This is a genomic window from Imperialibacter sp. EC-SDR9, from assembly GCF_902498805.1.
Lineage (GTDB): Bacteria > Bacteroidota > Bacteroidia > Cytophagales > Cyclobacteriaceae > Imperialibacter.
This window is the reverse complement of record NZ_LR701581.1, coordinates 57,672-115,342: the sequence shown is the minus strand read 5'-3', so window position 1 is coordinate 115,342 and position 57,671 is coordinate 57,672. Positions and strand designations below refer to the sequence as shown.

Here is a 57,671-nt window from a genome sequence, read left to right as displayed (position 1 = left end):
AAGGTATTGGTAGACAACGCTAGTCCGGTAGAATATGATCAGCCATTATTCCTAGTTGACCCGTCGTAAGGCCAGCATTTGAGGAATATTGAAGTCATATTTATTTGTCAGGATAAACCCAAATCATTGTGTTCAAAAAGATATTAATAGCCAATAGAGGAGAAATCGCCCTGAGGATCATAAGAACCTGTAGGGAGATGGGTATTAAAACGGTGGCCGTTTATTCCACAGCCGACAAAGACAGCCTTCACGTTAGATTTGCTGACGAGGCAGTTTGCATAGGCCCTCCGCCAAGTGCCAAGTCGTACCTGAAAATGCCCAATCTGATTTCAGCGGCTGAAATCACCAATGCCGATGCCATTCACCCCGGCTATGGTTTCCTTTCTGAAAACGCTGAATTTTCACGCATTTGTCAGGAATATGGCATCAAATTCATTGGTGCCAGTCCCGAGATGATCAACTCAATGGGAGACAAAGCTACTGCCAAAGATACCATGAAAAAGGCTGGTGTGCCTATTATCCCCGGATCTGAGGGTCTGTTAGACTCGGTGGCACAGGGCAAAAAATTGGCCGCCGAAGTAGGCTATCCGGTGCTATTGAAGGCTACTGCCGGCGGTGGTGGCCGGGGTATGCGCCTGGTGAAACAAGAGTCAGAATTTCAAAAAGCCTGGGATGATGCCAGAATGGAATCTGCCGCAGCCTTTGGGAACGATGGCCTCTATCTCGAAAAGTTTGTTGAAGAGCCACGCCATATAGAAATTCAAATTGTTGGAGATAGTAAAGGCAGGGCCTGCCACCTTTCGGAGAGAGATTGCTCAATACAACGTCGTCACCAAAAGCTGGTAGAGGAAACCCCCTCTCCTATAGTTTCTCAGGAGCTGAGAGAGAAAATGGGTGCTGCGGCCATTGCTGGTGCCGAAGCCATAGGGTATGAAGGAGCAGGTACCATTGAATTTCTTGTGGACAAGCATGGAGATTTCTACTTCATGGAAATGAATACCAGGATTCAGGTGGAGCACCCAATCACCGAGGAGGTAACAGATTTTGACCTGATCAAAGAGCAAATTCAAGTCGCTGCGGGGGTGCCTATTTCCGGCAAGAACTACTTCCCAAAACTTCACTCAATGGAGTGCAGAATCAACGCTGAAGACCCAGGAAACGGATTCCGTCCAAGCCCGGGTAAAATAACAAACCTTCACCTACCAGGCGGGCACGGTGTGAGAGTGGACAGTCACGTGTATGCAGGCTATACCATTCCACCTAACTACGACTCCATGATTGCCAAGCTCATTGTGTCGGCCCAAAGCCGTGAAGAAGCGATTACGAGAATGAAAAGGGCTTTGTCGGAGTTTGTGATTGAGGGAATTAAAACCACCATTCCATTCCATATCAAACTGATGGACGACCCTAAATTCAAGTCAGGCAAGTTCACCACGAAATTCCTGGAAGATTTTGATTTCAGTGATTTAAAGTAAAAAGCTTCGCAACCCGAAGTATTCAGAACCCGAAGCACAATGTTTCGGGTTTTTTTTATGCTTTTCAAGCTATCTGTGCAAAGTGGTTATGCATATAGCGAGGAAAACCTTAAGTTTAATATTACATGGAAAGATTTGAAAATCAGGTAGCCATTGTCGCTGGCGGAGCCAGAGGGATTGGTAAAGGAGTAGCCAAAAGATTGGCCTCAGAAGGTGCAACGGTTGTGATTCTGGATGTACTTCAGAAAGAATTGGATGCCACTGTAAAGGAACTTACCGGCAATGGATTGAAGGTATCCGGAGAAATAGTGGATGTAACCTCAGAAAAAGAAATACAGGCCCTTGTCCAAAAAGTGGTAGCTGCAAATGGTCGGTTGGATGTGATGGTCAACTGTGCCGGTATTGTGGGGGAAACCAACGTGAAAATCGGCGACTACACCACTGATGTATTCGACAAGGTGATTGCTATCAACCTGCGAGGTGCATTTTTGCTTACCAAGCATGCTATCGCTCCCATGCTAAAGGCAGGCTATGGCAGAATCCTTCATGTGACCTCCATTGGTGGCAAAGAAGGCAACCCGGGCATGATGGGCTATGCGGCAAGCAAATCAGGGCTGATTGGACTAGTGAAAGGGGCGGGAAAAGAATATGCGGAATCAGGCATCACTGTAAACGGTATTGCGCCAGCTGTAATTGCTACGGAGTTTAATGAAAACACCGACCCGGCAATGTTGAAGTACATGACCGACAAAATACCCATGAAGCGGATGGGAACCATCGAAGAGGTGGCGGCCCTCTCCTGCTGGATCGTCTCGAAAGAGGCAAGCTTCAACACTGGGTTTGTTTTTGATATTAGCGGAGGAAGAGCGACGTATTGAGGAGGAAGGAAGGAGACCGAAGACGGAAGTCAGGAGACGGAAGACCGAAGGCAGGAGACGGGAGACGGAAGTCAGAAGATAGGAGAATGAAGTTAGAAGACGGGAGACCTAAGTCAGGAGATAGGAGACAGAAGACCGAAGTCGGGAGACGGAAGTTGGGAACACAAAACCTGCCCGACTACAGGCGGAACTAGAGAAGAATATTGAAAAGCCCAAAAAGGAAGTCATTATATAGAAGAAGAAAAAACACCTACAATTACTTACTTACATGAAAAAATTACGCAGCCAGAACTGGTTTGGCAAAAAGGGGAAAGACGGGTTCATCTACAGGGCCTGGATGAAAAATCAGGGTACTCCGCACGATGAGTTTGAAGGAAAGCCGGTGATAGGCATATGCAACACCTGGTCGGAGTTGACTCCGTGCAATGGACACTTCAGAGAGTTGGCCGAATCGGTAAAAAAGGGGGTTTGGGAAGCTGGTGGCTTTCCGCTGGAGTTTCCGGTGATGTCGCTCGGCGAAACACTGATCAAACCCACTGCCATGCTCTACCGTAACCTGGCCAGCATGGATGCTGAGGAGAGCATCAGGGCTAACCCCATCGACGGCGTGGTGCTGTTGGGTGGCTGCGACAAAACAACACCTTCTATCCTGATGGGAGCTACCAGTGTTGACCTGCCCACCATTTTCGTTTCAGGTGGACCTATGCTTAACGGCAAGTACCGGGGCAGAGATATAGGCACCACTGACATTTGGCGCTTCAGCGAAGCTAACCGCCGGGGTGAGATGAGCCAGGATGAGTTCATGACAGCCGAAGCCTGCATGTGCCGCAGCCAGGGCCATTGTGCCGTGATGGGCACTGCCTCTACCATGGCCTGTATGGTGGAGTCGCTTGGGCTTACCCTGCCAGAGAACGCCGCTATTCCTGCTGCCGACTCCAGAAGAAAAGTATTGGCTCAAATGAGCGGCCGCCGGATTGTGGAAATGGTGAAAGAAGACCTGGTTGTGTCTAAAATCCTGACAAGGGAAGCATTTGAAAACAGCATCATGCTAAATGCTGCTGTGGGGGGTTCTACCAACTTTGTGATTCACCTGCTAGCCATTGCTGGCCGTGCTGGCATCAAGCTCGACCTCGAAGACTTCGATAAATTCTCATCCAAAATTCCTCTGCTAGCCAACCTGCAACCTTCCGGTCAGTTCATGATGGAAGAGTTCTTCTATGCCGGAGGCTTGCCCGCTGTCATCAAGGAGCTTCTTCCTTTGATCAACAAGGATGCGCTCACCGTAACCGGAAAGACAATGGGCGAAAATGTAGCCCGGTCGGAAAATTTCAATGATAAGGTGATTGCCTCTGTTGCCAAACCTTTTAAAAAGGACTCTGGCATAGCGGTGGTAAAAGGCAACCTGGCTGAAAATGGCGCCATTATCAAGCCCAACGCCGCAACGCCAGCGTTGATGGTGCACAAAGGAAAAGCTGTAGTATTTGAAGACATCGAGGATTTCAAAGCAAAAATTGATGACCCAGCTTTGGAGGTAGATGAAACCTGCATTCTGGTTTTGAAGAACGTAGGCCCTAAAGGTTACCCTGGTATGCCCGAGGTGGGCAATATGGGCATGCCTAAAAAATTGCTTGATAAGGGCGTAACCGACATGATTCGTATTTCCGACGGACGCATGAGCGGCACTGCCTTTGGCACGGTGATTCTGCACGTGTCACCTGAAGCAGCTGCGGGTGGCAATTTGGCGCTGGTAGAAAATGGTGATCTGATTGAGTTGGATGTGCCAAAAAGAAAACTGCAACTGCATGTGTCGGATGCGGTGTTGGCTGAAAGGAAGAAGAAGTGGAAAGCGCCTGACCTGGGTTACGACCGTGGCTATGTGAAGCTTTACATCGACCACGTGGAGCAGTCTCACCTGGGCACTGACCTCGACTTCCTGCGAGGCAAGTCGGGCAAAGAGGTGAAGCGGGATTCGCATTAGACACGATCCTCTCTGATCCTTTACCCCGGCCCTAAAGGGAGGGATCAGAAAGCCCGCCTTCATGCCTGGAGGGTTGTAAAGAAGAATGTCAGTCTGAGCCTGTCGAAGACAGTTTTAAAGCCGTAAAAAATGTGTTTTCAATAAGCTATACTTCGACAAGCTCAGTATGACATTTCGTTTGTGATAAAATTTCGTCTATAAACACCCTTTTGAAATGGATCAATTATTCAAGGACAAAATAGCCATCATCACCGGTGCCGGTATCGGCATCGGCTTCGAAATAGCCAGACAGCTTACCCAAAGAGGCGCCAGCGTGGTGCTCAACGATATTGATGAAAAGGTGGCAAAGCAGGCCGCAGACGCTATTACCAAAGAAGGGGGCAAATGTGTGCCGTTTGCGGGTGATTCCAGCACACTGGAAACCATACAAGGATTGATTGGCAAAGCCGTTGACACCTACGGCAAACTGGACATGGCCATTGCCAATGCTGGCATCACCACCTTCGGCAAGTTTCTGGAATATAAAGTGGAGAACTTTCAGCGCATTTGCGCTGTGAACCTGCAAGGCACTTTCTTCCTCACTCAACAGGCCGCTTTGCAGTTTATCAAGCAAAAATCTGAAGGCCGGGTTGTTATGATGTCTTCTGTTACCGGCCACCAATACCATCCGGATCTTGCCGCTTACGGTGTATCAAAAGCAGCGATCCAATTTATGGCCAAAACCCTGGGTGCAGAACTGGGCTCGCATCAAATAACCGTGAATGCTGTATCTCCTGGCGCCACTATCACTGAGCGCACCATGGCTCTGGAAGACGATTATATGGGTGCCTGGAATGCCATCACTCCTACCGGCAGAGCTGCTACAGTTGCGGATATCGCTAACGCTGTTCTGTTCTTTCTGTCGCCCCACTCCGGTCAAATCACGGGGCAAACTGTGATAGTGGACGGCGGCTGGACGGCTGTGAGTCCACCGCCTTGATTGGTAAGTTAGTCTACAAAAACCTCCTTAGGCAGCATGGCATGCACGCCCACATGCCACCTACCAGCTCGGTGATCTTCAAATCTACCACCACCATACTGAGCATCCAGGTGTCCTATTGTGAGAGGCCCTTTTCTTTTCTCAGGAATTTGATCATTTCAATCTCCCACATGTAGGTGGCCGCTCAACCAAAAATGGATTATTCGAATCACTTCACTACCTTTAATATATGTTCGTCGTTGACTACATATCTCGCAGAGAGAAGGAGTTCAGTAAAGTCTGCTCAAAAAACCATGTGAGCAAGCTGTACGCTTTTGGGTCATCGGTGAGCAACAAATTCGACGCCGAAAGGAGTGATATTGACCTGCTTGTAGAAATAAATGAAGCTGACCCGGTAGTAAAGGGCAGCCTGCTGCTTGATTTTTTAGAAGATGCTGAGCTTTTTTTTGGCAGACGAGTTGACATGCTCACCGATCAGCCGATCAAGAATAAAATACTGGCGGAAAACATTGAACGTACTAAAGTGCTGATCTATGACAGAGAAAAGCAAAAAGTACCAGCCTAAGAATCTGCATTATTCTTCGAGACTCCTGCCTGCGCAGGAGTGACGGTACAACAAGCCTCAGTGCCTCCAACCCACACCCTTACTCATACCTCAGCGCATCTACCGGATTGGCTTTGGCGGATTTGAGTGTATGGTAGCTGATCGTCGCCAGGGCAATGGCGACAGCAATGACCATCGATGCTACGAAAACCACTGGGTTAATGTCGATGTGATAAGCAAAGTTGTCCAGCCACTTACCAAGGAAAAGCCATGCAAGCGGTGACATAATCACAAAGGCTATCAAAATGAGTAACACAAAGCTTTTGCTCAAGCCAAACATGATATTGATCACCGAAGCGCCCAGCACTTTCCTGATCCCTATCTCCTTGATCCTTCTCTCGGTAGTGATGGCAGCCAAACCAAATAGCCCCATACAGGCGATAAGGATGGCCAACACGCCCATGATAGTCACCACGGCACTCATTTGTTTGTCTGACCGGTAGAGCTCCTCAAAATGAGCATCCAGAAAGGTGTACTCCAGTGGAAACCTGCCAACATGTTTCGTCCACACCTCGTCGAGTTCTTTAAGGGCCGCCTCAATGTTTTGTCCATTGATTTTCACTGACATTTCCTGATAACCCCATTCAGGGTGCACCACCATCGATAGCGTGTTGACGGCATAGTGCAGCGAATTAAAGTTAAAATCTTCAGTCACCCCTATAATTGTTCCCAGCGAGTCGTTGTGAAACCACCCATGGCCCGCCTTTGCTCCTATCGGTTCTGACAAATTCAGGTCTTTGGCCAGCGACTCATTGATAATGAACGACATGCCATTGTCTTGCGCATATTCCTTCGAGAAACCTCTCCCTTCTTTCAGTTTTATACCAAATACCTCAAGGAAATCATAATCTACGTTCACATTGGAGGGCGTAATGTCCATTACTCCTGAATCCGACTTGTACTTAAAGCCCCACTGGTGGAAATTGTTGCCCAGCCGCTGACCGGAGGCTGTTACGCCAAGAATGTCGGTTTGGTTGAGCAAGTCGCTTTTGATCAGGTCAAACTTCTTGTTAGCATCCCCATTCAGGCTTACCTGCACAATGTGATCCTTATCGAAGCCAATGTCTTTGTTTTGCATGAAGCTGAGCTGCTGCAACACCACGAAAGTGCTTACGATCATCGCCAATGCCAGACCAAACTGCACTACTATCAGCGAGTTTCCCAGCCACGACTTACCACTCTTTACATTTGCTCCTTTAATGATGCTGACGGTCTTAAATGAGGCCATAAAAAGTGCCGGATAAATCCCACCAATCAACCCCAACATCAAAGTAATGAAGAAAAGCCCGCCCCAAAATGAGGGTTGCCCAAGGTAGGAAAGCAAGCTCAGCTCCCTTCCAATCAGTGTATTCAAAAAGGGAATAAGGAGGAGATCCAGGAACAGCGCCAGGATCAACGCCAGGAAAGCCAAAATGGTTGACTCAATAAGGAACTGAGAAAAGAGCTGACCTTTTTTGGCTCCAATTGACTTGCGAATACCAACTTCCTTGAAGCGATAAGAGGCTCTGGCGGTAACCAGATTGGTGAAGTTCACCCCGGCGATAAGCAGAATGAAGATTCCCACGAGCTCAAAGGTGCCAATGTACTCGCCATTGAATTTTCGGTAATTGTGGTAGTCGTGCTCAATATCTATCGACCCCAAATGCACATCTGTCAATGGCTGCAAAAATAATTTGTAGTAGTCCAGAATATCCTCACCACCATGCTTAAGTAGAAAATCGTTGAACCCGGCAGACATTTCGTCCACGTTTGTACCCGGGTGCAGTTCAAGGTAGGTCACCATCCAGTTGCTGCCCCAGGCGGTATTAAGACCCGGATTGTCTCTGACAATGGTCGCCATGGAAACAAGCACCTCGAATTGCAAATGTGAGTTTTCGGGCACATCCTTCATTATCCCGGTAATCTTGTATGACTTATCGCCCCACGTCACCACCTCCCCCATCACGTCTTTTCTCTCAAAAAGCTTCAAGGCTAACCCCTCTGTCACTACCATGGTGAGTGGGTCGTTCAACGCATTTTCCCTATCACCCTCAACTACGCCAAAGTCAAACATCCGGAGAAAAGTGCTATCCACATTGGCTCCCATTTTAACTTTGATCTTCCTTTCACCCACCTCAAGTAGCATATTGTCGTTTCCCATGAACCGTGCGTACCGCTTCACCTGAGGGAAATCCTGCTGCATGAACGGCCCCATGCCCGGCATAGACAAGGCTACTTTTTGAGTGTTGGTACCAGGAAAGCTCTGAATCTCATCGAGCCGGTAAATGTTTTCCTTTAGCGAATGGAATTGATCGAAGCTGGTTTCATCCTGAATAAACAGGTAGATAACGATGGACGCCGCTAAGCCAATAGCGAGGCTGAAAATGTTAATGAAACTAAAAAGTTTTTGCTTGAGCAGGTTACGAAATGCAATGAGGAGGTAGTTCCGAATCATAGCGAGGCGTGTTAGGTCTTACTAACTTACTCCACATCCATCAAAGAGTTACACGAAGCCAGTTTTTTTACAGACCTTTTACAATTTCTTTACAATTCGGTTCTCGGCATATTTTGCCCGCAATTTATTTGAGAACACTAGCCTTTTTCAATGCCGGCCCAGATAAAATAAGACAAACTCTCCCTGCGCTTTGCTTACTCCAACTCCTCATGTTTTTGATCAAACAAGTTCCTGTATGCTTCTAGCTTTGTGCTTCTGGTGCCGTGAGATTCACTCATAAATTGAGTGAGATCCCTGGTAAACTCGTCAAGAGACCGTACGCTCTCTTTCAAGTAGGTAAGAGTGGCTTTCATTTCATCATTCAGGTTGCCATTCACATATTCGTTTTCCAATAAGCCAATGAGTCCAAGGCAGCGGGCCATAGGTGAACGCACTCTGTGGGAGGTCATGTAAAGCAACGTTTCCAGCTCATGAACATAGGCGGAAAGTTCTCTGCCCATTTCTTCCTTGTTCTTCTCATGCTTCTCAATCCTGGACTTGATAGTTGCAAGGAGGACATCGACATCGTATGGCTTGATGATATAATCATCTGCACCAAGTTGAATTCCGTTCATTTGATCTGAAGAATGTGCCTGGCCGGTAACAAAAATGAAAGGAATGCCAGCTGTTTTCAAGTTCTTGGCCAACTGCATAAAAACGCCAAACCCATCCAAATAAGGCATCGAAACATCGCAGAGAATCAAGTCAGGGATATTTTGCTCCGCTAATGCCACTCCTTCTTTTCCATTGACTGCAGCAATCACCTGATAGCCTTCCAGCTCCAAAATGTCGACTGTGTTTTCACGAACGCCCAGATCGTCTTCTATCACCAAAATCAACTTCATAGTCCTTTCGGTTAATGTCGGAAATTAGAAAAAATCAAAGGCAGCTATCTAAAGCTAAAGTTTTTTCTAAAATTTTACATAATATCAATGTCTTTTTTTATTAAAAAAGAATGGTACATCTCTACAATACACGAAGCGTGAGTTCATTATTTCGGCAAGGCTGCAAATGTGGGAAACAGGTGATTGAAATGCCTTGACACCTCTTTTGGTAGTATGTAAAAACCTTACTCTACTGGCGATGCCGTAGAATTGGTTTTAGCCTGTATTTCGCCACTGATCCGGCGTTTTATCAGTCCATTTTTTAAATGCTTTAAAGAAAGAGTTGGGATCAGAGAACCCACATTCAAAAGCAATTTCTTTTAAGCTCAGTCGGTCGTTGCGGAGCAGTTGGCACGCCAAATCTTTTCTCACTTCGTCAATCACCCGCTGGAAGGCTGTTTTTTCACTTTGCAGCTTCCTTTGCAAGCTCCTCTCACTCAACGAGAAATGGTTGGCTGCCGCTTTTAAGTCGGGGGTGTTTTTAATCTTGGTCTTTAAATAGGCCTCAAGCTGAGTCTTGAACAATTCTTTGTCTTGCTGTGCGCTCTGCTCAAGGTATTGTTTCAAATGCTCCCATAGCTGCGGGTTGGCGAACGGCAGGGGTCGCAAGAAAACATCCGCTTTAAACACCAAATAACAACCGTCCCCCATCAACGGCTCAATACCCACTGTCCTCCTCATTACCGACCGCTCAGGCCCTGGTAACTCGTAAGGAAGGGTAAGCGAAACAGGCTCGGCTATTTCAGCATCGAACCATTCTTTCACTATCCTCATCATTCCGTAAAGGAACATTTCGATAGTTACCTGAAAGGGACGTAGCTTCCAGAGGGTAGGATTACTAGTTGTAATTTTGGAAGCAACATACTCACCCCTTCGTTCAACGGCCGGACTAAAAATGCCATTTAGCTTTCCGTAATATTTGTAGAAAGCTTCCGACACATCCTCCAGCGTAGGACTTACCTGCACTAGCTGACCCAGTGCCCCCAGCATGTTAATTTGTCCAAGTGAAAAGTGCTTGTACTCAATATCGTAGGCCATTTGTCCATCCGGATAGTGTGCATTGACATGTTCAATTATCCGAAAAAACATTTCGGCGGGTATCATGGCTGTGGTGGACAAGGATCCCACCGATGTATAATCTGTAGAATTTTGCAGTAAATGGCCATACCCCGCCACTTCCACTTTCTTCATCAGGTGCCCCACGATATTGGCTGATATCATCATGGGCGTCAATTTAACTACTTTGTCGTGATTGGCAAGTGCTTTGGCGGGTTTGGAACATTCCAGCACTGCTCTTTGCCGTAAAATTGCATAACCAAATTATTAAAATATGAAGGCAGTAATAGCAGGAGGCGGAATAGGAGGGTTAACGGCCGCCATCGCACTGGAAAAGCTAGGGCATGAAGTAGAAGTATATGAAGCAGCATCGGAGTTCAAATCTGTGGGCGCCGGTCTTGGTCTGGCAGCGAATGCTGTCAAAGCATTTGACCATCTGGGCCTGAAGGACGAAGTGCTGGCCGCAGGTCAGCTACTTCCCAGCGCAAAACTTTTGACCAAAGAGGGAGCTCTCATTACTCAGGTAGATTCACTAAAAATAAGCGCAAAATATGGTGTTGATAACTTTGCTATTCACCGTGCCGACCTGCACGCAGTATTACTCAAAAACCTTAAGAAAACTAAACTCGTCACCGGAAAAAAAGCGGAGAGCTGCAGTGAAAGCGCATCTGGCGTCGAAGTAAAGTTTACTGACGGAACCTCAGCCTCCGGCGATTTTTTAATAGCCGCTGACGGCATTCACTCCCAAATAAGAAAGCAATTTTTACCTATGTCGGCACCACGATATGCCGGCTACACCTGCTGGAGAGCTGTGGTTCCGCAACCCAAACAACGGATAGAGCTGCCTTCAGAAACATGGGGAGAAGGCGCACGATTTGGCATCGTTCCATTGAAGGATGATAGGATTTACTGGTTTGCCTGCCTCAACGCAAGGCAGCATGACCTGTCGGTGCGCAACTTCAAAAAAGGAAACCTCCTATGGCACTTCGACGACTTCCATGAACCAGTGGCAGAACTCATCCAGAGTGCGGCACAGGAAGACATCATCTGGGGTGACATCATCGACCTGGCTCCGATCGATAAGTTTGCTTTTGGTAAGGTGCTGCTGACGGGCGATGCCGGTCACGCTACCACGCCCAATATGGGACAGGGGGCCTGCCAGGCGATTGAAGATGCAGCCTTTCTTTACTCGATCCTGCAGGGCGCTGGAAGCATTGAGGAGAAGTTCCGCCGATTCGAAAAGGTCAGGAAGCCACGAACCAAAAAGATCGTCGAAAACTCATGGCGAATAGGTCGGATGGCTCAATGGGAAAAGCCCTGGGCAGCCGGGTTGCGCAACAAGCTGTTTAGTATGGTTCCACAAAGCGTCCAGGAGAAGCAGTTGTCGTTTTTATACGAGGTGGAGTTCTAGGTATATGTAAGTGAACTGTTTGGGAAACATTTAGTATATTCATCTGCAATAGTCAAGGCTTAAACAGGTGTATTGAAACTTCTTCTACCTATTTTCATATCGCTTGTGTCAATCAACGCATTGGCGCAAGAGGGAGGCACTGATATTGTTATCGGCAAATCGCATGTTATTCATTCCAAAATCCTGAATGAAAAACGGCACTATGCGGTGTATCTGCCTGATGGCTACAGTAATAAATCATCCCATCCGAAGAGCTATCCCGTGATGTATGTGCTTGATGGTGAGAGTCACTTTCACAGTGTAAGCGGCATTGTTGATGCCAGGTCACCGTTCTACCTTCCACAAATGATAGTCGTTGCCATTGGCAATACAGACAGGTGGCGGGACTTGACCCCAACCAGCAATGACTCATTGTTGGAGAAACCCAATAGTAGGGCTAACACGACTGGCGGCGGAGAGGAGTTTCTAGACTTTATCGAGAAAGAGCTGATCCCTCACATCGACAAAACTTACCTCACGGCTCCATTTAGACTATTCGTTGGGCATTCTCTTGGCGGTTTGCTGGCGCTCTATTCAGCCTGTTCCCGGCCGGGTCTGTTCAATGCCTTTATCGCCATCGATCCGACCGTTGGATGGGACGATAATATGGTGATAAAAAAATTCGAAGAAGAGGCCATGCAAGCAAAACTTGCTAACAAGTCATTCTTCTTAGGCCTGTCCAATCGCAACAATGGAAACAGCTCAAAGCGTTTAACAACAGATCGGGCTGTCGATAGAATTGTGACGACCTTGCAAACATCTGGAGCATCGGGATTTAGATTCAACTATGAAAAATACGAAACTGAAACCCATGGTTCTGTGCCACTTTTCGCAGAGTTGGATGGGCTCCATTTTATTTTTGAGAAATACCGCATCAACATCGAGTCGGATAGCCCTGATGCAGCAAAACTAAAAACCCATTTTGAACGATTCTCCGAAGATGTCCATTTTTCATTTCCACCACCCGAAGTAGTCGTTAACGTCGTGGCCTACAACTTTATGGTCCGAAAAGAATACGACAAGGCACTTGAATGCTACCTCTTGAATATTGAAAACTATCCTAAAAGCAGCTCCGCTTATCTGACAGTCGGCGACATATACCGGGACAAAAAAGGAGATCGAAAAAAGGCCCTGGAATATTACGAAAGATACCTGAAAATTAATCCTGGTGCGACGATGGTAAAAAACAGGATCAGATCATTAGATCAACAATGACTAACTTTCCTCTGAAATTATTACCTAACCATAAAAACGCAATTGTTTCCGAAAGAAAGCTGCGGGAATATTGCTTAAACAAAAGCCATCCTACCGGTAAATATAAAGCGAGAGTTTTTGAAGCAGTATTGGGCCTTACAGAAGACGATGTTGGAGTACTTATCAATGCAATTCTTGAGGGCATTGCAATATCTGAAGCTCATGAAAAGTTAGCAGACAAGTTTGGTAGGCGCTATTCCGTTCCAATCAATATACGTATCTTTGATAAAGAAGCTCTGTTAATTACGGTTTGGATAATTCCAAATAGTGAACAATTTCCAAAGCTTACATCCTGTTACTTAAAAGTATAGGTAATGAAAAGAACAAAAATAAAACTACTGGACACCGTTGCGCTCGTTAAAGATATGCCAGAGTTTGGTCTGGTGTCGGGGCAGGTTGGAACCGTAGTTGAGGTCCACAACAATTCAGCCTTTGAAATTGAATTTGCGAACTTGAAGGGCGAGACAATTGCAGAAATACCCCTTGCAGCAAACGATATTATGCTACTTCACTACGAAAAAGAGCTAGCAAATAGCTAATTTTTCTAAATATCCTTCACACACCTGAACCCCGTATGATTAAGGCCTGAGTCGTGGCTGGAGCTCATGCGGCGGGCTACCCGATAGCCGCTACAGTAACTGTCGTTGCAGAGGAAAGACCCGCCCCGCACCACATGTTTTTCAGCATAGGGCTCGTTGGGGTCGTAGAACGTTTCCGGACCCTTGGGGTCTTCAACTTTGCCATTTTCCTCGGCCATTTTATAGGCATCTTCGTGGTATTTGTCGGAGCACCACTCCCACACATTGCCAGCCATATCGTACAACCCATAGCCATTGGCCGGAAATGACTTGACTGGCGCAGCACCAAAAAAGCCATCCTTCTCCTCGTTATTGTAGGGAAAGAAGCCCTGCCAGAAATTCGCTTTAGTAAATGCAGTCTCCACCGATTCATTACCCCACGGGTATTTCACACCTTCCTGCCCTCCCATCGAGGCCCACTCCCACTCCGCTTCGGTAGGCAATCTCTTGCCAGCCCATTGGGCGTATGCCAGGGCATCGTCGTAAGCGATATGCACAACAGGAAAATTCATTTTCCCATCAAGAGATGACCCTGGGCCTTCCGGGTGCTGCCAGTTGGCACCAATCACCCACTCCCACCACTGGCTGTAGTCCCGCAGGTTTACAGGGCCTTCAGTGGCTCGGAAAACCAGGGAGCCTGGTGCCAGGATTGAATCCGCTGGCTTAGGTGTGCCAGGAGGCAGCTGCTTGGCCATTTCCTCCCAATCGATGGCTCTCTCGGCAATAGTCACATAGCCCGTGGCGTCAATAAATGCTTTGAACTGTGCATTGGTTACCTCATGCTCATCCATGAAAAAGGCAGAAACCTCTACCTGATGATTAGGGTACTCATTGGGTGAAGCCTGATCCGATTTACCGCCCATTGTAAAGGCACCAGACGGGATGAAGACCATTTCTTCAGGAGCATTAGCCGAGTCCCCAGCTTGCGACTGGGTTGCAGAAGAAGTTTTGCTTGTTGGCGTAGAACAGGAAAGCGCCATACCTATTGCCAAAACGAAAATTGAAAGCTTTTTAGTCATCCAAGAGGATTTTTACAATGGCCAAAATAAGAAATATAATCGACCCAACCGGGCCAGTCATTGAACTTTATCAAACGGCTTGTTAATAGCAATATTGAATAGAAAGATGTAGGCCGGAGCGTATTTTACCAATTTATTCTCACGAGAGACTTCATCCGTTCAGCGGATCATGTATGCAACGGTGATGCTGGCCTAAGTCGTACATTTTTTGGCTTAGTCAGCGTTATACCACAGGAGACTGGGCGTATGCTTCTATTGAAAACAATCATATTTGGTTTTTGAGAAAAGGCAGCCACAGTGAGGGGGTCGCTGAAAGCAATGCCCAATGTCATATATCCAAGTCTACAACAACTGGTAAATGATCTGACAAAATCAAAGCGGTATCTGTGGTAATGATCTCAGCACGGGTAACCTTTTTTGCTACATCCTTAGTGACAAAAACGTAATCTAACCGTCTTTTGTCCCCATGTTCACCTTCCTTTTCTATCAACGTTGGAAAGCTCCCGGAAAATTCATAACCGGAAGCTCGTCTGCTGGCCTCAAGATCAATTAATCCAAAATCCAATACCTGCTGAATGACTGAGTAGTCCAGCTGACCATTATTCAGGTTTTGTTCATTGTACCGTGAATCTCGCTGGTCAAAAAATGGTTCCAGCCTTCCATGTGTATAGTAAACAGAGTCGAGTGGCGAAAATGTGTTAAAGTCACCTGCAAGGATTACTTTCGAATCCGTGGGTAATGATTCAATATTCTGAAGAATCTGATCTATTTCAACCTTTCTAGTCTGCCAGTTGGAAGGATGTAAATGAATTACATAAACATAAATCCCTTGTATCCGGACTCGCATCAATCCATGATGAAAGCCTTCCCGGATTCGCTGAATGTCTTCAATAGGATACTTTGATGTGATTCCCGTTGGAAACCCTTCTTCCTTTAGTAATGCGCTGTATGGATGCCCATAACTTTTAGCATCTTCAGCTAATTTCTCCTCCGTATATTCGTTGAGCTCCTGAAGTGAGACAATGTCAGGTTGTTGCTCATTCATCCAGTCAATCCAGGCCTTCTTTCTCTCAGGCACCTCGGTGAAACCGTACCACACGTTGTAGGTGATTAGCCTTAAATTTTGGGATGACGCATTTCCGTCCTTTCTATCAGATTTGCAGGAATAGAAGAATACAAAAATGGCTGAAAAGCCTGCCGTTAGTGTAATCTTAAAATACTTATCCATTTTTAAGGGGGTCTTAATATTGTTCAATACCAAAACGAAAGAATGTCGAATTTGGGGGTATGCCGTCCGTTTCAGCATCCAAACTTCAAAAAGTCCTTTCAAAACCTCTTATTGCCTCCGTTGAATACTTAAAACTGATGTAATTTGTCAAGAAAGAAAAAGGAAAGGATTGCAAATACAATCCCTTTCCTTTTTAAAAATTTTTACTTCTGCTATGAAACTGAATACCGAAATTGAACCAAATGCTTAAAGTATCCAACTCCAGTTACTAAATCAATCCCCTGCAGCATCAGTACAACCTTATTTGCTTTCGCTTGACAATGACTCACCAATACGCTTTTCCAACTGGTTGAGCACGGGCTCCACTCCAGCCTCATGCTTGGCTACCATCTCTTCTATTTCCTTTGCTATTTGGGGGTTATCCTCGATCACGTCATATTTTTCTGAGGGATCGATTGACAAGTTAAAGAGTTGATATTTCGTCAGCTTCTCCAGTTTCTCAGGGTACCCCGCCGGATTATTCTTATAGAAGTAAAGCTTGTAATCGCCTTTCCTCGCAGCGAATATCCGCTCCTGATGGTAGTAGATCATTTCATTTCTTGGAGATGAAGCGCCTGCTTTTAACACTGGCGACAGGTCGTAGCCGTCGTAGGTCCGATCTTGCGGCAGACCGACACCCGCAAGGTTGGCAAAGGTTGGCAGGATATCCAGCGTGCTGCCAATACCCGACACCACGTTTGGTTTGACAGTGCCCGGCCACCAGAAAATGGCAGGCTCCCGCTGGCCTCCCTCGTAACTAGTTCCCTTAGCACCATAAAGGGATCCTGAGCTGCCTCCGTGGCTATTGAAAAGCACCCATGGCCCATTGTCGGAGGTAAATACTACGAGTGTGTTTTTGTCAATGCCCAGTTTTTTCAAAGTCTCCACAATCTGGCCGGCGCTCCAGTCAATTTCTTCTATCACGTCTCCGTAAAGACCCCGTTCGCTTGTACCTCGAAACTCATCGGACGTAAAAAGTGGCACGTGGGGTAGGTTGTGCGCCAGGTACAGGAAGAAAGGCTTGTCTTTGTTATCGGTGATAAAATTGACCGCTTCTTCGGTGTATCTTTTCGTTATTGTATTCTGATCAGCAGGTCTTTCGACGATCTCCTCGTTGCGCATGAGTGGCACATTGAAATTCTCGATCTTTGGATCCAAGAAAACCTTCCTTGAATCACCGCCTTCTACCGAAACCCTGTCCATATCGTTGCTGTAAGGGATACCAAAGTAAGAATCAAAGCCATGACTTGTGGGTAAATACTGAGGCAGGTGCCCCAAATGCCACTTGCCTACTGCTGCAGTGGCATATCCTGCACTCTTCAACGCCTTGGCAATTGTGATCTCAGTTTGTGGCAAGCCACCATCCGAGTCTGGGAAGAGTACCCAGCGTTTGTTGCTGGTCATCCCATTGCGCACAGCATACCTTCCCGTGAGTAAACAAGCCCTGGAAGGTGTACATACGTTTGCTGCCACGTAGAAATTTGTCCACTTCTGGCCTTCGTAAGCCATCTTGTCCAAATTGGGCGTTTTGATAGTGGGGTGGCCGTAAACACCAAGATCACCGTAGCCCATGTCGTCAGCGAAGATGATGACGAAGTTGGGTTTCTCCCCCGGTTCAGCTCTCGTCAATGATTCGCTTTCCGGAGTGCACCCTGCGAACGATAACATTAAGGTAAATCCGACAAGCAGGCGTTTAACTAAAACACTATTTGGCCGTTGTATCATATCCTTTAGGAATCTCTGAACTGAAAATTATACATTAAAGCCTTCTTCATCAAACCAGCACTGATGATAGCAGGTGCTGATTCATAAATGAATGCAACTATAGCAGGGGTTTGGCACTGCCAAAATGCCTCCCCCGACTACATTTCACTCAACTACATTTGCTAATTTCTATTTAGTAAAAGCTGGATGTCTGATGTTTTTTCCCTCTCTTCCGGTAAGGTCATCACCCAAATCCTCTCTTGCGAGTTCAACGTACTTCATAATTTCCGCTACGACCTGGGGATAGAGTTCCTGTACATCATACCTTTCTCCAGGGTCATGCGAAAGGTCGTACAGTCCCTGGCTAACTTTTATTTGCGTTCCCTGGCCAGGTATCCTGTCTTTTCCCAGACTTCCACTTTCATAAGAATTCGATTGGTGTGGAAGTACCAGCTTCCAATGCTTATATCTGATGGCCTTGAGGCTATTTTTATCAAAGTAGTAATAGAAAATATCTCTAGGGCTTTTGTTCACCTGCCCTAACCAAAACGGCGCAAAATTGATCCCATCAATCTTATTTGCAGGCAACGGGGCGTCAGTAATGGCACATATAGTAGGAAGAATATCCATGTTTGTCATCAGTTCGCCGGTCACATATCCTCCCTGAATTTTCCCAGGCCACCTTACCATACATGGTACTCTTGTTCCACCCTCAAAGGCCGTACTTTTTCCTTCCCTAAATCCTCCACTTGATCCGGCGTGATTGCCGAAATGCGCCCACGGCCCATTGTCGCTCATTACAATCAAAAGCGTGTTTTTATCCACGCCGGATCTTTCCAACGCTTTCATCACCTCACCCAATGACCAGTCGAGTTCCATGATAACATCGCCAAAAGTTCCCAACTCACTTTTACCCTTGAACTTTGTTGACACCGCAAGCGGTACATGAGGGAGTGGGTGAGCCAGGTACAACAAAAAGGGTGACTTTTTATTCTTTTCAATAAAGGATACAGCCCTATCCGTCAGACTCGTTGTCCACATCGATTGCTGCTCCAACGTTGTAACCGTGCCAACCTGCTCATTGCCTTCAATAACCGGAAGCTGAGGCCATCTGCCCCTCCAATTTGTGCTATCCGTAATTGGACTTCCATCGTAATCTACTGGCCATATGTCATGAGAATATGGTAAACCATAAAAGCTATCGAAGCCATATTGTAAAGGAAAATAGGGAGCCTCATTTCCAAGGTGCCATTTGCCGAGCATTCCCGTGACGTAGCCATTCCCCTTCAAAACCGATGCAATAGTTTCTTCATTTGGATTGAGAGCAGTTTTTGTGTAGCCAGGAATCAAGGCACCCGCCATCCCAATTCTATTCGAATAGGTTCCGGTTAACAAAGCTGCTCTTGAAGCAGTACAAACCGCCTGAGCCACATTGAAGTTTGTAAACCTCAAACCCTCCGCCGCAAGCTTATTGAAATTGGGCGTTGGAATGCCTGTCATTCCATAGGGCTCAACATCCCCATAACCCATATCGTCAAAATATATAATCACTACATTTGGCTTAGTCGAGTTTTGTGAGAAAACCGACGAGAACACTAGTAGAGTAAGCGCAGAGAATAATAGTAGTCCTCTCATGTTTGATGATTGTTTAAATGGAAGGTTTAACAAGGGAAGACCTCAAATGAAGCCCTCCCTTAGGATAAAATACACTAATTGGAGTCTAGACTTACCAGTTAGGGTTCTGAGATAGATTGGGACTAAGTATCCTTTCAGTGTAGGGAATTGGCCAAAGATAGTCTCTCGATGGGTTAAACTGCTTCTGGAATGACGGCACTACGTAGGTCTTTATCTCGCCCTCTTCGACATAATCTATGCCTCCAACTGCCCCAGGGATAACCTGCTCTCCGATTCCCCACCTTCTGATGTCATTCAGTCTCAGCCCCTCAAAAGCAAGCTCAACAGTCCTCTCCTTCCTTACAATATCTCTCAATTCAGTCTGAGATGTACCGAGTGCAATGGCAGGAAGGTTCACATCTCCTCTTTGGCGAACTTCATTGATTGCATTAACGGTAGTTTCGTCAATCAGGCCAAGCTCAATTCTCGCCTCTGCGTAAGTAAGAACCACCTCGGCATATCGAATAAGGATGACATTGATGCCATTGTTGGTGGGGTTTGCGGCATCCTCACTATTGACATACTTCCTCAATGTAAAGCCAGTCGTTGTGGCAAAAAAAGTGCCTCCAACAGCGTCAGCCGTTCCACTATTTGGGAGAGAATTGAATACCTGCCCGTTGGGCATTATGTCACCCGGAACGTACAATGTAAACCTTAGCCTCGGATCCCTGCCTTCGTAAGGAGTAGTTGCATCAAACCCGCTTGAAGCTTCAGTAGTTTCCCTGCCATTCGCCATTGTGTACATGTCGGCCAGAGCTTTAGTGGGGACGTAAGTATTCGCACCATCTCTACCAAGCTGTCCGTAGGGGGCCATGGTTCCAAAGATATTGTTCGGCAAAACGCTTTTGACATATTGCCTGTCCAAAATAACCTCGCTATTACCTTCTGCAGAGTAAGAGAACAGCGTGCCATACTCGGGATAGATTTGATATACTCCAAGGTCAATTACCTTTTCCGCAGCATCTGCAGCAGCCTGATAGCGCCCTGCATAGAGGTTGGCTCTTGCTTGTAATGCGAAGGCAGCACCTTTTGTTACTCTGCCAAGATCAGCTGGAGTGTAGGAAACAGGCAGCAAATCGGCTGCTTCAGAAAGTTCGTCGTCGATAAAATCCCAAATCGTGTCGATCGATGTTCTCTCAAGCGCCTTCCCTTCGTCAATTGACAACACTTTCGTTACAAGCGGCACGTCACCAAACCTGGTTGCAAGTTTGATGTATTGATAGGCTCTTAAAGCTTTAGCCTCTCCTCTCACCCGATTAATAAGAGCCTGATCAGCTGTAGGTATTTTATCTAAATTATCAAGAACGAAGTTGGCACTTGCTATCCCCTGGTACAGTTCTGTCCATAGAGTAGCTATTACAGAGTTTGATGCGTCGAATACATTTTGTTCCACTTGTGCATTAGCCGAGAAGAATGAATTTGTATGGCCTATGTCTGTAAATGCGTCAAACATAAAGAGCCTGTCGCCCGCATCAAGGCAATTGGGGTAGACAGCGTTAACTGCCAAAACGGCGTCTCGCTCGGTTTTCCAAAAGCTCTCCGCCGAAAGTCTGTCATCAGGAACTGTTTCGAGCAAATCTTTTTGACAGGCAGAAGCCATTGCCATTACTATTAATACTAAAAAGGTTTTATATATATTGAGTCTCATTTTTCAAATATTTAGGTGATTAAAACTGAATATTTGCCCCAAGCGTCCACAAAGAAACCTGAGGGTAGTAAGTCGCCCTCCCATTGCCTACTTCCGGATCAAGGCCCCATTGATTAAGCTTGGAAATAGTGAACAGATTGGTGGCAGAAACATAAACGTTGGCCCTGGTCATACGCATTTTTGTCACCAACATGTCCGGCAGGTTATACAGCAACTGAACATTTTTCAGCCTTAAGTAGGAACCATCTATGATCATTCTATCAGATGTATACATGTTCAACAAGTCTCTTTTATAGGGCCTTGGAAATCTGGCATCCGTGTTTTCAGATGTCCAATAATTTCCTTTGCTAACAATTTCCGGCACGAACCCTTCGTTATTGCCATTTTCCGCAATACCACCTGCCAGGCGAGTGTCAACCCCTGACGCACCCTGGAGGAGCAGGTTAAGCTCAAAATTCTTGTAAGAAACATTGCCATTGAGCGCAAACACGAAATCTGGGAATGATTTGCCTATTACCACTCTGTCGCTGGCATTGATAAGACCATCATTGTTGATATCAACATACTTCACATCGCCAGGCCCACGATTTGGTCCAATATTTGGATAAGAATCCACCTCCTCCTGAGTCTGAAACAGCCCGTCTGTTTTATAACCCCATTGAGAATTGATTGGCAAACCCTCATCTATTATCGTTAGAGGGTTGATATCGCTACCTGTGATGTATGGCCCAGTTCCTGAAAGGCTTACCACATTATTTCTATTGGCAGATATATTTAAGGTTGTATTGTACCGAAGGGCTTTGTCGGGGGCATTTCTATACCCTAGCTGTAGCTCAACTCCCTTATTGTCGACCACTCCTGCATTTTGGGGCGGTGCTCCTAAACCGATCGTAGCTGGAATCGGCAGGTTTAGCAAAATTCCTTCTGTACGCTTAAAATAATAATCCAGTGCTACCGTAAAACCGCCAAATACCTGTGCATCAAAACCGATATCCGTTTGAGTTGTAGTCTCCCAGGTGATATCTCGATTGGAAATCGTGGTTGGTTGGAAACCAATTACAGATACTCCATTGAAGGTATAGGCACTGGCAAAAAGCGACTGATAGTAGCTATAAAGCCCAACCGTTTGGTTTCCAGTTTTTCCCCACGACGCCCTAAGTTTGAATTCATCCAACGGTACAATTCCCTGCATAAAGTCTTCCTCAGAAATACGCCACCCTCCAGAGAAAGAAGGGAAAAAGCTGTACTGATTACTACCAGTAAATCTAGAAGAGCCGTCGTACCGGGCATTCATTTCAAGCAAGTATCGATCATTGTATGAATAATTCACCCTTGAAAAGTATGACCTTAACCCAAACTGAGAATTTACTCCATAATTGGTCTTTGTTCCGTCGTCGGCACCCTGGCCTATCGACTGGATGTCATTATTATAAAACCTTTCTCTGTAGGCCCTTAAAGAGTCTTTGGCGTTGTCAATGGTTGAGTAGCCAAGGAGGGCCTTCACCTCGTGGTTTCCGAATGCATTGTCGTACAAAAGTAGGTTGTTCCAGGTATACTCGGTAGAATTGTCCCTGATCTCGGTTAGGCTATTGTTTACTACAGTCCTGGTAATATTGGTGTTTTTGTCTGTATTCGAAAAAGCATTGGTAAAGTCCTTTCTGCGGATATTATCAATCCGCATAGCAAGTTGTGAACTGAATGTGAGGTGATCAACAATTTTCCACTGTGCTTTAGCACTTCCAAAGATGTTCTCGTTCCATAGCTTGGAGGTTCCCTGCTGCTCAGCAAACATTAGTGGGTTATTGCCTTGTGTACTCAGTCCATAAGTGCCATCTTCATATTTAGGAGTAGCAAAAAGAGAGCCGTGGATAAACCTGTCAAAAACGTTGGCTTCGTTGACGGGTGCCAAAGAGTAGTTGCTCCTGTAATTCAAATCAGTGCTGAACGTCAAATTTTCAGAGGCCTTGAAATCGGAATTCACCCTCACATCACGCAAATTGCTACCGTAGTCGATAGGGACATCAAGGATAGAGTTTTGCTTCATGTATCGCATGCTCATCCTGGCTTTGAAGGTCTCACTACCTCCACTCACTGCCAGGTTATGGTTGAACTGTGGCGCTGCATAAAGCATAACCTTGTACCACTCGTTCACGTGAGGAAATTTTTCTGGATCAGTTTTGTTCCCCCTCAAATACTCGTCTATTCCCTGGTCGGTAAATTTCTGAGGAACTACAAGGCCTGCATTCTCATACGCCACTTGCTGTAGTTTCATGTAGGAAGGCATATCCATTTTCGGATTGTTTACCGAGTTTTGCAGCGCATAATACGTGCTGTAGTCCACAGTGACTTTCCCTTCTTTGGCTCTCTTCGTTGTAATAAGGATAACACCATTAGCAGCTCTGGATCCATAAATAGCTGTTGATGCAGCGTCCTTCAGTATTGAAACAGACTCGATATCACCAGGGTTGATATTGGTGAGCTGTTGCTCAACACCGTCGACAATAACCAGGGCATCGTTTTTATTTCCGAGTGTGGTTATACCTCTTACCCGCATTGTCGTTGCCGTTCTGCCGGGGCTCCCTCCCTGATCCAGCACCGTTAGTCCAGCTGCCTGACCTTGCAACGACTGTTGAATGCTTGAAACAGGGCGTTTGGTCAATTCCTCGCCATTTACCTGAGCTACTGCATTTGTCACGCTCACCTTCTTCTGCTCTCCATACCCCACAACCACAATCTCTTCTAACGCAGCGATATCGTCATCCAGTGTAACGCTAATCGAAGTTCGTCCCCCAATCGCTACTTCTGTGGTTTTATATCCAACAAAACTGAACACCAATGTAGCATTATCCTCGGCCAGCAACTTGTAATTACCATCAAAGTCCGTAACAGTGCCGGTGCTTGTCCCCTTAATCAGTACGTTAACGCCCGGGAGCCCATTACCACCATTGTCGGTAACCCTGCCCGTTACTTCCACTTCCGACGCAGTTGCTACAACTGCCAGCAGCTCCGATACCAGGTTTGTCTGCTCGAAGGCACGGCTAACATTTATGGTCTCATCAATTCTTTTGAATTGTAATCCTGTTTCTCTGGCAATGCCGAGAAGTAACTCTGTCATCGGCTGGTTTTGCACAGCTAGCGAAATACGCTTTCTCGTATCAAAATCACTTCTTTTATAAGCGAAATCGAATTCAGTAATTTCCTCTATTCTGGAAAACGCCTCCTCAATTTTCAGGTTCTTCAGTTCAACTGAAACAAGGATTTCGTCAAGGCTTTTTCGTTGTGCTTCGCCCTCACTGGCAAATATCAGGGTGCATAATACAGTCTGCAGAATCATGCCATAAACTGCGTATTTTGACATAATTGCAATTTTTTTCAGTACTTTTGATTTCATAGTCTAAGTAGTTTTTGTTTGCGAAATTCAAGAACACAGACTTTGTCTCATGATTGCCGTCAAGCCATCCCCATGTTTTGTCGGCTTCATGAGACTCTTTTTTAACTTGTGTTTATTTCCATAAGCTTATCGTTGGTTAATTTTAGTTGTTGTCCAAAGCGGCGTTAATAAATTCTTACGGTCTTGCTTTTGATTTCATATTCGAAATCGTAGACGAATGCCAATCCTTCCAGCACGAGTTCCAAAGGCTTGTTTTTATAAGCGCCACTGAAATCCTTTTCTAGCGATATCCTCTTTTCAACTTTGATGCTAACGCCATACCACTGTTCCAGCCTTTCCAATACTTCTCCGAATTCGGCGTTTTCGAAATATATCAAGCCTTCTTTCCATTCGAATAAATCCCTTTCATCGAATGATTCTTTGTTGAGTGTACGGTGAAGTTTTTCAAAAACGCCCATCTCACCAGGCACTAATACCAAAGTCTCCCCGTCATTTCCTGATTTCTTCCCTCCAGCTTTCTCAACCGACACTTTACCAGTTGCTACTGCCACCTTAACCCCTTCAGCATTCGGATAGGCTCTGACGGTAAACGAAGTGCCCAGAACCCTTGTAATCAACTGTTCGGTCTCTATAATAAATGGGCGGCTGGGGTCTTTAGTCACATCAAAAAAAGCTTCACCTTCCAAAGTCACCTTTCGCTCTTTACCCTCAAACCGTTCCTGATAAACGAGCTTACTGTCAGCGTTCAAGGTCACAACACTACCATCAGAAAGGATAATAGTTGACTTTTGGCCCTTTGGGTTGATTTTTTCGACATAAGTAATTGTTTCCACTTGTTCAGTGGCAACAAGTGAGGTTTCCTTTCCCTTGATCAAATAGAAAACAACACTAAAAACTGCCACCGGAACTAAAACAGCGGCTACACGAAGCCAGTAAGGCATTACTCTCAGCGTCTTAGGCAGGTTCTGCTCTTTCATTTGGTCTAGCGAGGCAGCAATGCGATTTGTCAAACGCTCAGTGACCTCAACTTCCATCTGAGGAAACAGATGGCTTTCATTCCATATGATCTCCGCTTGCGGGCCAAGGTCATCCGTACCCCCTTCATCAATCAGGCGCATCAACAGGTCAACTTCCTTGTCGCTGGCCCGACCTGAAAGGTACTTTTGAAATAGCTCTTGCTTTTTTCTAGTCTTCACTTGGTTACCCTTTTGTATATATCTCCCAAAAGCCAGACGAACGGGTGACTGAGCTGGTAACTTTTTTTTATTTCTAAACTATTTTTCGACATTAGGAGATAACTAATACCTACAACACACCTACATAATGCTACGCCCTCAGCTAGTTGAAGCCATCAAAAACGGCGACAAAGAGGCTTTTGAAGAGTTGTACCACAACTATTTTCAGAGGGTGTATTTCTTTGCTTTTAAGATTTGCAAGTCGAAAGAAATTGCCGAAGAAATTACGCAGGACACCTTCATTACAATCTGGAACAAGAGAAATACGTTAGATCTCGCTCTGTCATTAGAGGGACTCATCTATAAAATTGCCAGAGATTTTTCATTCAAGCAACTGCAAAAAATAGCAAGAGTTCACACCATTGAAACTGACTTGAAAGAGTTGATCTCTAACCTCGACAATTCCACTCAGGATGAGATCAGCTTCCGGGAGTGTTTGAGAAATATCGAAGCTGTAATGGACAAGCTTCCGAAAAAAAGAAAAGAAATTTTCCAGAGAAGGATCATGGATCAGCAGAGTATAAAAATGATCAGCGAAAACATGGGAATTAGTGAAAACACAACCAAGACCCAGTTACTCAAAGCCACCAAGTTTGTCAGAGAGCAGCTCGGAAGTATTCTGTCGCTTACGCTTTTCTTGTAAAAAAATGGTGAGCGTCGGCTCACCATTTCATTTATGTTATTTTGCTGTAGTCGGTTATCTTCTAAGTCGTCTCCTTCGGCATTTCCTTCACCGCAAAATCCACCGCTCTGGCTGTTAGTGCCATGTAGGTGAGCGAGGGGTTTTGTGTGCTGGTGGAGGTCATGCAAGCACCGTCAGTAACGAAAACATTCTTGGCCAGGTGCATCCGGTTCCACTTGTCAAGCAGCGATGTTTTAGGGTCTTTGCCCATGCGCACACCGCCCATTTCGTGGATATCCAGGCCAGGTGCCTGTTTGGAATCGTTCGACTGAATGTCGGTAAAGCCAGCCATTGTGAACATCTCCGTTAGCTGCTCTATGTAGTCGGCGACCATTTTCTCGTCGTTGTCGTCATAGTCCACATTGACCTTCAGCAATGGAATGCCCCACTCGTCTTTCTGCGTTAGGTCAATGCCCCAGTAGTTAGATTCTTTCGGAATAGTTTCCCCCATCATATGCGAGCCTACTCTCCATCCACCCCATTCAGGGTTGAGTAAATTTGATTTGAGTGACTCACCAACTCCATCATAGTTCCTGTCCACCTGGCGGCCGGCACTGAAGCCGGCAGCGTAACCCCGAAGGAAGTCTGTTTCCTGCTTATACACGTTGCGGAAACGAGGTATATACCCGCTGGTGGGACGACGGCCTACTGTTGTTTTATCAGGAAACCCTTCATATCGGGCAGAAACCCTGGCTCTGTAGTTATGGAAAGCAGCATACTTTCCAAGGAGGCCGTTGTCGTTGCCCAGTCCGTTAGGGAATCGGTTCGAAGTAGAATTCAGAAGAATAAGGTTGGTATTGAGTGCGCCTGCATTCACAAACACAATAGAGGCATAATACTCGATCATTTCCTTCGATTCGGAATCGACTACTCTTACACCAGTCACTTTTTCTTTTGCATCATCATAGATCAGGGAATGTACTACCGAAAATGGTCTTAGCGTTGCATTTCCAGTCTTCAGTGCCCAGGGGATCGTAGACGAGTTACTATTGAAGTAGCCTCCAAAAGGGCACCCACGCTGGCACAAGGTTCTGTTCATGCACTGGCCCCTTCCCTGCTCCAAGTGAATAGGCTGAGGCTCGGAAAGGTGGGCACAACGGGCAGAGATAATATTTCTATCCTTATAGGTCGACTCTACTTTCTCCTTGAAGTAGCCTTCCACACAATTCAGGTCGTAGCCTGGCAAAAACTCGCCATCAGGAAGGTTAGGAAGCCCGTCTTTGAAGCCGGCAATGCCTACGAACTTCTCGACGTAACTGTACCAGGGAGCAATGTCCTTGTACCTGATTGGCCAATCGACTGCGAAGCCATCTCTGGCCGGGCCCTCAAAGTCGAAGTCGCTCCAGCGCTGGGTCTGTCTCGCCCACATAATGGACTTGCCTCCCACCTGGTAGCCCCTGATCCAGTCAAAGGGTTTCTCTTGCACGTAGGGATGCTCCCTGTCTTTCACGAAGAAGTGCATTGAATCTTCCCGAAAATTGTAACACTTGCTTACTATCGGATTCTCGTCCACTATTTCCTGCGGCACCTGCATCCGATGCTTGAACTCCCAGGGCATCATATTGGTGGTTGGGTAATCTACATTGTGCTTCACATCCCTTCCCCGCTCAAGAATCAGCGTTTTCAAGCCTTTATCTGCCAGCTCTTTGGCAGCCCATCCTCCACTCATACCTGATCCTACGACGATGGCGTCATAGGTGTTTTCTTTGGTGCTGTCTATATTAAAATTTGCCATTACATTACAATTAAACCGTCAGTTGATACACATGCCTCAAATGGACCTGGCACATGTTTGTAGGGGAATTTCTCTGTCAGGATATACTGAGAAGACATGTATCCCTGTATGGAATACCGTTTGATGGTTCCCAGAAAAGACTTGATGTCTTTAAGGCCGGGGTTAGCTGTCTCTTCAGCATCATCCATAGCCATGATATCAGTCAGTACTTTCTCTTTATACACCTGGTCGCCTTTTGCAAACGCCTTGTCGAAGTTTTCCTTAACAAAAGGGCCAAATTTTTGAAGACCACTCGTAAATACACCCTGCTCGCTCTTGTCCATACAATCGTCGGCCATCACCAGCACAAACTTGTAGACTTCAAGCTCGTCAGCACCGGGAATTTCTCCTGAAGGGATAATGGTTTGCACAATTTTGGCGAGCAAATCCTGCTGATCAGCAGCTATCTGCAAATTGTTAAGTGCCATGGCCACCCGCTCCGGTCCGAAAGAGCAAGATGGCAGGAGCGCCACTCCACCAGCAAAAAGGGCGGCTTGTTTAAGGGCGGTTCGTCTGTCCATGATTAAAATATTTCACAGTGTTGTTTCAAAGGAGAACTGAATTAAATGAATCCTGTTGAAAGAAGTAACGAATAGTTTAAGTTTTATGGCTCTGTATACTCTGGTGAATTATTTGGCACCTAAAGTAGAACTATTTACCACCTTCCATACGACTAACGGTTTCGTCAACCAGTCCCTCCTTTTTGTCAAAAAAATCATCAGGTAAACAATTGTTTGGAAACCTTTGGTAGCGGTTACCGTCATTGTAGCAAGTTTAAAACTCAAAATAGACATATGCACAATTTTTTTAAATGCTTGCTGCTGAGCAGCTTGCTTTCAGGATATTCTTTTGCCTTTGCCAGTCAGGATTTAACTCAAACAGTGAAGGGCCAGGTGCTGGATGCACAGTCTTTGGCACCTGTTCCCGGCGCCACGGTAATGATCGTCAACAGCAACCCCATGAAAGGTGCGGTAACCGACCTTGACGGCTATTTCAAAATTGAAAAAGTACCTGTTGGGCGCCATCATGTACAGGTTTCATTTGTTGGCTATGAAAACAAAGTGATCCCGGAAGTACTGGTTGGCTCTGGAAAGGAAGTGGTACTAAACGTTCACCTGACCGAATCCATTGTTCAAATGGCGGAAGTGGTTGTCACCGCCTCGGAACAAGACAAAGGGGCTCCGCTCAACGACTTTGCCACTGTAAGCGCAAAATCCATCAACGTGGAGGAAACAAGCCGTTATGCGGCAACTTTTGATGATCCGGCCCGGGCGGCTGCCTCGTTTGCGGGTGTGCGTGGTGGTGGCGACGATATCACCAACGAAATCGTGATCCGGGGAAACTCGCCCAGAGGATTATTATGGAGAGTGGAGGGTGTGGAAGTACCAAACCCGAATCACTTTGCAGAAGAGGGCTCTGCAGCTGGCGGCATCAGCATCCTGAGCAACAATATGCTGGCCAATTCAGATTTTTATACAGGGGCCTTTCCGGCCCAATATGGCAATGCCCTGAGTGGGGTATTCGACATTAACCTGCGCAAGGGAAATATAGATAAGCGTGAGTATGCATTTCAAGCCGGCGTTCTGGGTATTGCTTTCGCCGCCGAGGGTCCGCTGAAGAAAAATGGAAAAGCTTCTTATCTGGTGAATTATCGTTACTCTACCCTTTCGCTACTTGACCAAATGGGGCTGTTACCCATTTTTGGTGATGAGGAGATCGTGTTCCAGGATCTTTCGTACAAAATTCACCTACCCACCCAAAAAGCAGGCGCCTTCTCATTATGGGGGCTTGGCGGCCTGAGCAGACAAACCGAGGCAGCCAACCTCGAAGAGGACTACCCGTTTAACAGCAACTTCCGATCCGACATGGGCGTGGCTGGTTTGTCGCATGTGTACTTTGTTAACAAAGACACCTTCATTGAAACCAAGCTAACTGCGTCCAGGGGCAGAAACGCTTATGACGAAGACTCTCTGAAACTACAGGTATACAACAAGGAATCCTTTCTGAAAAAGGATTATCGACTGTCTACAATGCTCAATCAGAAGTTCAACGCCCGTAACACGCTGCGTTCAGGTATCATTGCCAGCTCCCTCGGCTACGACCTTATTTCGAGCTACTACCACAATATTGATGATACCACTTACACGGGACTGGAAGCAGACGGCAGCATGATGTTCCTTCAGGGTTTCTCACAATGGCAATACCGGGCAGGTGAGCACCTCACGTTGAACACAGGGTTCCACTATTCGCACCTTTTTCTGAAAAACCAGCATGCGCTGGAGCCACGTTTTGGAATAAAATGGGCGGTGGCCAAGGGTTCATCGATAACTGTAGGCATTGGGCTTCACAGCCGCCTTGAATCGGCGTCGCTCTATCTGGCTAACGAAACCCTTGAAGATGGAACCCTGGTTCAGCACAACAAGGGCCTCGAGATGAGTAAAGCCGGGCATTTTGTGCTTGGTTATGAAAAACAGCTAACGGACAACGTTCGGCTGAAAGCCGAAGCCTATTATCAGCATCTTTATAATGTACCGATTGCACAAGTGACAAATACGGATGAATGGGCGCCAACATTTAGTGTACTGAACGCCAAAGATGGCTACACGACTCGTCCGTTAACCAACGACGGAACCGGGCGCAACTATGGCCTCGAACTAACGCTTGAAAAGTTCTTAACGAACGGCTTTTACTATACGGTGACTTCTTCACTGTACCAGTCGAAGTATACCGGGGCGGATGGCATCGAACGAAACACACGTTTCAACGGAAACTTCACCGGTAATTTTATTGCTGGCAAAGAATTTAAGGTTGGCAGAACAAAGGACAACCTTCTCGGCTTCAATACCCGGGTGATTTATGCTGGGGGCAACCGGAAAGTGCCGATTAATCTTGGGCAAAGCATCGCTGAGGACAGAACAGTGTTAGATTATACAAATGCTTATGACCAACGCCTGCCAGACTATGCCCGATTGGATGTTGGCATAAGCTACCGCCGCAACAAACCCGGGCATTCGTCCATCCTTTCAATCAATGTCCAGAATGTAACAGCCAGATACAATGTGTTTGGGGAATACTTTGATAGCAGAACCGATAAAATTGAAACGTTTCAGCAACTAGGCTTCTTGCCTAATCTGAGTTATCGAATAGAGTTCTAGAGGCCAATAGATCTAGCAAAACATACAGGGAATTCTCCCAAACCCCAGAATGCCTCCGTAGTTCTGGGGTTTATTTTTATCTTTAACTTTTACGAAAGACTCAAATTTTATGTTTAACACCCTCAAAGAAGTTCGCTGGGGCATCATTGGCGTGGGCGATGTATGCGAAGTAAAAAGCGGCCCAGCCTTCCAAAAGATAGAAAACTCAAGCCTTGTGGCTGTCATGCGACGCAATGGTGAAAAAGCTGCTGACTTTGCCAAACGTCATGGCGTTCCAAAATGGTATGTCGATGCCGATAAGCTGATCAACGACCCTGACGTCAATGCCATCTATATCGCCACACCTCCTGGCTCCCATGCCGACTACACTTTCAGAGCTATCAAAGCAGGCAAGCCAGTGTATGTAGAAAAACCCATGGCTCGGAGCACATCAGAATGCCAGGCCATGGTGGATGCCTGCAAGCGAGCTGGGGTTCCGCTATTCATCGCCTACTACCGCAGAATGCTGCCCAACTTTCTGAAGGTGAAGTCGCTGATCGAATCTGGAGTTATTGGTGAAGTGAGGTATGTGAATGTTAAGCTTAATAAACCACTGCACCCTGATATTGTAGGTGCGGCGCATGACCCCGACAACTGGCGCATTTTTCCTGATGTGGCTGGCGGTGGTTATTTCTACGACCTCGGCTGCCATCAACTGGATATTCTGGACTTTCTGCTAGGCCCGGTGAAACACGCCCATGGCTATGCCGCCAACCAGGGTGATATTTACCCGGCAGAAGATATTGTGACTGGCTCATTCGTTTTTGAAAGTGGTGTGCTCGGACAAGGAACCTGGTGCTTTGCTACCTCCGAAGCTTCCGACGAAGAGGTAACTACCATCATTGGCAGCAAAGGTGAGATCTCTTTCCCTTATTTCAGCGACCACTCCGTAACATTAAAAGTGGAAGGTAAGCCTGCTGAAAGGATGACCTTTGATATCCCCAAGCACATTCAGCAACCCCTCATACAAACAATTGTAGACGAGCTGACCGGCAAGGGAAAATGTCCAAGCACAGGCGTTTCTGGCACAAGAACAAACTGGGTAATGGAGCAGCTTTGCAAAAGGATTGATCAGTAGATTGGCCTGTCAGGGGACAGACCAAGGGTGAAGCCTCAAACTAAGAAAATTGTACTCAATACTATCCAAGGGCTGTCCCCTGACAGCCCTTAAACTAAAGCCGTTTCGTCCGGCAAATAAACAGAACGGCACTTCCTTGGTTATACTGATAGCACAAGGTTCCTCCCTTTTCAACTTGAATCAATTCTATGAGAATTCTCCTGACCGGCGCCACCGGCTACATCGGCAAAAGGTTGCTTCCGGCTTTGGTCAACCACGGCCATGAGGTGATATGCTGCGTAAGAGACGCCAACCGCTTCAATCCCCCAAAGCAGCTTATCGAGCACATAAAAGTGGTGGAGGTCGATTTTCTAAAAAAAGACACCCTTAAAAACATTCCTGAAAATATCGATGCCGCCTACTACCTCATTCACTCAATGTCGGGCTCATCAGGCAAATTCAATGAGCTCGAAAGCGAGTCCGCCCACAATTTCAACGAAGCAGTAGCAGGCAAGAAAATCGAACAGGTCATCTACCTAAGCGGGATTGTGAACGAAGACACCCTCTCAAAACACCTGGCTTCAAGAAAAGAAGTGGAGAACATCCTGTCGCAAGGCAACTTTGCGCTCACCACCTTGCGGGCAGGCATCATCGTCGGGTCAGGAAGTGCTTCTTTTGAAATCATCAGAGACCTGGTGGAGAAGCTACCTGTGATGATCACTCCCCGGTGGCTCAACACCCGCTGTCAGCCTATTGGCATTACTGACGTCATTCTTTTTCTGTCGAGTGTGTTACACAACAAAGCCACCTACAACGACAACTATGACATAGGAGGGCCCGACGTGCTGACCTACAAAGAAATGCTACTGGGATTCGCCAAGGCACGAAAACTGAAAAGATGGGTCTTTACCCTGCCCATAATGACGCCTAAACTTTCTTCGTACTGGCTGTTTTTTGTTACTTCTACCTCCTACCGACTGGCGGTAACACTAGTCGACAGTATGAAAGTGGAGGTAGTGTGCAGCGACGACCGCCTGGCCAAACTTCTGGGCATCAAGACCATTAGCTATGCCAAGTCGCTTGCCAAAGCTTTCTCAAAAATCAATCAGCATGTAGTGCCCTCAAGTTGGAAAGACAGCCTGGTGAGCGGACGAATCAGCGAAAACCTTTCAGAATATATTGAAGTACCGGTATACGGCTGCCTGCAAGACAAACGAAGCGTAAAAGTGAAGGACAGCGTAAAAGTGTTCGACCGCATTTGGGCGCTGGGCGGAGAAACTGGTTGGTACTATGGCAATTGGCTTTGGAAACTTCGGGGATTTCTCGATAAGCTGGCGGGTGGTGTGGGCCTCAGGCGAGGCAGAACCAACGTAAATGACATCAATGCGGGTGACTCATTGGATTTCTGGCGGGTATTGTATGCCAACCGGGCAGAAAAAAGACTATTGCTGTTTGCCGAAATGAAGGTGCCTGGCGAGGCCTGGCTGGAGTTCAGGATAGACGACGGGGTGCTTTGTCAAACGGCCACTTTTCGCCCCAGAGGCTTATGGGGAAGGCTTTACTGGTATTCGATCTTCCCGATTCACGGATTCGTGTTTGGTGGAATGCTCAGAGAGCTCAACAACACAAAATAGCAAAAGGCCCATCACATGATGGGCCTTTCCTTATTAACTTCCATCGGGCTTTCTCAGCTCCAAAGCCTGTCCCATGATCTCTCTACATCCCACTCTGGCGTAGGAGCGAAATATTTGTTGTTTTCAGGATCAAGGTGCTGCTTCACAACTTCTTCATTAAGCTCAACACCCAAACCAGGTGCATCCGGCACTGGCGCAAAACCCTTTTCTATCATGACGCCCTTGCCGGTCATCTTCACCAAATTCTGCCAGTAGTCCAGGTCCACCGAATGGTGCTCAAGGGCCATGAAATTCTGGGTAGCCGCTGCACAGTGAACGTTGGCCATGAACGATATCGGCGTTCCGGCAAAATGCATCGCCATCGCAACACCTTTTTCTTCTGCATAGTCACCAATCTTCTTGGTTTCCAGCAGGCCGCCTGAAGTAGCAAGGTCAGGATGCACAATATCAATGGCCCTCGCATCAATCAACTTGATGAACTCTTCCTTCAGGTAAATATCCTCTCCTGTTGTGGTTGGCGTTTCGATGGCATCAGAAATGGTTTTCCATTGTTCAGTAAATTTCCAGGGGATCAAATCCTCCAACCATGCCAGTCTATACTTCTCCACCGCCCGGCCTAGCCTGATGGCGTTATTGTGGTCGAAATGGCCATAATGATCCGATGCCAGCGGAATGGAATAGCCAATTTTCTTACGTACCAACTCTATCCTCTCCATGAGAATGTCAAGGCCCTTATCGGTGATCTGGATCTGAGTAAACTGGTGCTCGGCCGCACCATAGGTCATGGGGTCGTTGGTCCACTGGCGGCCAATGTCCCAGAAGTTACTATTAGCTACAGTGTCCGGAATATCCTTCAGAAGCTCAATACCGAAGTCCATTTTAAGGAACGTGAACCCGTCTACATCCATTCGCTTGGCCACCTTGGCCTCAAACTCCGCCTGGTCACGGCCCATGGAGGTGTCGGCATACAGCCTTACTGTGTCACGAAATTTACCTCCCAGCAGCTGATAGGCTGGCACATTGTAGGCCTTTCCAGCCAGATCCCACAGTGCCATTTCCACGGCACACACACCACCACCCTGGCGACCATGGTAGCCAAACTGCTTGATGCGTTTGAATATCTGCTCCACACTGCATGGATTCATTCCCTTAATGCGGCTCTTCAAAAACATGGCATATCGCCACGAGCCCTGGTCACGCACTTCGCCATAGCCGGAAATGCCCTGATTGGTATCAATTCTAATCACAGGGCAGCGGGCATGGCCGTTCATCACCACTGCATATCGCATGTCGGTAATTTTAAGATCAGACGGAGCTGCATAGCGGTTTACTTTTGAAGTAGAATGTGCCATGGTATCCTCTATGCTGCTAAACATAAAGCCTCCCAGAGCAAGACCGCCAAGTCCCACTTTTTTCATAAAGTCACGACGATTGTCGCCACCTTCTTCACTGCTGTTTGCTTCTGGTGTAGCAACAGACTCATCTTTTATCCCAAGCTTTTCTAAGTACTTATCGGAGGGTGTTTTTTCTTGATTAATCATAAGTCGGTTTTTATCAAGTGAAAATTTCAATTACCACGTTCTGTCTTTCATATAAGCATCTAGCTCTGCCCTTGACATGGGGATTTTATCAGGGTTAGCATCAAGCCATTTTAGAAAGTCATTCTTGATTTCATCGGTCCATCTTTGGTCTATTTGCCCCGGCGTAAACCTCCCCTCTCTCAGTCTCTGATGGCCAAACTGGTCTCGCAGCGCTATGAATTCAGCATTAATAAGTAAATCGGCAAGAAGATGTGCCGGAATGAAGATAACGCCACCTTTTTTGGCTAAAACAGCATCGCCAGGCAACACAGTAGCCCTTCCTATTCTTATCGGAACGTTGATACCACCAAGCATCATACCCTGAATGTAGGAGGGATCATAGCCCTTCACCCACATATTGAAACCATCAATCTTTGCTAATCCCTCTTCATCACGTACGGAGCCGTAAAAGATGACCCCATTTTTTGATTTGGCATAAATGGAGTTGCCCAGATTGTCACCGATGAGCGTGCCATCAACAATTTTTCCGTAGCTATCAGCCACATAAATATCGCCTGGCTTCAGCATGTCGATAGGCCAGGAATTAAAATTGCCAATACGATTCTCAGCCTTTCCTTTTGCCATAATCATCTCATGGTAATCGGATCGGGCAGGCATGTATTGAACAGTGAGTGCACGACCAGTCATCGGCTTCTCATTGTCCATGATCATCCAATCACCTTCAAACTGATTGTGGTATCCCTTGTTTCGAAGGATACCCCAAGCCTCTTCAATCGAAATGTTTTTCAGGCGTTCCAGCTGATCATCGGAGACTTTAGGCCTGCCGTCGGGCAGCCTTTCGCCCTTCCATTCGGAGGTCATGGAGATGATCTGGTCTTTGGTGAGAGTTACTTGCTGAGCGTAAATGCTGCTGCTAAAAAGTAACAAAGCGGCTAATAGATAGCGATATTTGTTCATTGATGAAGTGTGTTTAAGTAGTGACTAAAAACCCAACGGGTCGATGATTGAAGATAATGATTATCTGCAATTACCACGAGTCATTATTACTGAATGGTCAATAATGAATGATTTACCACCCTATTTTGGGATATGCCGGGCAACTTTCACCCTATATTGCCAATCAGAACAGAGAGATTTGATAAATTGATCAACGGCGGGAAGAGTGGCAACGAAATCGCCGTTTCTCTCTGCAATCTGATCAAACTAAAAAACTTGTTCACCTCAAATTATGGCCGACAACAAAGAAATAGTCCACAGTTTTTACACAGCATTTGCCAATCACGATGCCGAAAAAATGGTTTCACTCTACCATGACGACATTCAGTTTACAGACCCGGTCTTCGGCACTTTGAAAGGAGAACATGCCAGGAACATGTGGCGCATGCTGATAGAAAGAGGTAAGCAGAGCCTGTTGATTAAATTTTCTAACGTGCAGGCCAGCGACACAAATGGAACCGCCAACTGGACAGCCGACTACCTTTTTAGCGGCACTGGCAACACGGTCCACAATGAAATTTCAGCCAACTTTGAGTTCAAAGATGGAAAAATCATCAAACACACCGATTATTTCAATTTTTGGAAATGGAGCAGACAGGCATTGGGCACCACGGGGCTCTTCTTGGGGTGGACTCCCTTTCTCAAGAAAAAGGTAAGCGAGCAAGCCAAAAAAGGGCTGGAGAAGTACTCGAAAAACAGATCGTAGACCTCCCTACTGATTGTCAAATACCTTCATTGCTTCAAGTAAGGCATAATCAGTGTCATCAAGAGGATTTTGCGACTTATTTAACACCACCACGTCGGGAAAGAGCCCGATTCCTTCATAGGTATTGTTATCAGGGTCTGCTGCTATCCAGCTCGAAAGCCTGAATGTCCACCCATTTGGCAGCTCCCTCAAAATAGGATTTCCCGACCCGCCGCCCGTGGTGTCTCCCACAATCGTGACCTGAGGAAATAGCCGCATGGCCAAAACAAATTCCTCAGAGGCGCTATATGTTTTTTTATCTGTGAGTACCACAACAGGTCTCTTGTATTGGAAAGGCCCCTCAGGCGACACTGTTCTTTCATCCCAATCGGTAAAATCGCCGTGCCCAGGGCCGTTCTTGTACTTTACTTTCAGGTATAGCCTTTCTTTGTCGGCAAACCGGCTGGCGATCGTCTGGCTTTTTGTGGTGCTTCCTCCGCCATTGGAACGCACATCGATAATAAGCCCATCTTCTTTTTTTAACGCTTCAAGTATATCGTCTATCTTTTCATAGTCTTCAATATCTCCCCCAAAGGTCTTGATATGAATATAGCCAACATTTTGCCGAATGAGTTCGGCATACTCAATGGAGCTCCCTGCCTGCTTCACATTGAAAAGATGCGATTTAACATTTTCAGCACCGGCCGGTTTTTCACCATTTGCAAAATCATAGGTTGATACTCCATAGGGGCTGACCACATTCACATGGCCATCTTTCAACTCAAGCGACAGCCTGGCCAAAACCTGAAAAAACTGATCGTCGTTTACGGCCAGCTCTGCCAGGGGACGATAAACATCGTACAGGGAGTCCCAGTCTATGTTTTTGAGCTCAAAGAAGGAATAGTTACGGTCAAATTCAGACCAGAATACTTCAAAATTACTGACATAGGTGTCCTTAGGCTCATCTTCGAAAAAAGCACGCTCGCATCCAAAAAGGATCATCCCCACCAAAATCAACCTTATAGTTTTTGTCATTTTCGTGAAGCCCATGAGATTGAAACACATAATTCATGATTAGCCATTTGAAATGGATAGTTTCGTTCGTAGCGAAGGTACCTCCATTTGTAGGCGGTTGACAAAGTCACTTTGCCTGTAAGTTGCATGGAATAACAAACTCTGGAGGTAAGGTCTACAAAATTATTGGCCACCACCATTCCCTTTGGAACATCTCTGAACCGTTGAAAGCCCCTGATGGGATGATAGTCTCTGGATATGAGAAAGGCCATTGGGCCCCAGGCAATGTTCCACTCAAGCCTCCTTCCTTTTTTAAACACATTTCTCAATTGGAGCATTAATTCAGGAGCAGAAAAAAACTCTCCGGTGAACGGATCTTGCCCCCCGATGGGACTGTTAAATGCGTACGTTCGGGAGGAGGCTTGATTCACCCAGCTGACGCCGCCGTGCACAGACAGCCCGTCGGTCTTCGATCTGGATAAATTGGTGAGGTACTGCACATCAACGTTTGACACGAAGGTTTTTACTTCGAGCCTTGAGTTATCAGCCGTCAGTTTCGCCATGGCTGCTGCTGCCGCCAAATGCCACTCACCAAATTTGCTCTCCTTGTCCCAGCTAACACCCACCGGAATGCCCCAACCTGAAAAATTCCTAAACGACTCAAGTTCGTCTCTTATTAGAAACGAGCGGAAGCCGGTTGAAACGCTCAACCTGGCAGGCATCACGCCGGTTGAGCCCTGCGCATCCGCAGATCCAAAGGGCAAAAGACATAGCAGCAAGAAGGCAGGGATTTGTTTGATCATTCAACCGACAAATAAACGACATTAGTCACAACACCTTTTCATTAAAGAACTCAGCAGACATGATTTTGTGTCTAAAATTTCAAAAAAGTCTGTAACAAGCGCCTTAATTTTCAACTTTATCAAAACGGCACTACTGAAACCATTCAATTATATGAGACACCTATTCCCGGCAAGCAAATATAATTTTGGGCAACCCGGGAACGCACTTTAAACATCCCAAAGTTTCTGCAATTCCATATTCATCATTTATATTGAAGGTCAAATAGACATCATAAGTTGATCATTCCAAACCAACCGTAACTGTGAAAAAATTACTTCTTATTATCGGAGCTGCTGTTTTGCTCCTTGTACTTGTTGTGCTTATCAAAACCGTGACCTTTACCTCCGAAACATTTGACGTCGCATCGGTCACGCCGGTCGACGTGCCGGATGCTGCCCTTGAAAGGTTCCAAAAGGCCATCCGATACAAAACAATTTCGTTTGGCTATCCTGCTACCCCTGACTCAGCGGAGTTTTATGGTTTTCATAATTTCCTCGCAGAGGCCTTTCCTTTGATCGACAGCTTGTTGGAAAAAAACGTGATTGCCGGGTATAGCCTCCTTTATAAGTGGCAAGGCACGGATGCCTCCGCCAAACCTGTCATTCTGATGTCGCACATGGATGTGGTGCCGGTTGACGAAGGTACGCTAACCAACTGGGAAGCGCCGCCATTTTCAGGAGAAATCAAAAACGGTTTCATCTACGGTCGTGGCACCATGGACGACAAAGTGGGCGTAATGAGCATCCTTGAGGCGGTGGAAATGTCGTTGAATGATGGCCTTCAGCCAAAACGAACCATCTACCTGGCATTTGGGCATGACGAAGAAGTAGGTGGCGAGCAGGGTGCTGGTGCCATTAGCAGGTACATGGAAGAGCAAGGGATCAAAGCTGAGTTTGTGGTAGACGAAGGCGGGTATGTTTCGGACGGTATGGTGCCTGGCGTGAGCAAGCCACTGGCTGTCATAAACGTAGCCGAAAAAGGCTTCATCTCCTATGAACTCACCATCACCACACCAGGGGGACATTCTTCCATGCCCCCAAAAAACAACACTATAGGCTCTCTGGCAGCGGCCATTGTGAAGTTGGAAGCCAATCAGTTTCCCTACAAAATGACACCTACCCTGCAGGAGCAAATCAATATTGTTGGACCAGAAATGCCTTTCAAGCAAAAAATGGCCTTCGCCAACACCTGGCTGCTGGGAGGCAAAATTCTGGAAGGGCTTAACGCTCACACCACCACCGCACCAACGATCATCAAAGGCGGAGTAAAAGACAATGTGATTCCTACCAGCGCTACTGCGGTGGTCAACTTCAGGGTGATGCCGGGAGAAACAACTCAGGAAGTGCTGGAGCACATCATCGAAGTAGTGGCAGATGATCGCATCACAGTGAAGCCGGTAAGCAGTATCAACGAACCTTCTGTGGTAGCTGACCATCGTTCACCTTCGTATCAGTTAATTTCCAAAACTGTGAAGCAGCTAATGCCCGGCACCATTGTTACGCCCGGCCTGCTCGGCGGAGGCACCGACACCAAGCACTACCGAAATGTGTCAGAAAACCAGTATCGCTTCTTTCCAATCCGCCTCTCTCCCGACAACGCTACAGGGTTTCATGGCATCAACGAGCACCTGGCGGTGGACAACTATAAAGAGGTGGTGCAGTTCTTCCATCAGTTGATTAAGAACATGAATGAGTAATGAATTCTTTGATTTTGGTGTTATCTTCGATATAAATAGCTATGAATAAGCTTTGGCAAGAATACATCTCATCTGACTCCAAAGTCATGTATGGCAAGCCTGTCATAAGGGGCACTAGAATCCCTGTTGACCTAATTGTTGAAAAATTGAGGTCTGGAGAGAAACCTCAACAGATATTCTTCTTTCTTATCCAAGCATTAGTCAGGAGGCCATCAACGCCTGTCTTTATTGGTCGCTGAAATCAAGCTAAATGAAAAAAATCGTCGTCCTTACCGGAGCTGGCATCAGCGCAGAAAGCGGCCTCCAAACCTTCCGGGATGCCGGTGGGCTTTGGGAAGGCTTCGATGTGATGGAGGTGGCATCTATTGATGGTTGGCGGCGCAACAGGGAGCTGGTGCTCGACTTCTACAATATGCGACGGAAGCAAGCACTGGAAGCCAAACCGAACCCAGGTCATTTTGCACTAGCTGAGCTCGAGAAGGATTTTGAAGTCGTTATTGTCACGCAAAATGTAGACAGACTGCACGAAATGGCCGGCTCCACCAATATCATCCATCTGCACGGCCAGCTTTTTCAATCAAGGAGCTCGCTGGACGAAAACCTCATCTATGAAATGGACGGATGGGAACTCAAGCTGGGCGACAAATGCGAAAGAGGTTCCCAGCTGAGGCCGAATATCGTTTGGTTTGGTGAGATGGTGCCATTGATAGAGGATGCTGCCAGAGAGGTGATGTCAGCGGATATATTCATGGTGGTAGGCACCTCGCTGGCCGTATATCCTGCCGCCAGCCTGCTGCATTACACTGCCGACCATGCACCAAAATTTGTCATTGATCCAAGTCTGCCCAATCTGCCTAAACTCCCCCATTTCTACCTTTACGAGGAGCTGGCCAGCACTGGCTTGGCTAAAGCCGCTGAAAAAATCAGAGCAGAGTTTTTGTAGCATCTGAACCTTTTGGCTTGAGAAATTGATTGAATGTATATACATTTAATTCAATGAAGAAAGATACAATCATTTACATATTCGATCCTTTGTGTGGCTGGTGCTATGGCTTTAGCGGGACTATTGTTGACCTGTTCAATAAAAGGAAGGATGAGTTCAATTTCGAAGTGATTTCCGGGGGCATGGTCACCGGTACCCGAATTGCTCCCTTTTCTACTATGCACGGCTATATTTCAGGGGCATACAAAAGAGTAGAAGAAATGACTGGAGCGAAGTTTGGAGAGCCCTATCTGAATGAGCTGCTTCCCTCCGACACGCAGATGAACTCCGAGCCCCCTTCAAGGGCACTGGTTACATTCAGAAGCTTTCTACCAGACCAGGTGGTGCCCTTTGCTCATGCGCTACAAAAGAAGCAGTACCTGGATGGCCGTGATTTCGCAGACAATTCGGTTTACGAAGAGCTGGCTGTTCAATTTGGACTAGACCCTAAAGCGTTTATCGAAAAATTTGAGTCGGAAGAAATGAAATACCAGACAACACAGGATTTCCAGTGGAGCAATAGCGCCGGTGTGAAGGGTTTTCCGACAGTAGTGTTGAAAAACGACCAGGGCTATTACCTGGTATCGAATGGCTTCCGTCCGCTGGATGAAGTGGAGAAAGTGATTGAAACGATACAAGGCATGGCGAATGAGGCTTAATGCAAAGAGCTTTCACCCCTGGCCTGTCCCCTGACAGACCAGTATAAACTACCTTTATAGCCGCCCCATCATTGCCCTGCCACTTTTTCTTTCCTACCTTCGGGCCATGGCAAACAATCCCCTTAATGTAGGTCTGATCGGCTTCGGAATAGCCGGTCAGGTATTTCATGCACCCATCATCGTCAGTGTTCCCGGGCTCCACCTCTATAAGATCCGGGAGTCGAGACCAGCGAATATTGCCCTGGCCAATCAGCGGTTTCCACAAGCCACGGTGGTTACGGATGTCGACGACCTTTTTAAAGACCAGGCCATCGACCTGATTGTTGTCGCCACATCCAACACCTCCCATTTTGAGCTGACGAAAAGAGCGCTGGAAGCTGGTAAGCATGTGCTGGTTGAAAAGCCCTTTACCATTGCCTCTGCTGACGCCGATGAGCTGATTGCTATAGCGAAAAAACATAATCGTGTTCTCACGGTTCACCACAACCGCCGCTTCGACGGCGACTTCAATACGATCAGAAAAGTGATAAAAGAAGGAATGCTGGGTACAGTGGTGGAGATGGAAATCCACTACGATCGGTTCCGCAATTACCTGAAGCCCAATGCGTGGAGAGAGGAAGATTTGCCTGGCTCCGGCATTTTGTACGACCTGGGCTCGCACCTGATCGACCAGGCACTTACCTTATTTGGAATGCCCAAAGAAGTGTCAGCTTTTACTGCTCAGCAAAGAGCCGGCTCCAAAACGGTGGATAATTTTGAAGTAATCCTGCATTACCCTGCACTTAAGGTCACGCTAAAAGCAGGCATGCTGGTGCGGGAGCAAGGCTATCGGTTCGTGATCTACGGCGACCAGGGCACCTTCGTGAAAAGTGGAATCGACGTGCAGGAAGAAGCGCTGAAGGCTGGGAAAATCCCTGCAGAAACCCCCAACTGGGGAGTGGAACCAGAAGAGATCTGGGGCAAGATCAACACCAACTACAAAGGCATGCACATGGTGGCCAAAATAGAATCAGAGGTGGGCGACTACCCGGGACTGTACGCCAATGTGCGGGATGCTATCCATGGCACCGGCAGACTTGAAGTCACAGCCGGGCAGTCCAGAGATGTGATCCGCATCATAGAGCTGGCCATGCAAAGCGCCACCGAGAAAAAAACTGTAGCGGTCTAATAATGGTGAATGTCCATTGTGATCCTCTATTGGGACATCAGCATCCCTTTCCTCACCAGCGTCATGTTGACCCCGAGGTACGAGGGAGACATCCCCTGGGTGATAGCAGTGATTTGACCCAGATCAAGGAGACTCCGTTCCACGTCGGCCCCACTACGCTGCGAAGTCACCTTACATTAAAATGGCCAGTGTCTCCACTGGCCATTTTTATTAGAAGCTCGTCAATTATCTGTAAGGGTACCCAGCTTTAGCTAGTTTAAAATCCGTTTTTGCTTGTGTCTTCACGAGCATTGCCAGAGGCTACACCTGCACCGTCTTCCATCTGCCTCTTTTGAAAATGATCACCCCAATGATCGCAAGCAGCGAGTGAGCCACTGCAATGGCCCAGAAGACTCCTGAAGGCCCCCACTCCATCGTCACTGCCAGCCAGTAAGCAAATGGAATCTGGAAGATCCAGAAAACAAAAATATTGATCACAGAAGGTGTTTTGGTATCACCGGCCCCGTTAAAAGCCTGGATCAGTACCATGCCATAGGCAAAGAACACATAGCCCAGACAAATGACCTGAAGGCTTTGTTTTCCAAAGCTTACTACGGCTTCATCCGGCGTAAATATGGCGATCACCTCTTCGGCAAAGATCAGGAAAACAGCTCCTACGATACCGAGAAAGATCACATTGATCAACGCAGTCCGCCAAACAGAGGTTTCCGCTCTGTCGGGTTTCAAAGCGCCAAGGTTTTGACCCACCAGCGTGCCAGCCGCATTAGCCAGTCCCCACGATGGCATGAGTGTAAACACCAGCACCCTGAACGAAATCGTGTAACCTGCCAGGGCCGATTCGCCAAACAGCGACATCACCCGCATCAGGAATATCCAGCTGGCAGACTCGATCAGAAACTGTCCCACACCGCCAACCGACACCTTGATCATATTCACCAGAATGTCCCATTTAACCACAAGAGACTGGATGGTTATTTTGATTCTGGAGCTGCCTTTGAAAAGATGATAAACCTGAAACACCACACCAATTGATCTGCCCGTGGTGGTAGCAATCGCCGCCCCCTCCACACCCATAGCAGGTATTGGGCCAAATCCAAAAATAAACAATGGATCCAAAACACAGTTGATCGTGTTGGCCAGCAAAAGTGCCCACATAGCAATACTTGCATCACCAGCACCACGGAAAATAGCATTGATCAAAAAGATCAGCATTAGCGACACGTTGCCGAGAAAAATCCACCGGGTATAGCCATAACCTTCAGCAATGAGCTCAGGGCTTCCTCCCATCATTTGAAGAATCTCTCTGGCATAAAAGGCACCGGCAAGGCCAATCACGAGCGCAAATGAAAGTCCCAGAATAACGGCTTGCACGGCTGCGACAGAGGCTGCCTGAGCATTTTTCTCACCAATACGCCTGGCGACTGTAGCGGTAGCAGCCATACTCAGGCCAACCGCCACAGAGTACACAATCATCATCACCGATTCGGTAAGGCCAACAGTGGCCACGGCGTTAACGCTTACTTTGCTTACAAAGAATACGTCGACCACAGCAAAGATCGACTCCATGCTCATTTCAATGATCATGGGAATCGACAATAAAAAGATGGCTTTGTTGAGATTACCTTCGGTAAAGTCCTGCTCGCCGCCTTTTAAAGCTTCAAGAAAATAGCGCAAATATTTGCGTATAGAATAGTATAGTGATGTCATTACTTGTCAAGAATTGAAAAAAAAATGTGAAAAAGGAAAAATAGTGACCGATAGAGGTCTGTCCCAGGGGCTGTTTAAGCCTTTGTGGGGTCAATATCCCTGAGACGGGTGGTCACAATGTCCTTGACGAGTTTCATAATGGGTACAATGTTAGGGAAGTTTTTTGAAACGTAAAACAGAAAGTTGTGAAAAGTGAGAAAGGGAGGAGTGAAGGGGTCGGAAGACCGGAGACGGGAGACCGAAGCGGGCGTCGGTAAGGCAGGCAGGCTACTTGCAGTGGGGCCGTCAGACGTCAAGATTAGATTCACCACAGTCTCCTTCGAGCAAAAGATTTATGTTCAGCTAAGCTAACCTAATGAATCCAGACTTGCTCTTCGCATAAGATATCTCCACTTTGCTGCGATATAGCTGGTGTCGAGTCTTCATTGCTATCAGGCATATGGCCAGTAGCCACACAAAAACCAGTTCGCTTCCCACATCATCTCCCGACTCCGGTCTACGGTCTTCCTCCTTCTATCCTCCCAAATCCTCTTTCCTTTCTCCCCTGCCCTTCCTATCTTTTCACGCATGAACATTGACCTGAAAGGCCTGCTGGCCTCCAAGCGCCTATTTATCATCCTGGGACCGAGCCTTTTCATTTTGCTGCTGCTCATTGGCGGGCCAGCTGATATAGAGCCCAAAGCCTGGATAGTTGTGGCCTGCACGGTCTGGATTGCCCTGTGGTGGCTCACCGAAGCTGTGCCCATCGCCATCACCTCCCTCCTGCCCATTTTGCTCTTTTCCGCTACCGGTGCCATGCCGGTTTCCTCGATAACCGGCTACTACTCCAATAATATCATTTACTTGTTCATTGCGGGCTTTATCATCGCTTTGGCGATGGAAAAGTGGAACCTCCACCGGCGCATTGCGCTCAATATCATCAAGCGCACGGGTACCAACCAAAAACAGATCCTATTGGGCTTTATCCTGGCAACCGGGTTCCTCTCCATGTGGATCTCCAATACCGCCACCACCATGATGATGCTCCCCATTGCCCTGAGTATCATCGACCAGCTCACCAAACTGCTCAACAATCCCGACGATGCCACTTCCTCTCATTTCGGCAAAGCACTGGTGATCTCCATCGCCTATGCCGCCTCTATCGGGGGTATTGCCACGATTGTCGGCACACCTACCAACCTTATTTTTGTGGAAGCAGCTGGTCAGTTCTATGGCGCTGAAATCCCCTTCGATCTGTGGTTTTTCTATGCGTTGCCGCTTACGATAATTTTGGGTGCTTTTCTTTGGTGGGATCTCAGCCATAGGGCCTTTAAGCTAAGCAGCATCAAAGTAAAAGGCTCCAAAGAAATCATCGATGGCGAACTTCGGCAACTTGGCGCTATGGGCTACGAGGAGCGCTGGGTGATGGCGATTTTCTCTCTTGTGGCAATAGCCTGGATTTTCAGGACTTACCTGATCGCTCCCATCTTTCCAGGGATCAACGACACCAGCATTGCCCTGATTGGCGCCACCGTTCTGTTTCTGGTACCTGGCCGGGAGAAAAAAGGTGAGATGATCATGGACTGGCAAACAGCCAAGCGCCTCCCCTGGGAAGTAATCCTGCTATTCGGCGGTGCCTTTTCAGTGGCTGGTAGCTTCCAGGAAACCGGCCTCACCGCCTGGATTGGCGGGCGGCTTACGCTATTAGAAAACGTGCATCCCTTGCTGATGCTGCTCATTGTAGTAGCGCTGGTCAACTACCTGACTGAGCTCACACAAAACATGGCCACCTGCACGCTGATGCTGCCCATTCTGGCAGGACTGGCGCAGGCCATTGGTGTGCACCCCTACGGGCTCATGGTTCCCATGACCATAGCCTCTTCGTGTGCCTTTATGCTCCCCGTGGCCACAGCTCCAAATGCCATTGTGTTTGGCTCCGGCACCCTGCAAATGAAAGACATGGTGAGGGCAGGCGTCTGGCTCAATATTTTCGCTACGGTGCTGATAAGCATTTACACCTACTATGTACTGCCACTGATTTGGGGGTTCGATTTCAATTCTTTCCCGGCAGCTTTTGTTAGATAACCCATACCAATTTATGTAAGTGTATTGTCAGGTGTGTTGTCCCCACTCGCCTGAACGTGGGATGTTTTCTGATTTTCTTAATTTAGGCGGCAAACTTAGTGCTGATGAGTCCTCAATTGATCCTATTGCTGAAATTACTGGCCTACACGCTGGTGCTGAATGTCCTCCGGTACTATCCCGGCGGCTGGCTCGAAATGTACACCATCATGGAGCCAATGCACCAGCCCATGGCAATGCATCCAGATGCCTTTGGATTTACAAGCAGCGACCTTCCCGCCTCTTACTTTTACAACTTCATGCTTTGGCTCGCAGTGGTACTTATCTTCCACATCGCCAAAGATGCACTCACCGGTAAAATGATTATCAGAAGCCTCAAAGTGTTTGCTCTGTGTTGTCTTTTCTTTTGCAGCCTGGCTGCGGTCTATATGAATCATTTTAACCAAGACATCAGAAGGTTCTTCATGTACAGTATGCTGGATGCCGTGTTGCTTTTCAGCTTTCTGGGAGCAATCAACGGACTGCTATACCCACTTTTTTTCAAGTCGAGAACAACTTAGCTTACCACCGATCCTTCAACCTTTCCCAATTTTCGGCAGCTACCTCAATATACGTTTCCGGACCGGCTCTCCACACTTGTTGCACCCGTGCGTTGTAGTTCAAATACAACTTCCCTTCAAAAATCGTCCAGCAGTTGGGGTCAGAATGGATCTTATAGCCATTGTTCACACCATAAGCACAATAGCCACCAAACTGTGGTGCATACTTTTCCGGTTCGGCAACAAACCTCTCTTTGTTCTCCATACTGCTGAAATACCATATTGCCCTATTCCAAGAACAGCTAATTTCCTTTTTACCTGCAAGGCTCTTTTGTTCCAAAAAATAAGCGACAGGATCATATCCGTTAATTGCTCCTCTACGGTTGTGGAATACCTTCCCCCTCTTTCTGCGCAAGGCGGAAAGCAAAAGCTCTAATCGAAGTGAAAATGATGACATGAGGTTTATTACTTACCAGCAATGTACAAGTCAAGATGGTGATTGTTTGTTTTGACCGGTAGCGATTTTAACACAAAAAATCCGAAATTGGTCGTACACAAATCCGCTTCTTCTGAAATGAACAAAAGCTATTCGCCCAGCACGTCTCGTCGTTCCTTCCTTCAAAAGGCTGGTCTTACGGGACTGGCACTACCACTAGCAGGATATCAATTCCTCCATGCAAAGCCTTCAGCTGATGAGTCACGCTCTTTAAGTTTCACTACCGACAGTAAAACTGTTGGGCGACACAAAGTCGCTGTCTTCTCCAAAGTCTTGCAGTGGACGGAGCTGAATCAAATGGCGGATATGGTGGCGGAAAGCGGCATTGACGGACTCGATCTGACTGTTAGGCCTGGTGGGCATGTAGAGCCCGAGCGGGTAAAGGACGACTTGCCAAAAATAGCCGAAGCGATGAAAAAGGTGGGCAAGGAAATCGTGATGATGACCACGAGCATTGGTGGTGCCGATGAGCCTTACACCAAAGACATTCTCACAACAGCGGGCCAGCTGGGCATTGGTTTTTACCGGATGGACTGGTACAAATATGACAAGCAGAAAAGCATCGACGACAACCTAAAGGCATTTGCTAAGCGAATGAGGGATTTAGCCAAACTGAACAAAGCCAACAATATCAAAGCAGGCTACCAAAACCACGCTGGCACAGGCTTTGGTTCGCCGGTTTGGGACCTGGTGCAGGTGCTTCGCCAGGTGAACTCACCCTGGGTAGGCAGCCAGTACGATATCCGCCATGCGGTAGTTGAAGGTGCCAACTCGTGGCCGCTCGGTTTCGATCAAATCAAACCGTTCATCAACACGATTGTGATGAAGGATTTTTACTGGAGTAAAAACAATGGCAAATGGAGTGTAACCAATGTACCGCTTGGTGAAGGCATGGTGGATTTCAAAGCTTACAAAGACAAAGTGGCAACCTTGTCGCCGGTGTTGCCCATCACCATACACCAGGAATACGACCTGGGAGGCGCCGAGCATGGCAACCGTAAGGCCAACATCACCGAAGCCCAAATGCTGGCAGCGATGAAGAAAGACCTGGCCTTTGTGAAAAACAATATTTAATCTACTACTATGGCTAAACCACAAAAATTCACTTTCGACGCCGTTATCCAAAAGCATGGAGACATAGATGCAGCCTATGTTGAATTTCCATACAGCACCGAAGAGGTGTTTGGCAAAAAGGGACAGGTAAAAATTGTGGCGGTATTCGACGGCAAAGTGACCTATCGGGGGAGCCTTGCCAATATGGGCCTTGGCTTCCATATGCTGGGCCTTACCAAAGCTGTGCGCAACGACCTCGGTAAGTCATTCGGCGACAAAGTATCCATCGAGCTACAGGAAGACACCGCTCCCCGGGTAGTAGAAGTACCAGCCGACGCTGCCCAGCTGCTGACAGACAACCCTAAGGCCGCCGCCTTCTACGAAAAACTTTCCTACACCGACAAGAAAGAGTATATCCGCTGGATAGAATCCGCAAAACGGGAGGAAACCCGACAAAGCAGGTTGGTGGCTTTTATTGAAAAGCTATCGGTGGGGAAGAAGTTGGTGGATAAGTGAGAAAGCATATGCTCCCGAAAGACGTCTTATATAAAGTGATTTCCAGGATAGCACCCGTTCCAGAAGAGGAGCTCGACAAGCTTTTCGGTTTATGCCATAGCGTGGAGCTAAAGAAGGGAAGTTTATTTGTCGCAGCTGGTGACATCCCCACTAAATTCGGCATTGTAGTATCTGGCTTGTTTCGCTACTACTACCTTCAAGAGGGGGGCAATGAGTTTACCAAGGGGTTCTTTTCTGAAGGCAGCTTTCTAAGCTCTTACAGTGCGACAATAGCTGGCACACCTTCCCATTTCAGCATCGAAGCACTTGAAAATTCAGAAGTGCTTGTTTTTGACTATGGCAAATGGGAGACACTTCGAACCGGACACCCAGGCTGGAACCAGTTTCTGATCACCGTGCTGGAGGAAGCCTTTACGAAGAAGGAAACCCGAGAAAGAGAGTTTTTGCTTTTTGATGCTGAAGAACGATACCAGTTGTTCCTGAAAAGATACCCCGGGCTGGAAAAGAGAGTCAGGCAGCATGTTATCGCCTCCTATCTCGGCATTACCAATGTGGCGCTAAGCAGGGTAAGAAGAAAAATGGGCGTGTTAACATAGGTTAATGCATGTGCCGCCGTGTTCCATTTGCTTTGTTAAAAAAAGTAAAGATGGAACTGATCAACAACACAGTGCTGATTACGGGTGGTAGCTCTGGAATAGGACTTGAGCTAGCGCTGCAGCTAGTTAGAAAAGGCAACAAAGTGCTTATTTGCGGAAGATCCGCCGACCGACTGGAAAAAGCAAAAAACCTTGAGCCAGCACTCAACACATTTGTCTGCGACATATCGGCCATCGAAGGACGCACTTCGCTGGTCAATTGGGTAAAGCAAAATCACTCCGATTGCAATGTGCTCGTCAACAATGCCGCTATTGTTCATAACACCAGCTTTTACGAAGATGAAAGTATGGTTGAAAAAGCAGCACTGGAAATTAGCACTAACCTGCTTGCCCCTATCGCTTTGAGCAAAATGTTCTTGCCGATCATCGAACAGCATTCCGGATCGACCATCATCAATATCACCACTGGTTTGGCCTTTACCCCACGGGTGGACTACCCCATATACAACGCCACCAAAGCAGGCCTCCACTCCTTTTCTCAGGTATTGAGAGAGCAGCTAAAGCGTAACGACATCGGTGTGGCAGAAGTGATGATGACGGTAGTAGACACTCCCTGGCACAATGGCCATCCACCCAAAATAGTCATTTCCCCTACAGAAGCGGTAACTGAAATGATAAAGAAACTTGAAAAGGGGCAGAAAGAAATCAAAATTGGCAAGGTAAAACTGCTGTATCTGCTGTCGAGGTTGGCCCCGGTATTTGCATTTAGGAAGATCAATGGGTTGAAGTAATTTGACTTTGGCATTTCCTACCCCTGGTCTGCCCGGTGGGCAGACCAGCCCCCAAGTGTCACATGCCTCCTCCATGCGGACGATAAGACATCGATAGCTCAGGAAAAGACAGATTACGTCCGTAATTTATAAGGGAGTTTAATTTAAAAGAAAGCCCTTTATTGGCTTATTATTACCATCATAATAAATACCTCAAGTAAAATTTTAGTGTAAATATGTATCTTCGACTGAACTGACCTCTTACTTAAAAACCGGACAGTGAAAATTGAAGAAAGTCACATATTCAAATTTGCTCCCATAAACGCATTTACCTTCAAAAACTTATTACTAAGTCAACTCTGGTTTGGCCCTCCTGAAAATATGAATGACCTGCTGGAAGGTCTTATAAAAATTAAGAACACAGATTTCAAACCAAGCAAAGAGGCTTTGAACCATTTTATTAAATCAAATCAACTTGATCAATATTACTGGAATCCAAAACAAGAAATTGATACACAAGGATTTATAAAATTTTTCGTCGATAACTGGTATCATATACAACGTAATCAATATGGCATCTCTTGTTTTTCAAGTACCCCAAATGAGCCACTTATGTGGTCGCACTATGCCGATAAACACAAGGGAATATGCTTAATTTACGATAAGGAAGAGCTTTTGAGTTGCTTGAAAGATTCTTTTTTAAAGTTTGAATACTGTCCAGTTAACTACAAAAAGAGGCCTATACTAGAACTGTTTGAAGACAAAGGCGAAGTATTATTCAAATCCAGTGACCCTGTTCTAATTTCCAAAGATTCCAAATGGAAATACGAAAAGGAGATTCGATTCCTGGCCAAACTCGAGAATAAAAGTAATTTTAAAGGCCGTACATTTACAATCTATCATTCTGCATTAAAAGGAATTATATATGGAGCCAATATAAATTCTGACGACATCGATTCGATTTCCCTTATCCTAAGAAATGACCCATTATATATTAATGTTAAAGAATACTTATCAGAAATTGATTATGAAAAAGGCACAGTAAGCTTTTATGAAGGGTAGTAAAGGCTACTATTCCTCTAGCCCAGCAACTAGGCTTCAATACCCCAAAATGCTGGCACAAGACTACGTCTCGAACCACTGCACCCCTAATTCCTGAACCTATTCTCCATCATGTCGCCTTCAAACTCCTTGCAGACTGTGTAGCCAAAGGTGGCTCGAAATTTTCCCTTGCCGCAAATAAAACCTCCTCATAACACCGCTCCCGGAGCTCCGAACCTCGCCGTCGGTGCTTTTTACTCCAAATTTGGTGCTCCGAGATCCGGCATCGCATATAAAAGGTGCGACCTCGCATCTTTTTGCCAGGAGTTCGAAGTTATTTGCTCCCTCATCGCATCTTTTTTCTCCGGCTTCGCACCTTTTTGTTCCATTGTCGGTGTCCGGAGCTCCGGCGTCGGTGCTTTTTAGTCCGAACGCCCATATCGGAAGTGGGGGTACCCACCTCTGAAGTGGGTAGGGGTACTTCGGAAGTACCCCCATCGCCCGGTAACAGGGCAGCAATAGTATACCGGAAACGGTCTGTCGGGGACTGACCTGGTTTTGTCCGTGGGTTTTCTCTCCAAAAACCACTAGCTTATACGCTGACTTGCAGCACATTTATTAAAAACAGCAATGAACAACACCTCTCTCCTATTTTTCATAGTTGCTATCGCTCTCACATCGTGCAGTGGCAAAACCGATAAAGAACGGTCTGCCGACCGAGAATCGCCAACGGATAAAGGTATTCACGTTTCCTTCCCAACCGTCAGCGAGCCTATCCAAATCACCGGCGGCGACAAGGAGCATTTATTTGCCAGCTACTATGGTATCAATTCTTTCAGCAGGTCACAGAAATATGTGACTGTGCTGGAAACTGACCTCAAGTATCAGATACCTACCGAGACGGACACTGCTACCCTCGGGCTCGTTGACCTCGATACCCACGAGTTCATTGCCTTAGCGAAAACACGAGCATGGAATTTTCAGCAGGGCTGTATGGCGCACTGGCTGGGCACCTCCCCCGACTCATTAATCATTTACAACGACCTGAGGGAAGGGAAGTATGTGTCGGTGATTTTGAACGTTCATACCAAACAGGAAATCAGGCAAATAGACCGGCCGGTTAGCGCTGTGTCGCTCGACGGCACGAAGGCGATCAGCATCAATTTTTCCCGGTTAAGCATCACGAGAAAAGCATACGGTTACGCTGGAGAGGGCCAGGATGCGCAAAAAGATGTTCAGATACCTGAAGACGATGGACTATTCCTTATCGACCTGGCAACGGGGAAATCGAAGTTGATCGTATCGATCAATGACGTGAAGGGAATAGTGCACGAATTCAAAGACGAGGATCTCTTGTATTTCAACCACACCCTTTTCAATAAAAGCGGCACCAAAGTATTCTGGCTGGCCCGCACCTTACCCAACTGGAACACATCCGCCCTGACAGTCAATATCGACGGTTCCAACATTCAACGCAGCTTCCCGGATGGCTGGGGCGGCTCTCATTTCGACTGGCTCAACGACGATGAATTGATGATCACAGCAAGCTATGACGCCGTGCAGTATGCACACATCCTATTCACCGTGGGTCAGCAAGATTACAAAAGGCTTGGCAACGGGCTGCTTGATTACGATGGCCATGGCACGTTTTCACCCGATGGCCGCTGGATGGTGACCGACACCTATCCTTCCAAAAACAGGGAACAGAAAATTTACCTGATGGACATGACAACCGAAGCTGTACTGCCTATTGGCCGATTCACTGAGCCAGAAGCCTACACCGGCAACTGGAGATGCGATATACATTGTCGGTGGAGCCCCAGCGGTGATTTGATAGGGTTCAACTCTACACACTCTGGAGGTCGGCAAGTATATCTTTTGAAGCTCAATTTCTAATAAAAAATGGTATCCTGTCAAGGGTAGCCTTTGGCGCTGGTCAATTCTGCTTCTTCATTTCAGAAAAATGCCGCCGATCATTGTCCAAAGTAAGGGAGTAGCCCTGGAGGTTTGTCCCTATTTAAACATCGGCAAGCTCTCAAGCGTAGAAAGACCCTGATGGTTGCGAAAAAACGTAAATGTCGCAAAGGCTAATATATGATCGGTTCATGCACGAGCTCTGGAGAGAATCGATCCAGCTCAATCGGGAGACTATCTCCCCTTGTCAGCCATTGCAGCACCTTATCAGCAACTATTTTGTGCTACAGCAAGAAGGCCAATGCCCTACATCTGCTCAGTGGTATATCCTTCCAGACAGCTCCGCTCACCTGATCTTCTACCTATTTGAGAAAGGCAACACAGTATCGGCCAAATGGGCGGTGGTAGGCCCACGATCCCGTCACAAGATGATCAGTCGGCAAAATCGCCTTTTTACCTTCATTTGTTCATTTCGGCCAGGCGGAATGGCCCCATTCGTGAAGCCCCCTCTCAGCGAATTGACAGACTCGTCCAGCGAAGCGAGCTATATTCTGAAAGCCTATGACGAGAGTGCATACGAAGCATTAACCAGGTATGCGCTGCAGCATGATTTGTCGGGTTTTGTTGGGCGTCTTGAGACATTCCTGCTTCGAGCATCTGAAAGTGCAACCATCATCCATCCAGTCGTGAGTGCCTTCTATAACAGTTACAGCGATCATCCGAACAAGCCTCAGCTGGATGTGGCAGCAAAAAAACTGGGGTACTCTGACCGGCATCTGAGGAGCCTTCTAAGGATGCATGTGGGGCATTCGCCAAAAATGATCACACAAATTGACCGGTTTACCTCTTCACTGCTCCAAAACAATCATCAGCAGAACTGGGCCAGTATTGCCCATGCTTCAGGTTATTACGACCAATCTCATATGATTTCTGACTACCACAAGCTCGTAGGCACCAGCCCTGAAAAACTCTTTTCGTAAGTGGCATTTCCGTTTTTTCCAATACAAACTTATCACCGCTCCTTACCTTCGATCTAAAAAAAATGATGAAAAAGTATCTGTTCCTCCTACTTGTCGTCGGCTACTCAGGGTTATCGGCTCAAACACTACAAGTGGAAATCACCACGAAAAACGACAGTGACCGGGAGAAGGCTACCGCCAGGCTGCTACAAGAAGTGCTATCGGAATATGACCTTAGCCAGTGGGTATTTACCCGCCAGGTAGTGATCGAACAAATGGCCATCCCCCACAGCCATCCCGTGCTTACGCTCAATACTCGCTCCAGCGATAAAACGGACATCCTCGACACGTTTGTTCACGAGCAGTTACACTGGTATGTGGAAAAGAACCCTGATGCAGAAAAGGCGGCTATTGATGCCTTCAAAAAAAAGTACAAAGAGGTGCCTTATCAAAATGCTGCCGGTGCCAGAGACGAGTACTCCACCTACCTGCACCTGATTGTGTGCTATCTGGAGTACAGGAGTATGGCCATTCTGATTGGCGAAGAAGAGGCGAAGCAATTGATGTGGAACCAAACCCACTATACCTGGATTTATAACAAGGTCATTGAAGACACCGCCTACCTGAGCAACGTGTTGAAGCAAAATGGCTTTGATTTGGTGGAATAGTCCGACCACGGGCCATTGTCGGCACAAACTTTGTCTGTCTCTATTTAGTGATCCTCGCCAGATACTGATCATTCTCGTCAGTATGCAATATCTCCACCTCCAGACCTATCTCCGCACCAATCTTGGCGAGCGTTTCCTGGTCGACATACACCCAGTCGAACCAGTCGCCCTTCTCTCCTTGGTATTCGTACTGGTAGCTAATCTCGCCGTAGTAGCCCTCAGGTTTGGGAATGCTCAACTCGTAGAGATAGCTTATGTTTGAGGAATCGACGAGAATTTGCCCGCCTTTCTTCAGCAGCTTCATGCACTGCTCCAGCAGTGGCTTCACGCCCGCCAGTTTGCCTGCCAGGCCCAATCCGTTCATGAGCATCAACACTGTATCGTACTTTCCTTTGTGGGTGCGGTAGTCCTCGCTGATTACCTGCCTCACTCCCGATTGCTTCATCACCTCCACACACCCCGGTGAATTCTCCAGGGCGTAAACATCAAACCCACGTGAGGCCAGAATAAGTGAATGCACACCGGCACCAGCACCCAAATCGAGTACTTTACCTTTGCACTCAATCAAGGCAAGCAGGTCGAGCACGCTCAGGTCTTCCTCTTCCCTGAAGAAAACCTCCACAGGCATCTCTTCCGAGCTTCCGTAGGAAGTGTGCAGCATTAGCGGGCTGTATGCTTTGCCCTGGTAGTAGTCAACAATGGCCTGGCCGTGGATGTCTTTCAATGGGTAAGGGATAATTGGAGGGCAAATATTGTATGAAAAAATGCATATTCGAAAAAACTCTCCAAGAATAGCCCACGGCCCTCCTTCTATTTGTCCACTTACACGGCACTTGACATCTACCTAAGCCGCACGCTCATACCAATTCAGGAGGGAAATGGTGTAAACTTCCTCTTTTCCGCCCTATCGTTTGTTACATCTACCACCAACCGTTACTTTAACCATCGAAAACCCAGCGATGACAACAGAACAATATCCGGGAGTGCATATGTATCGTCGTGTGGTACGAGCCAAGCTATTCATTGACAACAACTACCACGAGCCTATCAATGTAGACAACATTGCTGATGAGGCTTATTTCTCCAAGTTTCATTTCATCAGGCTTTTCAAGAACGTCTATGGCAAAACACCCAACCAATACCTGATGGCGGTGCGAATAGAAAAAGCGAAAGAGTTTTTACAATCCGACAAATCCGTATCGGAGGCATGCACGTCGGTTGGGTTCGAAAGTCTCAGCTCCTTCAGTGGGTTGTTCAAAAAAGTGACTGGATCCACACCTTCTGTCTTTCTGAAACAGCAACAGTCGGCAAAAAAAGCCAAAAAAAAGGCACCTTTGAAGTTTGTGCCTGGATGCTTTATTTCCAACAACGGTTGGGATGAGAATGGCAATTTTCGAGAAATGACTGACTGATTTATTACCTTATTTTGCGTCAGCATCAACACGCAAAATATGATCACTAGACTTTCACACACCACCATCTTTGTCCGTAACCAGGACAGCGCTTACGATTTCTACACCAACAAACTTGGCTTTAAAGTAGTGGATGACATGCCCATGGGCAAGGACACCCGTTGGCTCACCGTGTCGCCACCAGACCAGCCGAACCTGGAGATTGTGCTGTTCCCCATTACGGTGGGTAAAATGTACCCGGAAGAAACCGCCAATATCATGCTAGAGCTTTTGCAAAAAGGCAAACTGGCCAATGGCGTGTTTGAATGCAACGACATTTACGCCACCTACGAAGAGCTCAAATCCAAAGGAGTGGAGTTTCTGAAAGCGCCAACCGAGGAGTTTTATGGCGTTGAAGCACAGTTCAAAGATGACTCGGGCAACTGGTTCTCGTTGCAGCCAAAGAGCAACTTCACTAAAACCGAATA

The 57,671-nt window shown here is 46.9% G+C and carries 52 protein-coding genes (2 of these 52 cut by a window edge); 33 read left to right on the top strand and 19 right to left on the bottom strand.

The window, feature by feature from the left end; genetic code table 11:
- The 6 genes from accB to GC130_RS10875 form a co-directional block, all read left to right on the top strand.
- Window positions 1–69: the 3' portion of an acetyl-CoA carboxylase biotin carboxyl carrier protein gene (accB, locus tag GC130_RS10900; RefSeq protein ID WP_151998334.1), read on the top strand. The gene continues 399 nt to the left of window position 1, outside the view; the window shows 69 of its 468 coding nt (coding positions 400–468); its start codon lies beyond the left edge, outside the window; the stop codon is at window positions 67–69.
- Window positions 70–128: 59 nt separating this feature from the next.
- The gene (accC, locus tag GC130_RS10895; RefSeq protein ID WP_151998333.1) at window positions 129–1,475 is read left to right on the top strand and encodes an acetyl-CoA carboxylase biotin carboxylase subunit; all 1,347 of its coding nucleotides are present in this window, start codon (window positions 129–131) and stop codon (window positions 1,473–1,475) included.
- 125 nt (window positions 1,476–1,600) lie between these two features.
- On the top strand, window positions 1,601–2,353 hold the full coding sequence (locus GC130_RS10890; protein WP_151998332.1) for an SDR family NAD(P)-dependent oxidoreductase: 753 nt from the start codon (window positions 1,601–1,603) through the stop codon (window positions 2,351–2,353).
- A gap of 268 nt (window positions 2,354–2,621) precedes the next feature.
- Window positions 2,622–4,331, top strand: coding sequence for an IlvD/Edd family dehydratase (locus GC130_RS10885; protein WP_151998331.1), 1,710 nt, complete (start codon window positions 2,622–2,624; stop codon window positions 4,329–4,331).
- Between the two features lie 214 nt (window positions 4,332–4,545).
- Window positions 4,546–5,310, top strand: coding sequence for an SDR family NAD(P)-dependent oxidoreductase (locus GC130_RS10880; protein ID WP_151998330.1), 765 nt, complete (start codon window positions 4,546–4,548; stop codon window positions 5,308–5,310).
- Between the two features lie 229 nt (window positions 5,311–5,539).
- Entirely contained in the window at window positions 5,540–5,875 is a 336-nt protein-coding gene (locus tag GC130_RS10875; RefSeq protein ID WP_151998329.1) for a nucleotidyltransferase family protein, read from the top strand.
- A gap of 79 nt (window positions 5,876–5,954) precedes the next feature.
- Here the strand turns inward: GC130_RS10875 and GC130_RS10870 are convergent, their stop codons facing one another.
- The 3 genes from GC130_RS10870 to GC130_RS10860 form a co-directional block, all read right to left on the bottom strand.
- Window positions 5,955–8,348, bottom strand: coding sequence for an ABC transporter permease (locus GC130_RS10870; protein ID WP_151998328.1), 2,394 nt, complete (start codon window positions 8,346–8,348; stop codon window positions 5,955–5,957).
- 194 nt (window positions 8,349–8,542) lie between these two features.
- Window positions 8,543–9,232 (bottom strand): response regulator, encoded by a 690-nt coding sequence (locus tag GC130_RS10865; protein ID WP_151998327.1) that lies wholly within the window; start codon window positions 9,230–9,232, stop codon window positions 8,543–8,545.
- 255 nt (window positions 9,233–9,487) lie between these two features.
- The gene (locus tag GC130_RS10860; RefSeq protein WP_151998326.1) at window positions 9,488–10,495 is read right to left on the bottom strand and encodes an AraC family transcriptional regulator; all 1,008 of its coding nucleotides are present in this window, start codon (window positions 10,493–10,495) and stop codon (window positions 9,488–9,490) included.
- A 106-nt stretch (window positions 10,496–10,601) separates the two neighbouring features.
- Between GC130_RS10860 and GC130_RS10855 the strand changes: the two genes are divergently transcribed.
- The 4 genes from GC130_RS10855 to GC130_RS10840 all read left to right on the top strand — a co-directional run bounded on the left by GC130_RS10855 (window position 10,602) and on the right by GC130_RS10840 (window position 13,570).
- Window positions 10,602–11,738, top strand: coding sequence for an FAD-dependent monooxygenase (locus GC130_RS10855; protein ID WP_151998325.1), 1,137 nt, complete (start codon window positions 10,602–10,604; stop codon window positions 11,736–11,738).
- 72 nt (window positions 11,739–11,810) lie between these two features.
- On the top strand, window positions 11,811–12,992 hold the full coding sequence (locus GC130_RS10850; RefSeq protein WP_151998324.1) for an alpha/beta hydrolase-fold protein: 1,182 nt from the start codon (window positions 11,811–11,813) through the stop codon (window positions 12,990–12,992).
- Complete coding sequence (locus tag GC130_RS10845; RefSeq protein WP_151998323.1) at window positions 12,989–13,342, top strand: DUF6883 domain-containing protein; 354 nt, start codon at window positions 12,989–12,991, stop codon at window positions 13,340–13,342. The genes GC130_RS10850 and GC130_RS10845 overlap by 4 nt, the downstream gene beginning before the upstream one ends.
- Window positions 13,343–13,345: 3 nt before the next feature.
- Window positions 13,346–13,570 (top strand): DUF4926 domain-containing protein, encoded by a 225-nt coding sequence (locus GC130_RS10840; RefSeq protein WP_201568557.1) that lies wholly within the window; start codon window positions 13,346–13,348, stop codon window positions 13,568–13,570.
- 5 nt (window positions 13,571–13,575) lie between these two features.
- Here GC130_RS10840 and GC130_RS10835 read toward each other — a convergent pair whose 3' ends face one another.
- From GC130_RS10835 to GC130_RS10805, 7 genes are all read right to left on the bottom strand, one after another.
- Entirely contained in the window at window positions 13,576–14,628 is a 1,053-nt protein-coding gene (locus tag GC130_RS10835) for a formylglycine-generating enzyme family protein (protein ID WP_151998322.1), read from the bottom strand.
- Between the two features lie 328 nt (window positions 14,629–14,956).
- Complete coding sequence (locus GC130_RS10830; RefSeq protein WP_193217831.1) at window positions 14,957–15,856, bottom strand: endonuclease/exonuclease/phosphatase family protein; 900 nt, start codon at window positions 15,854–15,856, stop codon at window positions 14,957–14,959.
- Between the two features lie 300 nt (window positions 15,857–16,156).
- Window positions 16,157–17,563 carry a sulfatase gene (locus tag GC130_RS10825; RefSeq protein ID WP_151998320.1) on the bottom strand — a complete coding sequence of 469 codons (1,407 nt, stop codon included), beginning with the start codon at window positions 17,561–17,563 and terminating at the stop codon, window positions 16,157–16,159.
- A 225-nt stretch (window positions 17,564–17,788) separates the two neighbouring features.
- Window positions 17,789–19,234, bottom strand: coding sequence for a sulfatase (locus tag GC130_RS10820; protein ID WP_151998319.1), 1,446 nt, complete (start codon window positions 19,232–19,234; stop codon window positions 17,789–17,791).
- Window positions 19,235–19,325: 91 nt separating this feature from the next.
- Window positions 19,326–20,921 (bottom strand): RagB/SusD family nutrient uptake outer membrane protein, encoded by a 1,596-nt coding sequence (locus GC130_RS10815; RefSeq protein WP_151998318.1) that lies wholly within the window; start codon window positions 20,919–20,921, stop codon window positions 19,326–19,328.
- Between the two features lie 19 nt (window positions 20,922–20,940).
- On the bottom strand, window positions 20,941–24,312 hold the full coding sequence (locus GC130_RS10810; protein WP_226940435.1) for a TonB-dependent receptor: 3,372 nt from the start codon (window positions 24,310–24,312) through the stop codon (window positions 20,941–20,943).
- A 164-nt stretch (window positions 24,313–24,476) separates the two neighbouring features.
- Window positions 24,477–25,508 (bottom strand): FecR family protein, encoded by a 1,032-nt coding sequence (locus GC130_RS10805; RefSeq protein ID WP_151998317.1) that lies wholly within the window; start codon window positions 25,506–25,508, stop codon window positions 24,477–24,479.
- A 127-nt stretch (window positions 25,509–25,635) separates the two neighbouring features.
- Here GC130_RS10805 and GC130_RS10800 point away from each other — a divergent pair, with 127 nt between their 5' ends.
- A complete protein-coding gene (locus GC130_RS10800; protein ID WP_151998316.1) occupies window positions 25,636–26,190 on the top strand; it encodes an RNA polymerase sigma factor in 555 nt (184 codons plus the stop codon).
- A gap of 61 nt (window positions 26,191–26,251) precedes the next feature.
- Here the strand turns inward: GC130_RS10800 and GC130_RS10795 are convergent, their stop codons facing one another.
- Window positions 26,252–27,964, bottom strand: coding sequence for a GMC oxidoreductase (locus GC130_RS10795; protein WP_151998315.1), 1,713 nt, complete (start codon window positions 27,962–27,964; stop codon window positions 26,252–26,254).
- Complete coding sequence (locus GC130_RS10790) at window positions 27,964–28,524, bottom strand: gluconate 2-dehydrogenase subunit 3 family protein (RefSeq protein ID WP_151998314.1); 561 nt, start codon at window positions 28,522–28,524, stop codon at window positions 27,964–27,966. Before GC130_RS10790 ends, GC130_RS10795 begins: the two co-directional genes overlap by 1 nt.
- Before the next feature lie 273 nt (window positions 28,525–28,797).
- Here GC130_RS10790 and GC130_RS10785 point away from each other — a divergent pair, with 273 nt between their 5' ends.
- From GC130_RS10785 to GC130_RS10775, 3 genes are all read left to right on the top strand, one after another.
- On the top strand, window positions 28,798–31,158 hold the full coding sequence (locus GC130_RS10785; RefSeq protein WP_151998313.1) for a carboxypeptidase-like regulatory domain-containing protein: 2,361 nt from the start codon (window positions 28,798–28,800) through the stop codon (window positions 31,156–31,158).
- Window positions 31,159–31,267: 109 nt separating this feature from the next.
- Window positions 31,268–32,275 (top strand): Gfo/Idh/MocA family protein, encoded by a 1,008-nt coding sequence (locus tag GC130_RS10780; RefSeq protein WP_151998312.1) that lies wholly within the window; start codon window positions 31,268–31,270, stop codon window positions 32,273–32,275.
- A gap of 188 nt (window positions 32,276–32,463) precedes the next feature.
- Window positions 32,464–33,888: an SDR family oxidoreductase gene (locus tag GC130_RS10775; protein ID WP_151998311.1), complete on the top strand. Its 1,425-nt coding sequence runs from the start codon at window positions 32,464–32,466 to the stop codon at window positions 33,886–33,888.
- A 53-nt stretch (window positions 33,889–33,941) separates the two neighbouring features.
- On the opposite strand, the gene GC130_RS10770 is transcribed toward GC130_RS10775, so the two are convergent.
- A complete protein-coding gene (locus GC130_RS10770; RefSeq protein WP_151998310.1) occupies window positions 33,942–35,429 on the bottom strand; it encodes a mandelate racemase/muconate lactonizing enzyme family protein in 1,488 nt (495 codons plus the stop codon).
- A gap of 30 nt (window positions 35,430–35,459) precedes the next feature.
- Window positions 35,460–36,386, bottom strand: a complete 927-nt coding sequence (locus GC130_RS10765; RefSeq protein ID WP_151998309.1) for an RraA family protein — start codon at window positions 36,384–36,386, stop codon at window positions 35,460–35,462.
- Window positions 36,387–36,657: 271 nt separating this feature from the next.
- Between GC130_RS10765 and GC130_RS10760 the strand changes: the two genes are divergently transcribed.
- Window positions 36,658–37,131 (top strand): nuclear transport factor 2 family protein, encoded by a 474-nt coding sequence (locus GC130_RS10760; protein WP_151998308.1) that lies wholly within the window; start codon window positions 36,658–36,660, stop codon window positions 37,129–37,131.
- 6 nt (window positions 37,132–37,137) lie between these two features.
- On the opposite strand, the gene GC130_RS10755 is transcribed toward GC130_RS10760, so the two are convergent.
- Window positions 37,138–38,145 carry a S41 family peptidase gene (locus tag GC130_RS10755; RefSeq protein WP_193217830.1) on the bottom strand — a complete coding sequence of 336 codons (1,008 nt, stop codon included), beginning with the start codon at window positions 38,143–38,145 and terminating at the stop codon, window positions 37,138–37,140.
- Window positions 38,142–38,927, bottom strand: a complete 786-nt coding sequence (locus GC130_RS10750; RefSeq protein WP_151998306.1) for a hypothetical protein — start codon at window positions 38,925–38,927, stop codon at window positions 38,142–38,144. Before GC130_RS10750 ends, GC130_RS10755 begins: the two co-directional genes overlap by 4 nt.
- A 302-nt stretch (window positions 38,928–39,229) precedes the next feature.
- Between GC130_RS10750 and GC130_RS10745 the strand changes: the two genes are divergently transcribed.
- The 5 genes from GC130_RS10745 (at window position 39,230) to GC130_RS10725 (ending at window position 43,472) form a co-directional block, all read left to right on the top strand.
- Window positions 39,230–40,663, top strand: a complete 1,434-nt coding sequence (locus tag GC130_RS10745; RefSeq protein ID WP_151998305.1) for a M20 family peptidase — start codon at window positions 39,230–39,232, stop codon at window positions 40,661–40,663.
- 41 nt (window positions 40,664–40,704) lie between these two features.
- Window positions 40,705–40,902, top strand: a complete 198-nt coding sequence (locus GC130_RS29235) for a DUF433 domain-containing protein (protein ID WP_151998304.1) — start codon at window positions 40,705–40,707, stop codon at window positions 40,900–40,902.
- An 11-nt stretch (window positions 40,903–40,913) separates the two neighbouring features.
- Window positions 40,914–41,606: an NAD-dependent deacylase gene (locus GC130_RS10735; protein ID WP_151998303.1), complete on the top strand. Its 693-nt coding sequence runs from the start codon at window positions 40,914–40,916 to the stop codon at window positions 41,604–41,606.
- A 53-nt stretch (window positions 41,607–41,659) separates the two neighbouring features.
- On the top strand, window positions 41,660–42,304 hold the full coding sequence (locus GC130_RS10730; RefSeq protein WP_151998302.1) for a DsbA family protein: 645 nt from the start codon (window positions 41,660–41,662) through the stop codon (window positions 42,302–42,304).
- A 106-nt stretch (window positions 42,305–42,410) separates the two neighbouring features.
- Entirely contained in the window at window positions 42,411–43,472 is a 1,062-nt protein-coding gene (locus GC130_RS10725; protein WP_151998301.1) for an oxidoreductase, read from the top strand.
- A 300-nt stretch (window positions 43,473–43,772) separates the two neighbouring features.
- Here the strand turns inward: GC130_RS10725 and GC130_RS10720 are convergent, their stop codons facing one another.
- Complete coding sequence (locus GC130_RS10720; protein WP_151998300.1) at window positions 43,773–45,179, bottom strand: MATE family efflux transporter; 1,407 nt, start codon at window positions 45,177–45,179, stop codon at window positions 43,773–43,775.
- A gap of 192 nt (window positions 45,180–45,371) precedes the next feature.
- Between GC130_RS10720 and GC130_RS28590 the strand changes: the two genes are divergently transcribed.
- The 3 genes from GC130_RS28590 (at window position 45,372) to GC130_RS10710 (ending at window position 47,800) form a co-directional block, all read left to right on the top strand.
- Window positions 45,372–45,530 (top strand): hypothetical protein, encoded by a 159-nt coding sequence (locus tag GC130_RS28590; RefSeq protein ID WP_193217829.1) that lies wholly within the window; start codon window positions 45,372–45,374, stop codon window positions 45,528–45,530.
- Between the two features lie 216 nt (window positions 45,531–45,746).
- Window positions 45,747–47,243, top strand: coding sequence for a DASS family sodium-coupled anion symporter (locus GC130_RS10715; protein WP_151998299.1), 1,497 nt, complete (start codon window positions 45,747–45,749; stop codon window positions 47,241–47,243).
- A gap of 104 nt (window positions 47,244–47,347) precedes the next feature.
- Window positions 47,348–47,800 (top strand): hypothetical protein, encoded by a 453-nt coding sequence (locus tag GC130_RS10710; protein WP_151998298.1) that lies wholly within the window; start codon window positions 47,348–47,350, stop codon window positions 47,798–47,800.
- 1 nt (window position 47,801) lies between these two features.
- On the opposite strand, the gene GC130_RS10705 is transcribed toward GC130_RS10710, so the two are convergent.
- Window positions 47,802–48,236 carry a YHS domain-containing (seleno)protein gene (locus GC130_RS10705; protein ID WP_151998297.1) on the bottom strand — a complete coding sequence of 145 codons (435 nt, stop codon included), beginning with the start codon at window positions 48,234–48,236 and terminating at the stop codon, window positions 47,802–47,804.
- A 117-nt stretch (window positions 48,237–48,353) separates the two neighbouring features.
- Here GC130_RS10705 and GC130_RS10700 point away from each other — a divergent pair, with 117 nt between their 5' ends.
- The 8 genes from GC130_RS10700 to GC130_RS10665 all read left to right on the top strand — a co-directional run bounded on the left by GC130_RS10700 (window position 48,354) and on the right by GC130_RS10665 (window position 55,792).
- Window positions 48,354–49,349 carry a sugar phosphate isomerase/epimerase gene (locus GC130_RS10700; RefSeq protein WP_151998296.1) on the top strand — a complete coding sequence of 332 codons (996 nt, stop codon included), beginning with the start codon at window positions 48,354–48,356 and terminating at the stop codon, window positions 49,347–49,349.
- Window positions 49,350–49,358: 9 nt separating this feature from the next.
- Window positions 49,359–49,844: a YdeI/OmpD-associated family protein gene (locus GC130_RS10695; protein ID WP_151998295.1), complete on the top strand. Its 486-nt coding sequence runs from the start codon at window positions 49,359–49,361 to the stop codon at window positions 49,842–49,844.
- A gap of 8 nt (window positions 49,845–49,852) precedes the next feature.
- Window positions 49,853–50,440 (top strand): Crp/Fnr family transcriptional regulator, encoded by a 588-nt coding sequence (locus tag GC130_RS10690; protein WP_151998294.1) that lies wholly within the window; start codon window positions 49,853–49,855, stop codon window positions 50,438–50,440.
- 50 nt (window positions 50,441–50,490) lie between these two features.
- Window positions 50,491–51,231, top strand: coding sequence for an SDR family oxidoreductase (locus GC130_RS10685; protein WP_151998293.1), 741 nt, complete (start codon window positions 50,491–50,493; stop codon window positions 51,229–51,231).
- Window positions 51,232–51,489: 258 nt separating this feature from the next.
- Entirely contained in the window at window positions 51,490–52,272 is a 783-nt protein-coding gene (locus GC130_RS10680) for a DUF2971 domain-containing protein (protein WP_151998292.1), read from the top strand.
- Window positions 52,273–52,881: 609 nt separating this feature from the next.
- Complete coding sequence (locus tag GC130_RS10675) at window positions 52,882–54,147, top strand: hypothetical protein (protein WP_151998291.1); 1,266 nt, start codon at window positions 52,882–52,884, stop codon at window positions 54,145–54,147.
- 179 nt (window positions 54,148–54,326) lie between these two features.
- Window positions 54,327–55,145: a helix-turn-helix domain-containing protein gene (locus tag GC130_RS10670; RefSeq protein WP_151998290.1), complete on the top strand. Its 819-nt coding sequence runs from the start codon at window positions 54,327–54,329 to the stop codon at window positions 55,143–55,145.
- Window positions 55,146–55,207: 62 nt separating this feature from the next.
- Complete coding sequence (locus GC130_RS10665; RefSeq protein WP_151998289.1) at window positions 55,208–55,792, top strand: hypothetical protein; 585 nt, start codon at window positions 55,208–55,210, stop codon at window positions 55,790–55,792.
- 40 nt (window positions 55,793–55,832) lie between these two features.
- Here the strand turns inward: GC130_RS10665 and GC130_RS10660 are convergent, their stop codons facing one another.
- Entirely contained in the window at window positions 55,833–56,516 is a 684-nt protein-coding gene (locus GC130_RS10660) for a bifunctional 2-polyprenyl-6-hydroxyphenol methylase/3-demethylubiquinol 3-O-methyltransferase UbiG (protein ID WP_226940434.1), read from the bottom strand.
- A 235-nt stretch (window positions 56,517–56,751) separates the two neighbouring features.
- On the opposite strand from GC130_RS10660, the gene GC130_RS10655 reads away from it, so the two are divergent.
- Together GC130_RS10655 and GC130_RS10650 are read left to right on the top strand one after the other, a co-directional pair.
- Window positions 56,752–57,204 (top strand): helix-turn-helix transcriptional regulator, encoded by a 453-nt coding sequence (locus tag GC130_RS10655; protein ID WP_151998288.1) that lies wholly within the window; start codon window positions 56,752–56,754, stop codon window positions 57,202–57,204.
- A 39-nt stretch (window positions 57,205–57,243) separates the two neighbouring features.
- A protein-coding gene (locus GC130_RS10650) for a VOC family protein (RefSeq protein ID WP_151998287.1) crosses the window boundary here: on the top strand, window positions 57,244–57,671 show its 5' portion. The gene runs 1 nt beyond the window's last position; the window shows 428 of its 429 coding nt (coding positions 1–428); the start codon lies at window positions 57,244–57,246; the stop codon is cut by the window's right edge — 2 of its three bases fall inside, at window positions 57,670–57,671.

Bases quoted from the DNA above. Each gene is read 5' to 3' on its own strand.
- GC130_RS10790 (WP_151998314.1), bottom strand. From the start codon at position 28,524: ATGGACAGACGAACCGCCCTTAAACAAGCCGCCCTTTTTGCTGGTGGA.
- GC130_RS10865 (WP_151998327.1), bottom strand. From the start codon at position 9,232: ATGAAGTTGATTTTGGTGATAGAAGACGATCTGGGCGTTCGTGAAAAC.
- GC130_RS10720 (WP_151998300.1), bottom strand. From the start codon at position 45,179: ATGACATCACTATACTATTCTATACGCAAATATTTGCGCTATTTTCTT.
- GC130_RS10755 (WP_193217830.1), bottom strand. From the start codon at position 38,145: ATGACAAAAACTATAAGGTTGATTTTGGTGGGGATGATCCTTTTTGGA.
- GC130_RS10715 (WP_151998299.1), top strand. From the start codon at position 45,747: ATGAACATTGACCTGAAAGGCCTGCTGGCCTCCAAGCGCCTATTTATC.
- GC130_RS10770 (WP_151998310.1), bottom strand. From the start codon at position 35,429: ATGATTAATCAAGAAAAAACACCCTCCGATAAGTACTTAGAAAAGCTT.
- GC130_RS10725 (WP_151998301.1), top strand. From the start codon at position 42,411: ATGGCAAACAATCCCCTTAATGTAGGTCTGATCGGCTTCGGAATAGCC.
- GC130_RS10800 (WP_151998316.1), top strand. From the start codon at position 25,636: ATGCTACGCCCTCAGCTAGTTGAAGCCATCAAAAACGGCGACAAAGAG.
- GC130_RS10840 (WP_201568557.1), top strand. From the start codon at position 13,346: ATGAAAAGAACAAAAATAAAACTACTGGACACCGTTGCGCTCGTTAAA.
- GC130_RS10835 (WP_151998322.1), bottom strand. From the start codon at position 14,628: ATGACTAAAAAGCTTTCAATTTTCGTTTTGGCAATAGGTATGGCGCTT.
- GC130_RS10750 (WP_151998306.1), bottom strand. From the start codon at position 38,927: ATGATCAAACAAATCCCTGCCTTCTTGCTGCTATGTCTTTTGCCCTTT.
- GC130_RS10875 (WP_151998329.1), top strand. From the start codon at position 5,540: ATGTTCGTCGTTGACTACATATCTCGCAGAGAGAAGGAGTTCAGTAAA.
- GC130_RS10870 (WP_151998328.1), bottom strand. From the start codon at position 8,348: ATGATTCGGAACTACCTCCTCATTGCATTTCGTAACCTGCTCAAGCAA.
- GC130_RS10670 (WP_151998290.1), top strand. From the start codon at position 54,327: ATGTCGCAAAGGCTAATATATGATCGGTTCATGCACGAGCTCTGGAGA.
- GC130_RS10885 (WP_151998331.1), top strand. From the start codon at position 2,622: ATGAAAAAATTACGCAGCCAGAACTGGTTTGGCAAAAAGGGGAAAGAC.
- GC130_RS10685 (WP_151998293.1), top strand. From the start codon at position 50,491: ATGGAACTGATCAACAACACAGTGCTGATTACGGGTGGTAGCTCTGGA.
- GC130_RS10665 (WP_151998289.1), top strand. From the start codon at position 55,208: ATGATGAAAAAGTATCTGTTCCTCCTACTTGTCGTCGGCTACTCAGGG.
- GC130_RS10860 (WP_151998326.1), bottom strand. From the start codon at position 10,495: ATGATGATATCAGCCAATATCGTGGGGCACCTGATGAAGAAAGTGGAA.
- GC130_RS10705 (WP_151998297.1), bottom strand. From the start codon at position 48,236: ATGTCATCATTTTCACTTCGATTAGAGCTTTTGCTTTCCGCCTTGCGC.
- GC130_RS10760 (WP_151998308.1), top strand. From the start codon at position 36,658: ATGGCCGACAACAAAGAAATAGTCCACAGTTTTTACACAGCATTTGCC.
- GC130_RS10820 (WP_151998319.1), bottom strand. From the start codon at position 19,234: ATGAGAGGACTACTATTATTCTCTGCGCTTACTCTACTAGTGTTCTCG.
- GC130_RS10815 (WP_151998318.1), bottom strand. From the start codon at position 20,921: ATGAGACTCAATATATATAAAACCTTTTTAGTATTAATAGTAATGGCA.
- GC130_RS10775 (WP_151998311.1), top strand. From the start codon at position 32,464: ATGAGAATTCTCCTGACCGGCGCCACCGGCTACATCGGCAAAAGGTTG.
- GC130_RS10765 (WP_151998309.1), bottom strand. From the start codon at position 36,386: ATGAACAAATATCGCTATCTATTAGCCGCTTTGTTACTTTTTAGCAGC.
- GC130_RS10780 (WP_151998312.1), top strand. From the start codon at position 31,268: ATGTTTAACACCCTCAAAGAAGTTCGCTGGGGCATCATTGGCGTGGGC.
- GC130_RS10830 (WP_193217831.1), bottom strand. From the start codon at position 15,856: ATGGATAAGTATTTTAAGATTACACTAACGGCAGGCTTTTCAGCCATT.
- GC130_RS10730 (WP_151998302.1), top strand. From the start codon at position 41,660: ATGAAGAAAGATACAATCATTTACATATTCGATCCTTTGTGTGGCTGG.
- GC130_RS10880 (WP_151998330.1), top strand. From the start codon at position 4,546: ATGGATCAATTATTCAAGGACAAAATAGCCATCATCACCGGTGCCGGT.
- GC130_RS10785 (WP_151998313.1), top strand. From the start codon at position 28,798: ATGCACAATTTTTTTAAATGCTTGCTGCTGAGCAGCTTGCTTTCAGGA.
- GC130_RS10675 (WP_151998291.1), top strand. From the start codon at position 52,882: ATGAACAACACCTCTCTCCTATTTTTCATAGTTGCTATCGCTCTCACA.
- GC130_RS10695 (WP_151998295.1), top strand. From the start codon at position 49,359: ATGGCTAAACCACAAAAATTCACTTTCGACGCCGTTATCCAAAAGCAT.
- GC130_RS10700 (WP_151998296.1), top strand. From the start codon at position 48,354: ATGAACAAAAGCTATTCGCCCAGCACGTCTCGTCGTTCCTTCCTTCAA.
- GC130_RS10890 (WP_151998332.1), top strand. From the start codon at position 1,601: ATGGAAAGATTTGAAAATCAGGTAGCCATTGTCGCTGGCGGAGCCAGA.
- GC130_RS29235 (WP_151998304.1), top strand. From the start codon at position 40,705: ATGAATAAGCTTTGGCAAGAATACATCTCATCTGACTCCAAAGTCATG.
- GC130_RS10690 (WP_151998294.1), top strand. From the start codon at position 49,853: ATGCTCCCGAAAGACGTCTTATATAAAGTGATTTCCAGGATAGCACCC.
- GC130_RS10655 (WP_151998288.1), top strand. From the start codon at position 56,752: ATGACAACAGAACAATATCCGGGAGTGCATATGTATCGTCGTGTGGTA.
- GC130_RS10855 (WP_151998325.1), top strand. From the start codon at position 10,602: ATGAAGGCAGTAATAGCAGGAGGCGGAATAGGAGGGTTAACGGCCGCC.
- GC130_RS10845 (WP_151998323.1), top strand. From the start codon at position 12,989: ATGACTAACTTTCCTCTGAAATTATTACCTAACCATAAAAACGCAATT.
- GC130_RS10710 (WP_151998298.1), top strand. From the start codon at position 47,348: ATGAGTCCTCAATTGATCCTATTGCTGAAATTACTGGCCTACACGCTG.
- GC130_RS10810 (WP_226940435.1), bottom strand. From the start codon at position 24,312: ATGAAATCAAAAGTACTGAAAAAAATTGCAATTATGTCAAAATACGCA.
- GC130_RS10735 (WP_151998303.1), top strand. From the start codon at position 40,914: ATGAAAAAAATCGTCGTCCTTACCGGAGCTGGCATCAGCGCAGAAAGC.
- GC130_RS10795 (WP_151998315.1), bottom strand. From the start codon at position 27,964: ATGGCAAATTTTAATATAGACAGCACCAAAGAAAACACCTATGACGCC.
- GC130_RS10825 (WP_151998320.1), bottom strand. From the start codon at position 17,563: ATGTTATCGTTCGCAGGGTGCACTCCGGAAAGCGAATCATTGACGAGA.